This is a genomic window from Phocaeicola fibrisolvens, from assembly GCF_025567125.1.
GTDB lineage: Bacteria > Bacteroidota > Bacteroidia > Bacteroidales > Bacteroidaceae > Phocaeicola > Phocaeicola fibrisolvens.
This window is the reverse complement of the sequence record NZ_JAOQJI010000004.1, coordinates 115343-173013: the sequence shown is the minus strand read 5'-3', so window position 1 is coordinate 173013 and position 57671 is coordinate 115343. Positions and strand designations below refer to the sequence as shown.

Sequence of the window (57671 nt, the reverse complement as noted above, 5' to 3'; positions counted from 1 at the left end):
TGTGGTTTGTCTGTATCCATCCTTTCGATGACGGAAACGGACGAATCGGACGAGCCATTGCTGATATGGCACTTTCACAAGCCGAAAACTCAAAGATGCGTTTCTTCAGTATCTCCCATCAGATAAACAAAGATAAAAAACAGTATTACGACATATTGGAGAAAACACAGAAGGGAGATTGCGAGATTACTGAATGGATCATCTGGTATCTTGACTGTCTGCTCCGTTCCGTCGAGCAATCCGACGAGACATTGTCAAAGGTTCTTAATAAGGCCATATTCTGGCAAACCCATGCCGAAACAGTCCTGTCCGAACGACAACGCGAAGTCTTGAATTTATATTTGGACGGTTATCCCGGCAAACTGACAGCTAAGAATTGGGCAAAACGTGTAAAGGTATCACCAGATACAGCAGCACGCGATATAAAAGATTTGGTAGAAAAGGGTATTCTGATACCCCAGCAGGGGCGGGTTCGTGACGTATTCTACGGAATCCGGTGCAGTGAGTCTATCCTTGTCATTCCCATGCCTGAAGATGTATAATTGTTCATCATGCAAGCATAAAGGCTGTGTGACATCGGTTCATCCAGACCGGCACACAGCCTTTATGCTTATCTTTTATTTATTACTCATATATGCTTCCCTATAATTCTCCAGTCTATGGAGATAGAACATATGACTTATACCGTAACAAATATAAAACCGAAAAAGAAGCGATAGATAATAATGGAGCACACAAAAGATAAGCAATTGAAAATAAATAGATTACAGCAAACATTTGAAACAATTTGAGCGAATGGGTGAAGGGAAAGCAACAGGATACACAAGGGAAAAGTACCCTGCAAAGCCTATATGACTCCCAACGGACTATTTATTTCGCCAGTAACCGGCGACTCAAATAGCGTACCGGATACCACACAGAAAGAAAACCTACTGCCAGAACGGTAAAGAAAATCAACACGACATCTTCCCAGTGTACGCTGACCGGATAGGCATCGACAATGAAACTGCCGGAAGCTCCCAGTGAAATCAGTCCGAAGGTCTGTTGCAACCAACAGAGTAATACCCCCAACACAATACCGGCCACGGCTCCGATGAACGAAATCAGTCGCCCCTCGAAGAGGAAGATACGCACAATCTGCCGGTCGTTGGCTCCCAAATTGCGCAGAGTAGTCACATCGTCACGCTTGTCGATGATGAGCATGGACAGGGAGCCGATGACATTGAAACAGGCTATCATCAGGATAAAGGTCAGAAAAAGGTAGGAGATGAATTTCTCGATTTTCATGATACGGAACGTGTCGGCCTGCTGCTCATAACGGTCGAGCACACGGAAACGCTCTCCCAACTGTGCTTCCAGCTTACGTTTGAAGGCATCCACATCGGTACCCGGTTTCAGCTTCAGGTTGACGGCACTGACTTCGGTGGTGTACTGAAACAGCTTGCGGGCAAACTGCAGGGAGGTAATGATATAAGACCCGTCATATTTCTCCTGGTTCACGGCAAACACCAGTCCAGAAGAAAACAGGTTCCCTCCAGTAAAAGACGTAGACGGATTGGCCATGTTCACCTTCGCTCCACGCTTGGGAGCATACACCTCGAGCGGATCGAGAAAGCGGATACCGGTACCCAGATTGGCCAGCAACTGCACGCCGGGAATGGCATAATCCACCACTTCATCGTGCAGCAACAGGTCTCCCTTCCCAAAAAGGATGGTGTCAATCGGGGTCAATTCGGTGAAATTGTCTTCCACGCCCTTAACCACGGCCATGGCCTGCCGCCCCTGATACTGCACCAAGGCATTGTCTTCCAACGATTCACATACCAGGGCCACTTCGGACATTTTCCGGACAGCCACGATAGACTTGTCCTGTCCGTCGAAGACTTTCCCAGCGGACGGAATAATTTTAAGTTCCGGATCGAAAGCCGTAAACAGGTTTGACACCAGGTCCTGAAAACCGTTGAACACGGACAAGGTACATACCAAGGCCAGGGTGGCAAGCGCCACTCCGCACACCGAAATACCGGAAATCACATTGATGGCATTGTGTGACTTCTTGGAAAACAAATATCGCCGGGCTATGTAAAAAGGGAAATTCACCGCTATACCTTATTAATATATACTATTACATAAAATAAAAACCCACAGAAGCACCAGGCACTGTCGTCCTCTTCTTCTGTGAGTGTTTACCAGAATTTCACATGTACTTATTTCTTCAACAATTCGTCAATCTTCTCCGCGTAATCCAGCGAATCGTCTACAAAGAACTTCAGTTCCGGAATGATACGCAGCTGATGACGTACGCGGTTGCCCAGCTCAAAGCGGATGGACTTCATGTTGGCATTGATGTTCTTCACGATTTCTTCACTTCTCTCCGAAGGGAAGACGCTCAAATATGCACGCGCATAACTCATATCGGGACTGATGCGGACAATGCTGACCGAAACCAGCACTCCCGGCATGGATTTGGTCTGCAAAAGGAAAATTTCGCTCAGTTCCTTCTGAATAAGGCGGGCAATCTTGTTTTGTCTGGTTGTTTCCATATTACCTCTTTTATTTTTTACGTATGATAGTCAGACCGTCGCGCAAAGGCAGGATAACTTTCTCCACCCGTGTATCGGCAGCCACCAGGTCGTTGAACTTCTTGATACCGATGGTCTGCGTGTCCGTGTGATGCGGTTCCTCGAGCACATGCCCGTCCCACAAGGTGTTGTCGGCTATGATATAGCCGCCGGAATGCATCTTCTGCAGAATCATCTCGTAGTATTCCACATAGAAACGCTTGTTCCCGTCGACAAAGGCCAAATCGAACACGATGTCCATACCGGGTACTATCTGCAGGGCATCTCCAATGTAAAACCGGATTTTATCGGCATACGGAGAATTTTCCAGCCATGGACGGGTGAAGTCTTCCTGCTCGTCGTTGATCTCGAAAGTGTGGAGCATGGCTCCCTCTTCCAGACCTTCTGCCAGACAAAGTGCAGAATATCCGCTGTAAGTACCTATCTCAAGCACCTGTTTCGGACGTATCATCTGCACGAACATCTTCAGCATTCTTCCCTGCAAGTGACCCGAAGCCATACGGGGACGCAGGAGTTTCACGTGCGTCGCCCGGTACAGCGCTTTCAGGTAGTCACTTTCTTCGTCGATATGCTGAAGAATGTATTCATCGAGCGCGTCTGTCTCTTTCATGATTACAAGTAACGGTTACGGTTGGGCAACACGTATTCTTCTTCGCTTTTCAGCACGTCGCCCACCTGATTGATTTCCAAGAAGGAAGTATGAGTTCCTTGTTTACCACCGCTCAAGTAAGCCACCATTTCATTTTCGGCCAGCACACCGTCGTTAATCAGCTTGCGCAGTGCAGTGAAGTAGTACTCCTGTCCGTTGGCCTTTTCCGGCATATAAATTGCTTCCACACCGTATGAAAGCGCCAGGTGACGCATGGTCTTTTCCTTGTAGCAGATAGCCAGCACCGGATATTTGCCACGGAAGGCAGCCAGGTTGCGGGCAGTCAGACCGCTGAAGCTGTCGGTGATGATGGCACGAATCGGCATCAGGTTCGTAGCACGTACCGCCTGCTTAGCCAGGAAGCTGGTCACATCGGTATTGGCCGGAGTCAAAGGAATTGGAATATCGTTTTCTTCCATCTTATCTTTTTCTGCCTGAGCCGCAATCTTCGCCATGGTCTTCACCGCTTCTACCGGATACTTACCGTAAGCCGTTTCACCACTCAGCATCAGGGCATCGGTACGGTAGTAGATGGCATTGGCGATATCGGTTACCTCGGCACGAGTCGGACGCGGGTTGTTGATCATGGTGTGCAACATCTGCGTAGCCACGATAACCGGCTTCTTTGCCAGGATACATTTCTTGATCAAGATACGCTGGATACCTGGAATGCGTTCCTGCGGCACTTCGATACCCAGGTCACCACGGGCTACCATCACACCGTCGGCCACTTCCACGATTTCGTCGATGTTGTCCACACCTTCCTGATTCTCAATCTTGGCGATAATCTTGATGTCGCTGTGGTGTGCATCCAGAATCTCACGGATGTCCAATACATCCTGACGGTTGCGCACGAAAGAGTGAGCAATGAAATCAATGTCCTTTTCGATGGCATAAAGGATATTGTTGCGGTCTTTTTCTGTCAGAGAAGGCAGGTTGATGCGCACGCCCGGCACATTCACACTCTTGCGGCTTCCCAAAGTCGCGTCGTTGCAGACTTCACAGAAAAGCGTATCTTCGTTCTTGTCGATGACCTTCAGTTCCAGTTCGCCGTCGTCCATCAGCACATCAGCACCTACAGACAGGTCGTGCACAAATCCCGGATAAGTTACCGAAATACATTCATGAGTAGTTTCCTGATCCGGATTGCCTACAATACGCACTTTTTCACCTGTTTTGAAATCAATCGGGCCTTCTGCACTGGCCGTAGTACGTACTTCCGGGCCTTTTGTATCCATCAGGATACCGATGCGGTTGGAAACGGTACGCACATTGTTAATCAACTTTTCAAAACCTTCACGGCTGGCATGTGCAGTATTCATACGTACCACGTTCATACCTGCATTAAAAAGGTCTCTGATAAAATCTACTTCGCAGCGCAAATCCGAAATGGACGCAACGATTTTTGTTTGTTTAAGCATCATATATACTATAATTTGTTGTTGTCTACTAAAAAAGATTCCACGGCCAGACGATAGGAATTCAGACCGAATCCACAAATTACGCCTACACAGGCACACGAAATCATGGATTTATGGCGAAACTCTTCCCGCTTGTGCACATTGGATATATGAATCTCCACGACAGGAGACGTCACTGCACGTATGGCATCCTGCAAGGCAATGGAAGTGTGCGTGTAAGCACCCGCATTCAGCACGATGCCGTCGTATGAAAATCCGACTTCATGAATTTTATTAATCAGCTCCCCTTCCACATTCGATTGATAATACGCAAATTCAACCGATGGATACCATTCTTTCAATTTCTCCAGATAGCTCTCAAAAGATTCGGCACCATAAATAGAAGGCTCTCGTTTGCCTAACAGATTAATGTTCGGGCCATTAATTATTTGTATTCTCATCTGTATACTTCTGCTGAACTTTTAATACTTTTGTAGAAGAATTTGGCACAAAGATACGAAAAAGAAATGAAAAAGGCCGATAAAAAAAATATAATAATAAAGTATAAGCAATACCTGAAGCTCGAAAAATCTCTTTCCCGCAATACAGTAGAAGCCTATCTTACGGATTTGGACAAGCTGTTCGCTTATCTGGAACTGGAAGAAATCGACCTCACAGATGTCACGCTGGAGAATCTGGAGACCTTCTCAGCCGGGCTTCACGACATCGGCATTCATTCCCGGTCCCAGGCCCGTATTCTGTCGGGGATACGTTCTTTTTTCCGTTTTCTGGTACTCGAGGGATACCTTGCACAAGACCCTTCCGAACTATTGGAATCACCCCAGATTGGCCGGCATCTGCCCGACGTACTGAGTGTGGAAGAGATTGACAGCCTGATCGGGGTCATCGACCGCACTTCACGCGAAGGCCAGCGGAACCGGGCCATTCTGGAAACGCTCTACAGCTGCGGGCTGCGTGTTTCAGAGCTGTGCAACCTCAGACTATCAGACTTGTACCTGAAAGAAAAATTCATCCGGGTAGAAGGAAAAGGCAGCAAGCAACGGCTGGTTCCGATTTCCTCACGCGCCATCCACGAACTGCAACTGTACTTTGCCGATCGAAGCCAAGGACTGATCAAACCCGGGTACGAGGATTTCGTGTTCATCAGCCGCTTTGGGAAAAACATTTCACGCATCATGGTTTTCCATATCATCAAGGAGCTGGCTGAGCAAATCGGGCTGAAAAAAAGCATCAGTCCACACACCTTCCGCCACTCATTTGCCACTCACTTACTCGAAGGAGGTGCCAACCTGCGTGCCATACAATGTATGCTCGGACATGAAAGCATCGGCACGACAGAAATCTACACACACCTCGACCGCAGCCGCTTGCGTCAGGAAATTCTGGAACACCATCCGCACAACCTGCACAAAAACGGATAAAAGCACTCTCTTTTAAGCTTTTTTTACAGAGAGACAAACAAAAAAACAGATAATAATTAACAAATAATGGAGTTTTTCTTATCTTTGCCCCAAATAATCAAACAAGATTATTCATTTATACAAACTAAATATTAAACATCATGATTAAGAAGTTGTATTTGCCGTTAGTGGCATTGTTAGTCCTTGCTTTCTCTTCATGTAGCAAGATGGGCGAATTGTCTCCTGACTACTTCACAACCAACCCTGAAGTATTGGAAGCAGTAGGTGGTAAAGTGCCTGTAACTATTACAGGAAAATTCCCGGAAAAATACTTCAAGAAAAACGCCACAGTTGAAGTTACTCCGGTTTTGAGATGGGAAGGCGGAGAAGCCAAAGGTCAGCCTGCAACATTCCAGGGTGAAAAAGTACAAGGTAACGACCAGACTATCTCTTACAAAGCTGGTGGTACTTACACAATGAAAGCCTCTTTCGACTATGTTCCTGAAATGGCTAAATCTGAACTTTATCTGGATTTCAAGATTAAGAAAGGTAAAAAAGAATACACTATTCCTTCTGTAAAGATTGCTGATGGTGTAATCGCTACTTCAGAACTGCCGACTGTAAACTCAGCTAACGCTGCATACGCTCCAGATGCTTTCCAGCGTGTAATCAAGCAAGCTAAAGAAGCTCAGATCATGTTCTTGATTCAGCAAGCTAACCTCCGTGCAAGCGAACTGAAGTCAGACAGCCTGAAAGCTTTCCACAAACAAGTGGTTGCTGTTGCCGGTGATACAAAGAACTATAAACTGAACAACATCGAAATTTCTGCTTACGCTTCACCTGATGGTGGTGTGAAACTGAACACTACACTGGCTGAAAACCGTCAGAACAATACTGAAAAGTATATGAACCAGCAGTTGAAGAAAGGTAAGATTGAAACAGAAGTAGATACGAAATATACTGCTCAGGACTGGGATGGTTTCCAGGAACTGGTTTCTAAATCAAACATCCAGGATAAAGACCTGATCTTGCGTGTGCTTTCTATGTACAGCGATCCTGAACAGCGTGAAACTGAAATCAAGAACATTTCTTCAGTTTACAAAACTTTGGCTGACGAAATCCTGCCGCAGTTGCGTCGTGCTCGCTTGACTGCTAACTACGATGTAATCGGACGTAGCGATGAAGAAATCAACGCTGCATTTGATACTGATGCAAAAGTATTGAGCAACGATGAATTGCTGTATGCTGCTACACTGACTAACGACAACGCTCGTAAAGAAGCAATCTATAAGAAAGCTGTTGAATTGTATCCGACCGATTTCCGTGCTTACAACAACTTGGGTATGATGGCTTATGCAAACGGTGACTTGGCTGCTGCTGAAAACTACTTCAAACAGGCTGCCAGCAAGAACGCCAACTCTGCTGAAGCTAACACGAACCTCGGTTTGATTGAATTGACTAAGGGTAATGTAGCTAACGCTGAAACTTACTTGAGCAAATCAACTGGTGCTAACACAGCTAACGAAGCTCTGGGTAACTTGTACATCAAACAAGGTCAGTACGACCGCGCCGTACAGGCATTCGGTGACACAAAGACCAACTCTGCTGCTTTGGCTCAGATCTTGGCTAAGGACTACAACAAAGCTAAATCTACTTTGTCTGCAGTGAAGAATCCGGACGCTTACACAAGCTACTTGATGGCTATCGTAGGTGCTAGAACAAACAACGCTGACTTGGTTAAGAGCAGCATGGACAAAGTAAAACAGTTGGATGCTACTCTGGCTGCTAAAGCTCAGAACGACCGCGAATTTGCAAAATATGCAAACGAAATAAAGTAATCCAATAAGTTACTTCCTGAAAACCGGAATCACATTGCGTGGTTCCGGTTTTTTTATGCCCTTCAGGGAAAGAATCCGAAAAAGATGAAAGATTATAAGATGAAAATATGTATTTTCGCGGAAACGAAACATTGTATATGAAAAAACTATACCCAATCCTCCTGTGCATATACCTTTTATTCTGTCTCGATTCATGTAAGCAAAGCTATGAGTTCGAACTTAAAGGAGAAATGGAGGGACTGACTTCCGATATGATTCTGGTGGTATACGACGACCCCGAAGCCAAACTCGACACCATTTATCCGAGAAATGGAAAGTTCACCTACAGTTTTACCCTTGACACCCTGAACCTTTTCCGGCTGGTAAACGATTCGGGAGAAGCTTTTCCGATTTTTGCCGACAAAGGATGGAAGGTAACCGTAAAAGGCAGCTTCCAGCATCCGGAAATCAAAGGCGACGGGCCCAATGATGAATACCAGGAATTCAGAAACAGCATTCTTTCGCTGAATGATCCGGTCCAGATACGCAAGCAAGCAGAAACTTTCATCCAAAACCATCCGCAATCGTATGCTTCAGCATACATTCTGAATGAAGTATTCGCACAGACAGCGCATCCGGACATCGCCCTTATCAATAAATTACTGGAGCCACTCACCGGAAAAATAAAAGACAGCCGGGTGGTGACAAGCATCCTGAAATTACTTCCGGAAAAAGAAAAGACAATAAACAATTCATCAGATTACCTAAGCTACATCTCTGTCAAGAAAAGAAACGGAGAATACCTTTCATGGAGCAACAATGCACGTCCTTATACCCTTGTCAATTTCTGGGCAAGCTGGGACAGGGAAAGTATCAGTACCCGAGACTCTCTATACAGCCTCATCCAGAAATCGCCCAAAGAGAAATTCAGAATTGTCAATTTCTCATTAGACTACGACAAGAAGGAATGGCAAAGACTGTGCAAGGAAGATACGGAGCAATGGATAGAACTATGCGACGGGAAAGGATGGAATGCACAGATTCTGAAACAACAGAACATACAGGCACTTCCTTCCAATATTCTGATTGACCAGAACCGGAAAATAGTAGACCGTAACTTGAATGAAATGACCCTCGCAAGCCGGATAAAAGCATTGACGGCAAACGACTCAAAACAAAAATAACCTCACCTTAACATAACCTTAAATGCTAGTAAAACTTTTTGGCGCCGCTGTACAAGGCATCGACGCCACCATTGTGACCATCGAGGTCAACTGCTCACGTGGCATAAAATTCTATTTAGTGGGACTGCCTGATTCGGCCGTAAAAGAAAGCCACGAACGTATTGTCTCGGCCTTACAGGTAAACGGATACAAGTTTCCGACACGTCAGATTGTGGTAAATATGGCTCCAGCCGACATCCGGAAAGAAGGCGCCTCCTACGATCTTCCACTGGCTATCGGAATCCTGGCTGCCAGCGAAACAGTATCAGCAGCCCGACTGGCCGACTACCTCATCATCGGAGAGCTAAGTCTGGACGGAAGCTTGCAACCGATTAAAGGAGCACTTCCCATCGCCATTGCAGCCCGCCAGCAAGGATTCAAGGGATTGATTCTCCCCAAACAGAATGCGTATGAAGCAGCTGTAGTAAACCGCCTGGCTGTGTATGGAGCTGAACGAATCACGGAGGTTATTGATTTCCTGAACGGTACTGGTACCCTTCAGCCGACACTTGTCAACACACGTGAAGAATTCTATAAACACCAGTGCACGTTTCCATTTGATTTTTCAGAAGTCAGAGGACAGGAGAACGTGAAACGCGCACTGGAAGTGGCTGCCGCAGGCGGACACAACGTACTGCTCATCGGTGCGCCGGGAAGTGGAAAGTCCATGATGGCCAAGCGCCTCCCCAGTATCCTTCCGCCCCTTTCCTTAGGCGAAAGCTTGGAAACGACCAAGATACATTCCGTAGCCGGGAAGTTAGGTAAAAATACCTCACTCATCGCCATCCGTCCGTTCCGCAGCCCGCATCACACCATCTCACAAGTAGCCATGGTAGGCGGAGGAGCCAGTCCACAACCTGGAGAAATCAGTCTGGCACACAACGGCGTACTGTTTTTGGATGAACTCCCTGAATTCAGCCGGAACGTGCTGGAAGTACTCCGACAACCACTTGAAGACCATCGAATCACCATTTCACGGGCCAAATATACCTTGGAGTATCCAGCCAACTTCCAGTTGATTGCATCTATGAACCCGTGTCCGTGCGGCTACTACAACCATCCCACCCGCCATTGTGTCTGTCATCCGGGACAGGTACAGCGTTACCTGAACAAGATTTCCGGCCCTCTGCTCGACCGTATCGACATTCAAGTGGAGATTGTTCCCGTACCTTTTGAGGAGATATCCAAAAGTACCCCGGGAGAAAGCAGTGCAAGCATCCGTGAACGTGTCATCCAAGCACGACAGATACAGGCTCAGCGCTTTGCCGGACAAGCCGGAATCTACAGTAATGCCCAAATGACGCCAAGCCTGCTGCATCGTTACGCACAACCCGACGCCGCCGGTCTGGAACTCCTGCGACATGCCATGCACCGTCTGAACCTTTCAGCCCGTGCATACGACCGTATCCTGAAGGTTTCCCGTACCATTGCCGATCTGGAAAACAGTACAGACATCCGCCCGGAACACCTGGCCGAGGCCATCAGTTACCGGAACCTGGACCGGGAAAACTGGGCCGGATAAGGGCCACTCTCTCCAGACCTCCACTACCTTCAGCTATCCAAAAAGGAATGCCATGAAGCCTTCCTTCCTATTTGTTGCCAGTTACTGTTACACAAGTAAATAGACGGTTCTTTCCAATACACTATCCCTTCTGGGAAACATAAAATCCTTTAGAAATCACGGTTTTCCGTGTTTTCCATCTTTTCGGGACAAGCTATATTTGACAAAGAACAACTTCTTATCACATTACATAAAAGGCACTTCTTCGCGTAAGCAGGAAAAAAGCAAACAAATAGAAAGATTATGGACCTGACTGATATTCAACGATACAGGATAGCCTTGGAACGTTTGCGGAGAATTCTGGATATCAAACTCGGCAAACCCTTGCTCATCCGTACCTTCATGGGGCACCTGCGCGTGCTACATGCGTCCGATATCGGTTATTTCCGGTACATCTCTGCCAAAAAGAGCTGGGAAATAGCATTGACCGACGGCTCTTTTCTTCGGCTAAAGGGTAACCTCCGAGCTGAAAACCTGTGTGCATACGATGAAAAATTCATCCAGATTCATCAGTCGTACATCATCAACCTGCACTACCTGTACATGATACAAAAAAACCACTGCATCATGTGTACTCCTTTCCACCACGTAACTGAACTGCAAGTCTCACAAAAACACAAAAAAGAGATATTGGAACGTTTCGGCCAGTTCTAAACCTTAAAAACCGGGAGTTTTTGTTTTCCCCCATCCTTTTCTTGATTCCGACAAGGTTTTTTTCCTAAAGAGATTTGTATTCTCCACAAAAAACAATTACCTTGTGAAATCACCAAACTAATGACCATGAAAAAACACATCCTCACACTTATTTTCCTACTGACAACCGCTGCGCTTATCTCCATACAAGCTGAACCTTCTGTTATCGATAGCCTGAAACAGGAAATACAGCGTGCGGAAAGACAGAAGGCTTCCAGAGACAAACTTCTTGAACTGTATCAGAACCTTTGTGTGGAATATGAAACCATCGATGCAGACTCTTCCTTCCGTTACATACAAAAAGGACTTTCACTCTATGAACAGCCTAATTTTCAAGAAGAAGTCTACCTACATCTTCTCAACGCACTAGCCAACCACTTTTTAATGGAAGGTGAAGTAGAACGGGCCAAAGAAGGCTTTAAAACCGTAGCTGCCCATGCCCCCCAACTGAAAGAAAGGAACTACGACCTGGAAGGAGTGCTGGAATCATCCATTGGAGTATGCTACCGGAAGCTAGGTATGTACGATTCGGCAGTCTATCACTATAACCGGGCCATCGATATCTGCAAAAAGACCGGAAAACCAGAAGATGTCTCTTCCATTTACTACAACATCGGAGTGCTTTACCACCTGAACAAGCGCTATGAAGAAGCGCTGACCCAAGGGAAGTTATCGGCAGAATATGCCCAGAAAGCGCATGACCTCCTCATGGAATTATATGCCAATTGCCTGATAGGAGGAGTCTACAGCAAGCTTGGGAAATATACCGAGGCTTGCCAGATACTCAGGCAAAACATCGAAAAAGCCTTGGATGCCGATACTCCCTTACTGGCAATGAGTTCCCTCTGTCCGTTGCTTGGAACTTATCAGTTATGGAACAAGAAAGACTCTGCCCAGATTTTTCTGAAAAAAGGAGAAGAACTCATCCATCAGATTCCTCCCAATAGTCCCACTGCCCTGGAATTCTATGCCACACAGGCCAGCCTTTACCACTGGATAGGGAAATACCAGCGAAGCCTGGATATCCTGACAGGAAATCCCCTGATTCAGACGCAGGTCCCTTATGACAAGTTCTATAAACTCATGGCACATAATTACGAAGGACTTGGAAATTATCAGAAAGCCTACCAATACATAGAAAAGGTATGCACCTACCAAGATTCCGTTTTCAACGGGAAAATAAAAGACGAATTGTCTGAACTGAACGAGAAGTTAAGAACCAGCGACAAGGAACTGAAGATAGCCCGACTGGAGAAAGACCAGGCACAACAAAAACAAATACGTCTGCGCCATGCCGTTTTCTATGTCACCGTTATCGTCGCACTGCTGATTGTAGTATCTGTCCTGCTCTATAAACGAAGACTACAAAAGAAAGAAACCGAGCTGATTGCTGCCCGGCAATATATTGAAGGCCTGGAGAACGAACGTAAACGCCTGGCCAAAGACCTGCACGACGGAGTGTGCAACGATCTACTCGGCGCCATTCTGCAAGTCCAGCAGCAAGTTTCACCCAATGAACTGAAAGCCACTACTGTACACACGTTGGAAGAAATCCGAAATGGAATACGCGCCATCTCCCATGAACTGATGCCTCCCAACTTCCAGTTCACAGACCTGAATGAGATGCTGACCGATTATTTTTCCAAAATGCAAGAAGTATCCGGAGTAACCATACACTACGTTCCTCGCCCGCAAACGGAATGGTCACATATTCCAGAACGAATTGGGTATGAAATCTACCGCATCATGCAGGAAACCATAAGCAACATTCTCAAGCATGCCCATGCCAGCCATATCCAAATTCACTTGGATGAGGTTTCAGGAACACTCGTCATCGAACTGCAATATGACGGAAACTGGGAAGTATCTGCGGAAGGAAATAAAGGTATCGGACTACGAACCATCGAAGACCGTCTGAAAACCATTGGAGGCCACTATATTATTCGGAAAAACAGTACCGGAATAGATATCCACATTCAGGTGCTGCTCCATTGAAAAATCACGGTTTTCAGTGACAATCTTTTCAATGAATATCTTTTTCTTTGCAATTAAAAATGCGACAGAATGACAAACCCAAAAGCAAAGATATTATTAGTAGATGACCATACACTTATTCTGCAAGGCATCAAACACGTGGTATCGCAAATGCCCGAAATAGATATTGTATATACGGCCTCATCCGGAAGTGAAGCCATGCGCCTGGCCAACCTGCAACCCTTCGACCTGTATCTGCTCGACATCGAACTGCCGGACACCAACGGTTTCGACCTGATACAAAAGATTCTGCAGAAATATCCTGATGCACGTATTTTAATCAATACCATGCACGAAGAAATATGGACACTCAAAAGGCTGATGAAGGCCCCTATCAGAGGAGCAATTTTGAAATCGGCAGATATCAATGAACTGGTCACGGCCATACAAACCATCCTGGAAGGAGAAACCTATGTGTGCAAACGATTCAAGGAAATCCTAAATCGCATACATGCGGAAGAGCCTATCAAAGAGCAACTTACCTTAAGAGAGCGGGATGTACTACAAGCCATTGCCCGAGGACTGAATACAAGAGAAATAGCCGAATTGTTTCATGTTTCGAACAACACCATAGAGTCTCATCGAAAAAGTCTGATGGCCAAACTGGAAGCAAAAAACGCCGTCGATCTTGTACTGAAAGCGATACACCTGGGAATCATTTCACTGGACAATCACTGAAAAAAAATAATTTTACAGATAAAAAACAAGCAGCTTACGATAGCTCATACAGGCATTTTTCGTATATTTGAAAATGCAAAAAATCTTTGTATCACCTTAACACCCATAAACTATGAGTCTTGAAAAAACATTAGTCATTTTGAAACCCAGCGCAGTGCAACGGGGACTTATCGGAGAAATAACCCACAGATTTGAACGCAAAGGTCTGCGTCTGGCAGGAATGAAAATGATGCAACTCACGGAAGACCTGTTGAACGAACATTATGCCCACCTGGCCGGAAAGCCTTTCTTTGCCCGCGTCAAGGCATCCATGATGGCTTGCCCTGTCATTGTATGCTGCTATGAAGGAGTGGATGCAATTCAAGTTGTACGCTCCATGACCGGGGCTACCAACGGACGCGTAGCTGTTCCAGGCACTATCCGCGGAGACTATTGCGTGAGCTCGCAAGAGAATATCATTCACACTTCCGACTCTCCCAAAACAGCCATTGAAGAAATTGCACGCTTCTTCAAGCCGGAAGAACTCTTTGAATACGACAGAGCCAACGTCGACTTTATCTACTATCAGGAAGAATACAAACTTACCTGAGAAAGCATAAAAAAGAGACTGTTTCGCGCAAATGCACATCACGAAACAGTCTCTTTTCTTTTACTTGCTCAATGCACGGGAACGCTCTCCCAAATATCCCCCATGATGACGCTTGCTGTATTCTTCGATGGTAAAGCCTGTACGTCGCATGGTCTCCACTACCAGAATATCCCCAATAACCGTCATAACCGTAGTAGACGTGGTAGGTGTCATTCCCAACAGACAAACCTCATCCGGATGTCCCGTTGCCAGACAAATATCTGCCGCTTTTGCCAGCGGACTTTCCGGATTGCCGGTAATCACAATCTTCTTCAATGTCGGGTCCAGACGTGCGGCCAGCTCCGTCAACTCTACAATCTCACGGGTTTTCCCGGAATTGGAGATTAAAAGCAACAAGTCATTCTTTTGCAGAATGCCCAAATCGCCATGTTGTGCCTCGCTGGGATGCAGGAATACGGCAGGAATTCCTGTAGAGCAAAATGTCGTAGCTATATTCATCGCAATCTGCCCAGCCTTTCCCATACCGCTGGTCACCAGTTTTCCACCTTTCTTATGTACCTGTTCCACAATCAACTCTACAGCCTTTTCGTATCCATCCGTTACCGGAATATTCAACACAGCCTGAGCCTCACGCTGCAATAGTTCTTTAATCGATGCATTCATAAGATTATATTATTAATTTTTATTCCAACAAACGGGTCAATTCCTCAAGAGTATTAGCCACTTCGTAAAAGTTGCTTAAAGGATGATGGGCAAAATGCAGTTCTTCCAACTTTCCCAAGAAATGCAGCAACTCATCCCAAAAACCATCCACATTATAAAAAATGACTTTCTTGTCATGATAACCGATACTGCACGAAGCCATTACATGAAATACCTCGTCCAAAGTACCGATTCCTCCCGGTAGTGCAACCATCACTTCAGATTCCTGCACCATAATATCTTTTCTGTCACTCAGGTTTACAGAATGAAAAGTTACATCCAACAAATCACTCACTCTTCCATGCTCTTCCAGTTTTGTGGGTACAACTCCCATGATCATGGCACCGTTTTCCTTGGCACTTTGAGCCAAGCTCTCCATCAATCCGGTATTGGAACCGCCATAAACCAACCATTTGTGGTGCTGCCCCAGCCAGGCTCCCAGCTCTTTCGCTTTCTCCTTAAACACAGGAGCAATATCGTCTGAAGCAGAACAAAAGACTGCAATTTTATTCATATATTAGTTTTAAAATATCGTTCTTGTGCAAATATCTACATTTTTTGAGGAAAGACAATGAGTATTTATTGTAAATTTGCAGGGTTAAAAAGATTTATGTGCTCAACGATATGTCGTATTCAACTTTTACACTTCCCAACGGACTGAAGATCATTCATGCCCCAAGCCCTACCAACGTGGCCTACTGCGGTTTTGCCGTAGATGCAGGTACACGCGATGAACTGCCACATGAGCAGGGCATGGCACATTTCGTGGAACATCTGATCTTCAAAGGTACCGAGAAGCGTAAAGCATGGCACATCTTGAACCGGATGGAAAATGTAGGAGGAGACTTAAACGCATATACCAATAAAGAGGAGACCGTTATCTACAGTGCTTTTCTCAAGGAACATTTCAGCCGGGCCGCGGAATTGCTGACCGACATCGTTTTTCACAGCACATTTCCAGAAAGTGAAATAGAAAAAGAGGTGGAAGTCATCATCGACGAGATTCAGAGCTATGAAGACAGTCCGGCAGAACTGATTTTCGATGATTTTGAAGAGCTGATTTTTCCACATCATCCGCTGGGAAAAAACATCCTGGGAAACCCCGATTTGCTCCGGAAATTTACGAGTGAAGACGCACTTCGCTTTGTGCATCGCCATTATCGACTGGATAAAATGGTATTCTTTGCCTTGGGTGATCTTTCATTTGCAAAAATCATCCATACACTCGAAAAACTGACAGCCGATATTGCTTTGTCGACAACCGATGACACACCGCGCATAGCCCCTGAAGCCTACCACCCCCAAAATCTGACTTTGCACAAAGACACTCATCAGGCTCATGTGATGATAGGGGGAAGAGGTTATCATGCGTACGACGAACGACGGACAGGGCTCTACCTTCTCAACAATATCCTGGGAGGACCAGGTATGAACAGTCGGCTGAACGTGTCTTTACGTGAACGAAAAGGACTTGTTTATACCGTAGAGTCCAATCTGACCTCGTACACCGATACCGGAACCTTCTGCATCTATTTTGGGTGCGATCCGCAAGATACGGACAAATGCATATCGCTCGTACACAAAGAACTGAAAAAGCTACGAGATAAGGCATTGACCGGTTTACAACTTGCCGCAGCTAAAAAACAAATTATCGGACAGATAGGAGTAGCCGGTGATAACTTTGAGAACAACGCACTTAATATGGGAAAATGTTTTCTACATTATCAAAAATACGAAGATAAAGAAGAGGTATTTAAACGAATTGACGAACTAACATCCTCCAAGTTGCTTGACATAGCCAACGAAGTATTCGCCGAGGACTATCTTTCCATGCTGATTTATCGATAAATTTAACCCGGATAGTTCTTTTTTTCTACCGCTTAGTCGCATTGTCTGCATGGATACTCTCATTATACGTTTTTTGTCTTTCCATAAATTTCCAAAACTTCCTATTTTCGAGAAAAATATAAAAGTATATGAAAAAGAATGAAGCTGTTAAAATTCGGCTGGATGAATGGGTACAAAATAAAGGATACCTCAATTCCAGACTTACCATTATTCAAGTAAGCAAGATCATTGGTATAAACCGAACTTACCTTTCCAACCACATCAACAAGACGTATGGCCTTAATTTCAACTTATGGCTTAACCACCTGCGTATAGAAGAAGCAAAAAAAATCATCTTGCAGTCGCCAGCCCGCAGCTTAGCCGGAATTGCCGAACAAGTAGGCTTCACCGACCTAGCTCATTTCAGCAAACAGTTCAAACTGCATGAGGGGATTTCTCCATCGGAATGGAAGAAGAATGCACTAGAAGGATAAGCAATTATGACTTCAGAACGGCAGGATAAACGTAAAAATCACTATCTTTGTGCACGCAAGAAAGGATTATTACATAAACTATATACGCATGAAAATAGAAGATAAACTGACCGAATCCATCCTGACAGGTATAAAGACCTTATACAATCAGGAGGTTCCTGCCAAAATGGTACAGCTGCAGAAGACCAAGAAAGAATTCGAAGGCCACCTCACACTGGTTGTCTTCCCTTTCCTGAAGATGTCCAAGAAAGGACCGGAACAAACTGCACAAGAAATCGGGGAATATTTGAAGCAGCATGAACCCGCCATCGCCAGCTACAACGTAATCAAGGGATTCCTGAACTTGACCATCGCTTCAAACGTATGGATCGACTTGCTGAACCGCATTCAGGCAGACAGCCAATGGGGTATCCAGAAAGCTGCCGACAATGCGCCGCTGGTAATGATTGAATATTCTTCTCCGAACACTAATAAGCCGCTCCACTTGGGTCATGTGCGCAACAACCTGCTGGGTAACGCGTTGGCGAACATCATGGCAGCCAACGGCAACAAGGTAGTGAAAACCAACATTGTCAACGACCGTGGTATCCACATCTGCAAGTCCATGCTGGCATGGCTGAAATATGGCAACGGCGAGACTCCGGAATCATCGGGCAAGAAAGGTGACCACCTGATTGGCGATTACTACGTAGCCTTCGACAAGCACTACAAGGCAGAAGTAAAGGAACTGATGGCGAAGTACGAAGCGGAAGGCATGAACGAGGAAGAAGCCAAAGCCAAGGCAGAAGCCAACTCTCCATTGATGCTGGAAGCCCGCGAAATGCTCCGTAAATGGGAAGCCAACGATCCGGAAGTACGTGCGCTCTGGAAGAAGATGAACGACTGGGTATATGCCGGCTTCGATGAGACATACAAGATGATGGGCGTCAGCTTCGACAAGATATATTACGAATCACAGACTTACCTGGAAGGAAAGGCCAAGGTCTTGGAAGGACTGGAAAAAGGACTCTTCTATCGCAAGGAAGACGGTTCTGTATGGGCAGATCTTACTCCGGAAGGACTGGACCAGAAGCTGCTGCTCCGGGCAGACGGTACTTCGGTCTACATGACACAGGACATCGGTACAGCCAAGCTACGCTTCCAGGATTATCCCATCAACAAGATGATTTACGTGGTGGGTAACGAACAGAACTACCATTTCCAGGTGTTGTCCATCCTGCTCGACAAACTGGGCTTCGAATGGGGTAAAGATCTGGTACACTTCTCCTACGGTATGGTGGAACTGCCGGAAGGTAAGATGAAGAGTCGCGAAGGTACCGTAGTGGATGCGGACGACCTGATGGAAGCCATGATTGAAACGGCCAAGGAAACCAGCAGCGAACTGGGCAAGCTGGACGGACTGACAAAGGAAGAGGCCGACGACATCGCCCGTATCGTGGGACTGGGTGCCTTGAAATATTTCATCCTGAAAGTGGATGCCCGCAAGAACATGACGTTCAACCCGAAGGAATCCATCGACTTCAACGGAAATACGGGACCGTTCATCCAGTACACTTACGCACGTATCCAGTCTATCCTCCGCAAAGCCGCAGAAGCTGGTATCCAAATTCCGGCTGTGATTCCGGAAGGCATCGAACTGAGCACCAAGGAAGAGGCGCTGATCCAGATGCTGGCCGACTTCCCCAATGTGGTAAGACAGGCAGGTACGGACTACAACCCGTCTATCCTAGCCAACTATGCCTACGACCTGGTAAAAGAATACAACCAGTTCTATCACGATTTCAGCATTCTGCGTGAAGAGAACGAGGCTGTGAAGATTTTCCGTCTGGCATTGAGTCAGAACGTAGGAAAGATTGTCAAGCTGGCCATGGGCTTGCTGGGCATCGAAGTGCCTGAACGCATGTAATTCATTTGAAAATAGCGGGTGGCAAGGGAGCCACCCGACTTTTTTAACCTCCTTATCTTTTTATGGCGAAACAAAAATTCTATGTAGTGTGGAAAGGTGTGAATCCGGGGGTGTATGCTTCCTGGACTGAATGCCGGCTGCAAATCCAAGGATACAAAGGAGCCATCTATAAATCATTCGACACAGAAGAAGAGGCCGCACAGGCTTTTGCCACTCCGGCACACGTGTACTTGCAACGCCACCGGACTTCGGCTCCCAAGGAACCTTCCGCCAAACAGCTTCCAGAAAATTTCGACCTGAACTGCTTGGCAGTAGATGCGGCCTGCAGTGGAAACCCCGGTCCTATGGAATACCGCGGGGTATACCTGCTCACCGGACAGGAGATTTTCCATTTTGGACCGGTCTATGGCACCAACAACATCGGAGAGTTTCTGGCCATCGTACACGGACTGGCACTTCTCAAACAGAAGCAGCTGGACATGCCGCTCTACTCCGACAGCCGCAACGCCCTCCTGTGGGTGAAACAGAAGAAATGCAAGACCAAACTGGAACGCAATGCCCGAACCGAGACCTTGTTCCAGCTCATTGAACGGGCGGAGAAATGGCTGAAGGAAAACACTTACACCACTCCCCTGCGCAAATGGGAAACAGAATCATGGGGGGAAGTCCCCGCCGATTTCGGACGTAAATAATCAGACCTAAACAGATGAAAAAGAGACTTGCTTACTTGGGATGTATTTTTGCCGCTATTTTAGGCTATTTCCTGCTTCAGAAACCAGTGTTCATGCTCTACAACGGAGCTTGTGAGAAAGGGGTATCTTTCGTAGACTACCTGAAAGTGCTGTATCATGGCTTTACCCTCGACGCGGCCACTACGGGTTATCTCACCGCCCTTCCCTGGCTGGTCATCCTGGTGAGTATCTGGTTCCGCCGTTTCCCGCTGCGAAAGCTCCTCGTAGGCTACTATGCGCTGATTGCGCTGGCTACTACCCTCGTCTTCATCGGCGACATGGCCCTGTATCCGTTTTGGGGATTCAAGCTCGATGCTTCCATCTTCCTCTACCTGGACTCTCCGAAGAATGCCATGGCCAGTGTGTCGGTCGGTTTCATCCTGATACGGGTGATATGTATCCTGATATTGTCGGCCCTGCTCACGTGGGGACTGTATAAAATAACTCCTGCCCAACTCCTCCAAGTCCGCAAACGTCTCACAGGCAGTCTGGTCACGATTCTGCTGGGGGGTATCCTCTTCATCATCATCCGAGGCGGTGTCACCGAATCAACCAGTAACGTAGGACAGGCGTATTTCTGCGACAACGAGTTCCTGAACCACTCGGCGGTCAATCCGGATTTCAGCCTGCTGTCGTCCATCAGCAAGACGACCGATTTCGCCCAGCAGTTCAATTTCTTTGACGAGGAAAAACGGGCCAGACTGTTCGACGGGTTGTATGCCGACACCGGAGAAAACACGGTATCTTTGTTGAATACTCCGCGCCCCAACGTACTGATTATCCTGATGGAGAGCTTCGGAGGGGTGTTTGTGGAATCGCTGGGAGGTCTCCCGGATGTCAGCCCCAACCTGGAACGGCTGAGCAAGGAGGGAGTCTTTTTCACGAACTGTTACGCCAACAGTTTCCGCACCGACCGGGGCACAGTCTGCACCTTCAGCGGCTACCAGAGTTTCCCTACCGTGTCGGTCATGAAGGCACCGGCCAAGAGCCGTACGCTGCCTTCCATTGCCGGGAAGCTGCGGGAGCAAGGTTATGCCACCGACTTTCTGTACGGGGGTGACATCAACTTTACCAACATGAAGAGCTACCTGTTAAGCAGTGGTTACCAGCATCTCACGGCCGATGTGGATTTCAGTCTGGAGGAGCGACAGAATCCATGGGGAGTGAACGATGACATCACTTTTGAATATCTCTACCAACAGATAAAGGCACGCACAGGCAACCAGCCTTGGCACACGGCCTTTCTGACTCTCAGCAGCCACGAACCTTTCGAGGTGCCTTACCATCGCCTGAACGAGAAGATTCCCAATGCCTTCGCCTTTACGGACGACTGCCTGGGGAAATTCATCGACAAGCTCAAGGCGCTTCCACAATGGAAGAACCTGCTCATTGTCTGCCTGCCGGACCATGGCTTCTATTATCCGGAAGAGGGGCTGGTGCACGACCCGCGCATCCATCACATCCCGATGCTCTGGCTGGGCGGTGCCGTAAAGCAACCCAGGGTCATCGACAAGCTGATGAACCAAAGCGACATGGCCGCTACCCTGCTGGCACAACTGGGACTCAGCCACAAAGAATTCAACTTCAGCCGCAACGTGCTGGGCAAGGATTACAAATACCCCTTTGCCTACTACACCTACAACAACGGCTTTGCCTTCTGCGACAGTACCGGCGTCACCCTGATTGACAACAACTCCGGCAAGGCATTAATAGAATCCCCAGCTCCGAATGCACGACGCACAGAACTGGGGAAAGCGATTCTACAATCTTCTTACGATGATTTGGGAGCGCGATAACACATTATTCCACAAACATCACTTTCGATGCATCACGAGGCTTGGCAGCCGGCGATTCATCCGGATATCCGAAGGCAATGCAATACAACAGGTCATAGCCTTCGGGAATGTTCAGACGTTTCAGGTATTCTGCGGCTCCGGGGTCGGTCTTCATGAAACGTATGGGACCACCCAGACAGCAGGAACCGATGCCCATAGACCAGGCAGAAAGAATCATGTTCTCACCCAACAGTCCACAATCCACTTGTGAGAAATCGTAGGCGGTGTCGTTGGCAATAAACACCACCGTCGGTGCATTGCGGAACATATTCCGGAAATTAGGGTCTTCAGCCGCTTTGGGATTAGCTTTCTTGTACACCTCCGTCAGACCATTGATAAATTCCGGATTGTCTACTACCCGGATTGCCCACGACTGTTTGTTCTGTCCGTTAGGCGCATTAATACCACAATTCAGAATCACCTGCATCGTATCCCGGTTTACCGGTTGTGGCAGATACTTCCGCACGCTACGACGTGCCATGATGGTCTCGATTACTTGATTGGTACTGTCAGCCTCGTTTACGGCTGCCGGCTGTGATTGCTGTGTCTGACCGCCACAGCTGGAAAGACAGAGCAAGCCTGCCCCCAGCATCGAATAAATCATCTTTTTCATACGTTTTATCTTTGATTAGCTCAATCTTCAATTTCTTTCGTTCTCTTCCCCGCACCAGCTGTCAGAACAGCCGTTCTTCCTCTTCTCCCGACGACAAGTTTCCCGCTATCCCTGCCGCCATCCGACCAAATATAACAAAAAAAGCGGTTCCCCGAAGGAAACCGCTTTCATATTTAAGAATTTGTAAGTCAGAATTACAATTTCGGACCAGCAGCAACCAAAGCTTTACCAGCTTCGTTACCTGTGAACTTAGCGAAGTTCTTGATGAAGCGAGCAGCCAAGTCTTTAGCTTTTTCTTCCCACTTGCAAGCGCAGTCGTAAGTGTCACGCGGATCCAAGATCTTCGGATCAACACCCGGCAATTCAGTCGGAACAACGAAGTCGAAGTAAGGAATAGTCTTAGTCGGAGCTTTTTCGATAGAACCATCCAGGATAGCGTCGATGATACCACGAGTATCACGGATAGAAATACGTTTGCCAGTTCCGTTCCAACCAGTGTTAACCAAGTATGCTTTTGCACCAGTCATCTTCATCTTCTTAACCAGTTCTTCTGCATATTTAGTCGGGTGCAATGACAAGAAAGCAGCACCGAAGCAAGCAGAGAATGTCGGAGTCGGTTCAGTGATACCACGTTCTGTACCAGCCAACTTAGCAGTAAATCCTGACAGGAAGTAGTACTGAGCCTGTTCTTCGTTCAAGATAGATACTGGAGGCAATACACCGAATGCATCAGCAGACAAGAAGATAACTTGTTTTGCGTGAGGACCTTTAGAAACCGGTTTAACGATGTTGTTGATGTGGTAGATAGGATAAGAAACACGAGTGTTTTCAGTTACGCTCTTATCAGCGAAGTCAATCTTACCGTTAGCATCTACAGTTACGTTTTCCAGCAAAGCGTCACGTTTGATGGCGTTGTAGATATCCGGTTCAGATTCCTTATCCAAGTTGATAACCTTAGCGTAGCAACCACCTTCGTAGTTGAATACACCTTCGTTATCCCATCCGTGTTCGTCATCACCGATCAACAGACGTTTCGGGTCAGTAGACAAAGTTGTCTTACCTGTACCAGACAGACCGAAGAAGATAGCTGAGCTCTTGCCTTCTTTGTCTGTGTTAGCAGAACAGTGCATAGAAGCGATACCACGCAACGGGTTGAAGTAGTTCATCATAGAGAACATACCTTTCTTCATTTCACCACCGTACCAAGTGTTCAGGATAACCTGTTCCTTAGTAGTCAAGTTGAAGACAACTGCAGTTTCTGAGTTCAGACCCAGTTCTTTGTAGTTTTCAACTTTAGCTTTAGAAGCGTTGTAAACAACGAAGTCAGGTTCGAATGATTCCAGTTCTTCTTTAGAAGGACGGATGAACATGTTAGTTACGAAGTGAGCCTGCCATGCAACTTCCATGATGAAACGAACTTTCAGACGAGTAGCTTCGTTAGCACCGCAGTAACCATCTACTACATACAATTTCTTGTTTGACAATTCTTTTGAAGCCAAAGCTTTCAAAGCGTTCCAAGTTTCTGTAGTAACAGGTTTGTTATCGTTTTTGTATTCTTCAGAAGTCCACCATACAGTGTTTTCACTTGTAGCGTCTTTTACCAAGAATTTATCTTTAGGAGAACGACCAGTGTAGATACCAGTCATTACGTTTACTGCACCCAGTTCAGTTACCTGACCTTTTTCATAACCTTCCAAACCAGCTTTTGTTTCTTCAGCGAACAATACGTCGTAAGAAGGATTGTGTACGATTTCTACGGTTCCAGTGATACCGTACTTAGTAAGATCTAAATTTGCCATTGTTCAAATGATTAATTTGGTTATTATATCAAATGTTTATTCTTTTCTCTACCTTAGCATAAGCCTAATTTCTCTCCATTTCTGCTCTTCAACATCTCTTTGTTTTAGGCGCTACAAAAGTAGTAGTTATTTTTTATTCAAAGAACTTATTACAGAAAAAAATCCGTAATCATTTAAAGATTTATACTTGTGTAACAAAATTGCCAAATCTACATTACAAATCAATTTTATTTTGTTTCTTTGCACCCCGATAAATTTAGTACATAAACCCCTAAGAACCTGAGAATGTTTATGAAAATAATCAGTCTAAACCAAAACAGTACCCTCCTCAACCAATTTTTGTCTGAAATCCGGAACGTAGACGTCCAAGGCGACCGACTCCGTTTCCGTCGAAACATGGAACGGGTGGGCGAAATCATGGCCTACGAAATCAGCCGGACACTTCCCTATCATCCGGTTTCGATACAAACCCCGCTGGCCACAGCTGTAGAAAACGTTCCCGCTGAACAGCCGGTGGTAGCCACCATCCTCCGTGCCGGACTTCCGCTTCATCAGGGATTCATCAACTACTTCGACCATGCCGAAAACGCATTCGTATCGGCCTATCGCAAATACATCAATGAAGACAACTTTGACATTCACATCGAATACATCGCTTCTCCCCGGCTGGACGGCAAGATTCTGATTCTCACCGACCCCATGCTCGCTACCGGCAGTTCCATGGAACTGGCTTACGAGGCACTGCTCACCAAAGGGGAACCGGCTCACATTCACATTGCTTCGGTCATTGCCAGCCGCCAGGCTATTGAACACATCAAGAAAGTTTTCCCTGCGGAAAAAACTACGGTGTGGTGCGGCGCCATTGACCCGGAACTGAACGCCCATTCGTACATCGTACCGGGACTGGGCGATGCCGGCGATTTGTGTTATGGAGAGAAAGAATAAACCAGTCTTGATTACAGCTGAAAAAAATATCCCCGTTACAAGCTACTGTTGCAGCGGGGATATTTTGTATGATTTGATATCGTCATTTAATTTCCCACGTATCGTTCGTTTCGAGCAACTCGGCAAACGTGTGGTATTTTTTCTTGGCTGAAACCTCCTCTATCTGGGCTTCCACTGCTGCATCGTAGGTCGGTGCCTCCACGTCGCGGATTACCCCCAAAGCAATCGGGAAATCCGGACCTTCCATCAAAGCCAGCTTCAGCTGCAAGGTGTGGTCCTCACAATGGGCATCGTGCACCAGGATGTCTTTTTCCGTCACCCCGTTTTCTCCCAGCTTCACTACCTTCAGGCCGAAACCTTCCTGCATCAGACCGAATTCTTTGTTCGGACCGAACAACATCGGTTTGCCGTGCTCCAGGTAGATGGCATTGCGTTCCCGGTCTTCCTTCTTGGCCACGGCATTGTGCGTACCGTCGTTGAAAATCACACAGTTCTGTAACACTTCTACCACCGACGTACCCTTATGACGGGCCGCAGCTTTCAACACCTCTACCGAAGGACCGCCATCGACTGCCGCACAACGGGCAAAGAAACGTCCACGGGCTCCGAAACACAGTTCTGCCGGGCGGAAAGGATCTTCCACCGTCCCGTAAGGAGAAGATTTGCTCACGAAACCACGGGCCGAAGTAGGCGAATACTGTCCTTTGGTCAATCCGTAGATACGGTTATTCAATAACACAATGTTGATATCCACATTACGGCGGATGGCGTGGATGAAATGGTTACCGCCGATGGCCAGTCCGTCGCCGTCGCCGGAAATCTGCCAGATGGTCAGATTCGGATTGGCCACCTTGGCTCCGGTGGCAATGGCCGCTGCACGTCCGTGAATGGTGTGCATGCCATACGTATTCATGTAATAAGGCAAACGCGAAGAACATCCGATACCGGAAATCACCGCAATTTCATGGGGCGGCACTCCCAGTTCGGCCAGAGCCTTGTGAAAAGAATTCAAGAAAGCGTGGTCGCCGCAACCCGGACACCAGCGCGGCTGTCCGAACTTATAATCTGCTGCCGTATATTTTGTTTCACTCATGGTTATTCCTCCAGAACATTTATTGATGAATCATTAAAAAAGTTGGCTGAACGCCTCTACCAGTTCCTTCACGACGAACGGCTGGCCTTTCACCTGGTTGAACTGATGCAGATGGATACCCTCCACTTTCATGCGGAGATAGCCTGCCAGCTGTCCCATGTTTTGCTCGGCCACCACAATAGTCTTGTACTTCCGCAGCACTTCCGCCGTGTTTTTCGGCAACGGATTAATCACGCGGAAATGTACCAGCGCCGTTTTCTTGCCCATGGCATTCAACTGGTCCATGGCGGAATGCAAGTGACCATACGTACCTCCGAATCCCACAATCAGCAAATCCGCATCCGGATCACCTTCTACAGCAAGCGGCGGAAGTGAATCGGCAATCTTTTCCACCTTCTCGGCACGCAGCTTGGTCATCAGGAAATGGTTCTCCGGTTCGGTTGAGATGGCTCCGGTTTCATTGCTCTTCTCCAGTCCGCCAATGCGGTGCATGAAGCCCGGCATGCCCGGAGTCGCCCAATAACGTACTCCCGTTTGCGGATCACGCAAGAACGGTGTCCAGGAATCCGCCATTTCCGGTTTCACGTAAGGCGGACAGATAGAAGGATACTCTTTCAGGTCGGGCAGACGCCATGCCGCCGAACCGTTGGCAATGTAGGCATCCGTCAGCAGCACCACCGGCGTCATGTGCTCCAAGGCAATCTTGCAAGCCCAATAAGCCGCGTCAAAGCAGTCGGTCGGCGAAGAAGCCGCGATGACAGGCATCGGACTTTCACCGTTACGCCCGAACAATACCTGCAGCAAGTCGGTCTGTTCCGATTTTGTCGGCAGTCCGGTGGAAGGTCCGCCGCGCTGCACGTCCACAATCACCAGCGGCAGTTCCGTAATCACCGCCAGGTTCATGGCCTCACTCTTCAGGCAAATACCCGGTCCGGAAGTCGTGGTCACAGCCAAAGCTCCGGCAAACGAAGCGCCTACGGCAGAAGCACAGCCGGCAATCTCATCCTCACACTGCACAGTCTTCACGCCCAGCGATTTGTGCTTGGCCAGCTCATGCAGGATGTCTGTAGCCGGAGTAATCGGATAAGAACCCAGATAAAGCTGCAAGCCCGCTTTCTCGGCCGCAGCCATCAACCCGTAGGCCGTGGCCTTGTTGCCATTGATATCCATGTAACGTCCCGGCTGTTTCTGTGCCTTGCTCGGCACCGTGTAGCTGATGGAGACCGATGCATGGGTGTTTTCACCGAAATGATAGCCATCGTACAGCACCTTCACGTTGGCTTCGGCTATTTCAGGTTTCTTGGCAAATTTCTCGCGCAGGATTTTCTCGCCCACCGCGATGTCGCGATGGAACAACCAGCACACCAGTCCCAAAGCAAACATGTTCTTGGTGCGCAGGATGGACTTGTTGTCCAAGCCGCTGTCTTTCAGGCTTTCCTTGCACATGGTGGTGATGGAAGCCGATACCACCTCATTCTTGATGCCCAGTTCGGAGAACGGATTTTCGAGCGAGAATTTTGCTTTTTCCAAATCACGCTTGGTAAACGAGTCGGAATCGATAATGATGACGGCCTGGGGTTTACAGAACTTATATTGTGTTTTCAATGCGGCCGGATTCATGGCAACCAGCACGTCGCACTTGTCGCCCGGAGTGTACACCTTTCCGGAACCAATGTGTACCTGGAAGCCGGATACTCCCGTCAACGAGCCTTGCGGGGCACGGATATCGGCCGGGTAATCCGGGAAGGTACTGATATCATTTCCTTCGGTTGCCGAAATATTCGAAAACATATTGCCGGCCAACTGCATTCCATCGCCGGAGTCACCCGAAAAACGGACAACCACATCGTCCAGCTCCTTGACAATCATTTCTTCTGCCATATCGTATTTATTTAAAGTTCACAAAATCAATTTTGGCAAAAATGGGGAAGTTCCATAAAAAAACAAAATAAAATTGGAGTTATTTTTTGCCACTTTACAAAAACGGTATCCCCCTTTCCAAAACGTCTAAGCATTTGAAGTAAAACGCTTCGACATTTCAAACCAAACGCTTAGGCGTTTTATCTAAAACGTCTAAGCGTTTTTTATCCCTCCTCTAAAGACTGAAAAAATCCTCACAAATCCTCTTTTTTCATCTCAAAATCATGGATTTTCAATAAAAAGGCTTACTTTTGCGAAAGATTGCCTTGGTAGTTCAACGGATAGAATAGAAGTTTCCTAAACTTTAGATAGGGGTTCGATTCCCCTCCGAGGTACATATCTGAACATCCCAAAACAAGCAAAGAGGCCGTCTCCAAAAATTTGAAGCAGCCTCTCTGAAATAATTTTATGTCCTATAATTTTAAAACCTGATTCTCACTTCACGCGTTTCACATGTCTTCCCGGGCAATGGTAAACTTTCTGACTTGAAAACCTTGATACTGGTAAGTGTTGATGGTTATTTTTGCGATAGCCTTTGCCTTCGAATCCACCTTTTTCAAGCGAATTACAGCCTTGACAGGTACTTCTGTAGGAACCTCTACACCCGTCGGGCCTACATCTTTTCCTCCAATAGTGAACTCCATGTCACCAAAGCTATAGGAATTCCCCTGGTCATCCCATGCAGTTCCTCCTCCCCAGTTCAGGCCGATAGATTTGTCGGTTGTATTGGAAAGCATGAATTCTACCACGACGTCATTTCCTTCCACATAGTTCCCTTTATATTCCAGTTTCAGGTTTCTTGTAGGCGAAGTAACTTTCACACCTCCAGTTTTCGTGGCATTGTTGGCTGTCCCATCCAATGTGGAGTTGACATCTTCCAAAGCCTGGTTCGTTTCATTCAAAGCACTGTTTACTTTATTCAAGAATCCTCCAAAACCTTTCTTCTTTTTTTCCTGTGCCTGTGCATCCAACCCTGACAACAACAAGCCCGCACAGAGCAATGCATAAAATACTTTCTTCTTCATATTTTTTTCTAATAAATACCTTATTTATCAAGGCCCAATTCTTTTTTCCGTGCTTCGCTCCATTCTTTCTGTTTATCCCGAATCACTTTGCGTTCCGAATCAAAAGCTTGTTCCGATACAAACGTCAGTGAACGACAGCTCTCCTGATACTCCGCCGGCACATCAGGAGCATAAATTGTCTCCTCCAAATGCAACGTATCCCCGACAGCAGCTTTCTGTCCAGAACGGAACGTTCCGTAACCTACATTTCCCTTGTCACCCGACAGCAGATAATACAGATTTATATAAGAACCTTCGCTCACTCCTGTTACAACGGCATCAAACTTTACCTTTAACCGGATTTCAGAATCTCTGCTACCTATCACTGTCACATCGGGCAATTTCATTTCTTCTATCTGGATATCCGACACTATCTGATAAGGCAGTCCCTCTTCCACCGTGTAGTCTACCGTACGCCCTTTCATCTTCTCGGCCAACGGAGCCATTTCTTTCTCCAATTCTTCCATTTCTTTGGCAAAATCGGCCAGCATCTCCAAAGCCCCCGACTGACTGCTACTAGCATCAACCTCCTGCATGTTTTTTACCAATTTAACCATCTTTTCTTCATAAATACCCGGTATATCACCGAACATCTTATCAGAAGAATTTCCGCCACAAGACGACAAGGCTGCCAGAAGGACAAAAGCCGAAATCATTTTTCTCGTTTTCATAGTTCCAAATTGTATTAAAAAAACTTCTCCGGACTGGTCACCGGATTTTAGACAAAGATACGCAGGGAAATTTTATAAATTTGTCACCTAAAACAGCTAATTTTCACAAGAGAGCAAAAATACCAAGTTCAAAATCCAATAAAAGTAAAAAAAACGATGTATTTTTACCCGTACAAATTTTAATTGAGGAAGTTATGCGTGTGTTTCGTTTATCCTGTCTACTATTCTGTTTGTTGATTTATTGCCCGATGACCTGTCGTTCCATTCCGCTGGACACCCTTCTGACCCGATGGTATGACAAAGCAGCTTCCCTCATGGCAGACGGCGCATACGACTCCGCCCAATACTACTTTGACCGTGCCTTTGCCACCAAAGGAGCGAAAGAATCGCCCGTATACCCTATTCTTCTCAATGAACAAGCCACCCTTTTGGTTTATAGAGGCAATCTGCCTGCTGCACTGGAAACGAAGAAGAAAGTACTCCCCTACCTTCCGCGGGTAAAAAATTTAGAGACCCATGTCAGCGTATACAATGACCTGGGCATCCTTTACCACCGGCACAACATGCAAGACTCCGCCATTTATTATTACAACAAAGCCCTGGATGCCGCAGTAAAATATGGAGATGCCAGCTGGCTCGCCAACCTGAGCCTCAACCTGGGCGTTTTCCATTTCAACTTAAAGCATTATCCGGAGGCCGAAAAATTCATCGACCAGGCCTTGCAATATGTACAACAGACCAACGACACGCTGACTACCTTCAACATCTGGCAGGTAAGGGCAGGCATCAAAGCCCAAATCAACAAAACCGAAGAAGCGGGATTTTCTGCCCGAAAAGCCTGGCAGATAGCCTCCAGTCCACAGGAGAACCCTGAATGGCAACTACGGTGCATCTCCAGTCTTTACCGTTATTTCCAACGTACACACCAAAATGATTCCATCACCTATTATATACAAAAAGGAAATGAGCTATTGAAAAAGGTGTCCATCCACTCTATCCCGGCCATTGGTTTCATTCAGGTAAGATCTACGGCATACTACGAAAGCCGACAGTATGCAAAAGCATTAAAAGACCTCATCTACCTGAATACTACTCCGAGCGGAACCGAGAAAAAATCCTTGTTTGAGAAAATGGCCGTATGCTACCAACACACCGGACAACCGGAAAAGGCTTTCCTGTACATGGACAGTGCCCGAATGTGGACAGACTCACTGGCAAAAGAGCAACTGACCAAGCAAATCGCTGAGTTCAACGTCAAGTATCAGACACAGGAGAAGGAACTGGAAATCGCCCAGCTACAGCATAAAGTCCTGCGGTCGAAAATGCACCTGCTCACCATCTGCATCATTCTGGTTTTGCTGCTTATGGGTATTGTCCTCATTATCCTCACACAACGGCAAAAACGGAAAATGGCAGAACGGAAACTGCAACAAATAGAACAGGAAAAGAAACTGGAATCAGCCAAACGGTTCATTGATGGCCTGGAAGAAGAATGCAAGTACTTTGCCAAAGAACTGCACGACGGTATTGCCAACGACCTGCTGGCCTTGCAGATGAAAACGGAAATAGAAGGGCACAAAGAACTGTCGGCTTCTGTCGGGGAACTTAGAAAAAACGTACGTACCATCTCGCACAAGCTGATGCCACCTGTATTCGACCATGTAGGACTGGATGACCTATTGGAACAAATGACGCGCAACCTGGCTGAAAGCTTCAAGGTAACAATCAGTTATACAACAGACGGCCACCTCCAGACGGAGACACATGCACTCTTGCCAGATATAGCCCACAACGTGTACCGCATTGTCCAAGAAATCACCATGAATATCCTCCAGCACGCACAGGCTACCGAAATTCACGTCGGATTCTCCTGGCTTGCCGACACAAAAAACTACCTGCTGACCATCACTGATAACGGACAACAGGCCACAGCACCTCTGCCTGCCACCGGTATCCGAGGCATCGGTCTTCATACCATCGCAGACCGAGTCAAGATTATCCACGGCTCTACACGGCAATACAGAGACGATGACAAACATGAAAATATATTTGAACTGACATTTCAACCGGAATAAACGATATGCATACAGAAGTCTTCAGAATCCTGATTATAGATGACCATCCCATTGTGGCTTTAGGCATAAAAACAATTGCCAGCAAACACGAGAATGCAGAATGCGTTGTCATCCATGATCCCTCACTTCTGACACAGGTCCTCACAGAATCTCCTTTCGACCTATGTATCATTGACCTGCAGTATCCCGACCAAGACGGATTCGCACTTATCCAACAACTGCATGATTTATCTCCCGAAAGCCAGCTTCTCATCTATACCATGCACGACGAACCTTGGATTGTGGCCAAGCTGGCACAACCCTCTTTCCGTCCGTACATACAAGGAGCCGTATCCAAACAAGCGGACATCAAGGAACTGGACGCCGCCATTTCTGCCTTGAAAGAAGGGAAATCTTATTATAGCAAGGAATTCCATGAATTGTGTGTACACAAACGTATTCTGAATCCCTCATACAATGACCCTTCTATCCTGTCGCCACGTGAGCAGGAAATCCTCAAACTGCTGGCACAAGGTATGAGTACAAACGAAATATCCAAACAACTCTTCCTCAGTATCAACACCATACAAACTTACCGGAAAAGACTGCTTCTGAAAATGGATGCCAAAAATGTAGCCGAACTCATTTGCAAATGGAAGAACTGGTTTTGAAATCGAGTATTTGCATTCCCCCATATTCCATTCCATAAAAAACAAGAGGCTGAACCCTTATGGAGTTCAGCCTCTTATTTTTGCCTGCAGCAAGTAACGGATTACTTACGAAGACCCAGTTCCTTGACAATGGCACGATATCTTTCGATATCACGGCTCTTCAGGTAGTTCAGCAAAGAACGACGCTTACCTACCAAAGTTGTCAAAGCTCTTTCAGTGCTATAATCTTTTCTGTTGAGCTTCATGTGCTCAGTCAGGTGAGAAATACGGTATGAAAACAATGCTATCTGCGCTTCAGGTGAGCCAGTATCAGTGTTAGACTTTCCGTACTTTCCAAAGATTTCTTGTTTTTTAGCTGCGTCTAAATACATAATTTGACTGTTTATTAAAATGTATAAATTTGATTTGCGGATGCAAAGGTAAGCATAATCTTTCAGACTACAAGCGTTTTACAACTTTTTTTCAAAAAACAAACCCAAGAGTCTCACGACTTCAGCTCATTGGCATGTTCAATAAAAGTAGCCGATGTAATCGGTTCGACCTGTTCAAAACCCATTTTACGCGTTTGACATTTTTTGCAAGAGCAACTCCGACACTTTGCCTGCTCAAAAACCGTACAAGGATCCAGGTGTATCGTCAACTGAATCCGGTCGGCATATTTCTTTTCCAGAATTTGTTTCAAACGGGCTCCTTCACGATGCCCTTCTTCAATGGTGTAAAACCAGGGAAGTGTCAAATCACAATCCATATACAAGTAACTTCCATACTTGATAACCTTGGCATTGTGAATGTCAATCCAATCGGGAGAACGTTTCTCATTCAACTCCAGCGCTATGTCGTTCAGCAAAGCCTCATCCGCCTTGTCCAGCAGATTCGCAATCGTCTTGCGCAAAATGGAAATTCCCGTCACGATAATAATTCCTCCAAACAAGAAGGCCAGTACGCTATCAATCCAGGCTATTTTAGTGAAATAAAGCAAAAGCAACCCGGCCACCAGTCCGATGGTAGAATACGTGTCCGACTGCAGATGCTTTCCCCCTGCAATCAAAGCCATTGAATTATACCGTTTCCCGATACGCACGCTATACCAGCCCATCAGGTAATTGACCAGTCCGGAAAAAGCGACGATGTAGATACCCACATCCAATTTCTGTATGCCCACCGGGAAAAACAAATGCGACACGCCTTCATACACAATCAATGCACCGGCAAACGTAATCAGAATGCCTTCGACAGAAGCCGACACCTGTTCCATCTTTCCATGTCCGAAAGGATGGCTTTTATCTTTTGGCTGTGCCGACCAATGAAGGCTATAAAGACTGACTGCCCCCGCCACCACATTGACAATACTTTCCATTGCATCCGTCAAAATTCCAACAGAATTCGTCAGCCAATAGGCCGCAAACTTCCCAATCAGTATCAAGGAAGAAATCAATACAATCCTTTTTTGTACTTTCTGCTTAAGCTGTTCCTCGTTCATTTTTCTCTCACTTTTTATAAACGGACAGCAAAGTTAGCGAGTTCCTGCCAAAAGTATACCTATAAACCATAAGATTTGAGAAATCTTCTTACATTTGTTACGAATCGAAATCGGTCTACTTCCAAGACAATCGACACATCACAAAAATAATCTCCAATTGTAGGATTTGCATTCCCAAAATCTCTTCACGCACCTCGCAGCACCAACTGAAAGTCTTTGCAAACAGATAGAAAATTATCTTTACCACAACCGAAACAGAATAAAAAGCGATAAGCTGACAAATCCGTAGGGATTCACTTGCTTATTCTTTTTATTTACAATTTATTTACAATGATTTTTTCGAAGAAAAATCGTACCTTTGCGCACAAATTATAGGTATAGTATGCAAGATATTAGAAACATTGCCATTATTGCTCACGTCGACCACGGGAAAACCACCCTGGTAGACAAAATGATGCTGGCGGGACATTTGTTCCGCAACGACCAGACCAACGGTGAACTGGTTTTGGATAACAACGACCTGGAACGGGAAAGAGGTATCACTATCCTTTCCAAAAACGTATCCATCAACTACAACGGTACAAAAATCAATATTATCGATACTCCGGGACACGCCGACTTCGGTGGAGAAGTAGAACGTGTCTTGAACATGGCCGACGGATGTATTCTGCTGGTTGACGCCTTCGAAGGCCCGATGCCGCAGACTCGTTTCGTGCTTCAGAAAGCCCTTCAAATCGGACTGAAACCGATTGTGGTGGTTAACAAAGTGGACAAACCGAACTGCCGTCCGGAAGAAGTGTATGAAATGGTATTCGACCTGATGTTCAGCCTCAACGCCACAGAAGACCAGCTGGACTTCCCCGTACTTTACGGTTCGGCCAAGAACAACTGGATGGGCGAAGACTGGAAAACGCCGACAGGTACCATCACCCCGCTGCTGGATGCCATCATAAAATACATCCCGGCTCCTCAACAGCTGGAAGGTACGCCGCAGATGTTGATTACTTCACTCGACTACTCTTCTTACACAGGACGTATCGCCGTAGGCCGTGTGCATAGAGGTACCTTGAAAGAAGGCATGAACATCACTCTGGCCAAACGAGACGGCACCATGGTGAAATCAAAAATCAAGGAAGTACATACCTTCGAAGGACTGGGCCGCAAACGGGTAGAATCCGTATCTTCCGGTGATATCTGCGCCATCATCGGTGTGGAAGGCTTCGAAATCGGTGATACTATCTGCGACTTCGACAACCCGGAACCGCTGCCACCTATCGCCATCGACGAACCGACCATGAGCATGCTGTTCACTATCAACGACTCTCCGTTCTTCGGTAAAGAAGGTAAATACGTGACTTCCCGTCACATCCACGACCGTCTGATGAAAGAGCTCGACAAGAACTTGGCTTTGCGCGTACGCAAGACCGAAAACGAAGATGGAAAATGGATTGTATCCGGACGTGGTGTGCTCCATCTGTCTGTGTTGATTGAGACCATGCGCCGTGAAGGTTACGAACTCCAAGTAGGACAGCCGCAGGTTATCTTCAAGGAAATCGACGGCGTGAAATGCGAACCGATTGAAGAGCTGACCATCAGCGTACCCGAAGAATTTGCCAGCAAGATGATTGATATGGTAACCCGCCGTAAGGGTGAGATGGTGTCCATGGAAACACAAGGCGACCGTGTGAACATCGAGTTCGACATGCCGTCACGTGGTATCATCGGTCTGCGTACCAACGTGCTGACCGCTTCTCAGGGAGAAGCCATCATGGCTCACCGCTTCAAGGAATATCAGCCGTACAAGGGTGACATTCCTCGCCGCACCAACGGCTCCATGATTGCCATGGAATCGGGTACAGCTTTTGCCTACGCCATCGACAAGTTGCAAGACCGCGGTAAGTTCTTCATCTATCCGCAGGACGAAGTATATGCCGGACAGGTGGTAGGTGAACACGTACATGAAAACGACCTGGTGGTCAACGTGACCAAATCAAAGAAACTGACCAACATGCGTGCTTCCGGTTCAGACGACAAGGCCCGTATCATTCCGCCGGTCATCTTCTCACTGGAAGAGGCACTGGAATACATCAAGGAAGATGAATACGTGGAAGTGACTCCAAAGAGCATGCGTATGCGTAAGATCATCCTGGATGAAACAGAACGCAAGCGTGCCAACAAGAACGCGTAAACATACATTGTTTATATAAAAGAAATCCGGGCTTTCGAGGAATCTCCCTTTGAAAGCCCGGATTTTTTATCTGCTGTCCTTTTTTATTTTTCCCGATATACCAGGTTGTTGCCGTTCATCCGCTCCATGTATTGCTGGATGAGGGACTTCAACTGAGTTTCCATCGCCTTCAAGGTATCTTGCGGCATGGTGTCTTTCACATCGTCCTTCATCAGCACATCCGTACGGAAACGGTAGGCATGAATCACTTTCTCCCCGTCGAACTGAATCAGGTAATCGCCTTTCAGGAACTGGTAGATGCCGCTTCCGTTGATATAGTTCACCGCGAATTTCTCCGCCGATGACGTATGAAGCGCATCCTGCCCGAAACCGACATACGGATAATCATACCCCAGAATGCCCAACACTGTCGGCATGATGTCTATTTGCTCCACAATTTTCTCCTTGTCCCAGCCTTTCAATTCCGGCATGCCGGGTGCATAAAATAAAATCGGTACCTTATAAGCTCCCAAGTCGGTCACATATTCCGGATGCTCATTCATGCTGGCATGGTCGGCCGTCAGGACAAAAAGCGTGTTTTTAAACCAAGGCTGGCGGGATGCGGTAGCAAAGAAATGCCGCAAGGCATTATCCGTATAGCCAATGCACTCATGAATCGGATGAGTCCCTTTCGGAAAGACATTCTTATAACGCTCAGGCAGCGCATACGGATTATGCGAAGTAGCCGTAAACACCGACGTGATGAAAGGTTGCTTGAATTTGCTCATGCGCTTGCAGTAGAACTGCAGGAACTCCTCGTCCCAAATGGCCCAAGTGCCATCAAAGTCCTTGTCACCCTGGAAATCTGAATCTTCATTGTATTCCGTTCTTCCCCAATAACTATCAAAACCAACGGAGTTGGCAAACGCCTGGAAGCCCATGGAACCGTTCATCGCTCCATGGAAGAAAGCGGAATAATATCCCTTGCGCTTCAGCTCCCGTGCCAGGCTTGACACATCGTTCAAGGAAGCCGGCGTCAGGAAAAACGGCTCTACGAAACTCGGAATAGAAGACAAAACCGACGGCATGCCGTCAATACTCTTCCGTCCGTTGCTATATGAATATTCAAACGTCAGTCCCTTGGTCAGCAAGGAATCCAGAAACGGCGTATATCCTTTGTAGGTTCCATTGTCCAAACTTCGATTGAAGCTGCCCACAAACTCCTTGCTGAAACTTTCCACAATCAGCACTACTACATTCATCGGGCGGAACTGTACCGAATCGGCCGGTACATGCAGCGGAGTGTACACCTTCTCGGCTTCGGCATCTGTCATATACTGAGGGGTAATAAACGCCTTCTTTCCCAAAGTACGGAACAAAGAAAAAGGCGTGTTCAGCACCAGACACGCATCTACCGGACGGTCGGCATACTGATTGGCGTTGCTGATGGTGATGGGACGGGTGGCAGCAGTCATTCCCCCACGCATGCCAAACACGACAAGCGGAATGGCCACCAGCAAAGTGACGGTCTGCAGGACATAATACCCCCATTTCTTGCCCGACACCTGCGGACGGGGCGCCCGATACACCTTATACAGGAAATAAGCCAGCGCGGCTGCCAGCAACACCAGGTACCAGTTGGCCGCGAACTCTTTCAAAATGATGGAAGTCAGATTGCCTCCGGCCTCATGGCTGAACTCCTGGAACACAGACATGGTGGTACGTCGTCCGGAAAAACGGAAATACACACAATCCACCAGATTGGCTATCAGGAAGAAAGTATTTGCCACGACAAACACCCACCGGACCACCTGATAGAAACCTTTACTTTCTTTCCAATGAAAAGGAAACAGAAACAAAAGGATAAACAACGCATTGATATAAAGGATGGCTGTGGTGTCAAAAATCACTCCGGCTCCAAACAGGCGACACATGTATCCCCATTCAAACTGTTCACTAAACAAATTGAAATTGGTCAACAAGAAAGTCAGACGGCACACAAAATAGCACACATAGACCATCAATAAGTTCCATGCCAGCGAAAGCACATTCGAAAAAAGGCTCTTGTTCATCATATCCATTTAATTTTTAGGGCTGTAAAGTTAGTTATATTTTTGCAAACCCATAAAAATCGCAGTTTATTTATATCTTTGCAACTTCACTATATAAATCTTTAGATACATGAAAAAAAGAAACGTCATCAAACTAAGTATCACGGTCGTCCTTCTCATTGCCTTGACCTGCTGGGTGAACTCCCGTTGGAATGCCTGGTTCGGCAATCCGCCTGAACCTCCCTACAGCCCGTTGAGCGAACCGGGAAGAGTCCTTCTGACTTTCGGTGATAAAGACGCTTTGTCGCGCAATATCAGCTGGCAATATGACTCCGTTGTCCATCCTTCTCATGTAGAACTCACGGATACCCTTACAAAAGATACCCTTTACATCAAGGCCCAAGGAGAGACGTTCCAATCGCGCAGTGGAAAAGCCGCTTATTATGTGGCCCGTCTGCGTTCCCTGAGACCCTCACGCTACTACCGTTACCGCGTGTGCAGCGACGGAAAATATTCTGCATGGTATCATTTCCAGACTCACAACCAGTCTGATGCAGACCGTTACAGTTTTCTTTATGTAGGCGACGTGCAGGACTCCATCCATGGGCAAACCAACTATTTCCTGAAGAAAGCCTTACAGGCACATCCGGAAACGGAATTTCTGGTATGTGGAGGCGACCTTACCGAACGGCCCATCGACGCATACTGGGGAGAAACCTTCCGTGGCCTGGATTCCATAGCCCAATGCCTCCCCATCCTGACCGTGACCGGCAATCATGACTATTTGAAATATCCGATTCGCAAACTGGAACGCCGCTTTTCACTGATTTTCTCTTATTATCTGGACTCCATGGTGGGAGAGAACCAGGTGTACACACTGAAATACAATGACATGCAACTGTTTTGTCTGGACAGCAACCGCGAGTTCTTTTACTTGTGGACCCAGCGGAAATGGCTGAAAGAACAGCTGGAAAAAAGTACTGCACGCTGGAAAATCGTAGTATTGCACCATCCACTGTATTCCATCAAGGGAAAATACAACAACCTCATACAGAAATCCATATTCAACTCCTTGATTCAGGAACATCAGGTAGACCTGGTACTGCAAGGACACGAACACTCCTACGGCAGAATGACACTCCACGACAAAGAAGGGAACCCTGCGACTCCGCTGTACACCGTCAGCCACTGTTCCCCTAAAATCTACCGCATTTACTTTGGAGAAGGTTTCGACAAGTTCGGCATCGACGGGAAATACTACCAGCAGATACAGGTGCAAGGGGATACCTTGACCATGAATGCTTTTGACGCCTCCACCGGAAGCCTGTACGATTGTGTCAAGATTGTCAAGGACAAAGGACAGGCCCGACTATTGGACGAAGGAAAGGACATTCCGGAGAACCTGAACTTCACCCCCGCTACCGGCAATAAGAAAGACCAGGAATATATGGAACGAATCAATGCATACAAACAGAAAAAGGGAAGATAATCTTCCCTTTTTCTGTTTGTATCGAGTACCATTATAACTGTCCGCTTGTCTTGAAGTAGTGCTCCATCACCATCACTTGCAACAGCTCTTCCCGCTTCTTGTCGCGGAACTGCGCCACATATTCATGGGCATGAGCGATAATCTCTTCCGCTTTTTCCGGATGGGTAATGTAATAGTGCAGCTTTTCTTCCAAGTCTGAGAAATCGTCCTTCACTTCCACATAGTGATAATCAGGAATCAGGGTACCTTCCATAAACCACGTTTCACAGGTGGGACGCGGCATCACCGCCAACGAATTTGACGACATCACCCATTTCAGGTTGGAGGCCACGTCGTTTCCTTCAATCGCCATGATAAACTTATAGTCCAGGTGTTCCCGTATCGTTTTCTTGGGAGTCATCCACTCTTCCGGACAGCCCTCATTCCGCCCTACCACTCCGCAGTCGCACAACGGGTTGCCAAAGAATTTTTCCAGGAAACAGGTCCGCAAGCGGCTCTGGCGAATCTTTCCCCGGAAAATGGCACAATCTTTCTTCTCCCGAAATGATTTTACATCGTGTACAAACATGAAATGGCGCAGTTTGTCCAACTTCAACACCACAGAATTCTGGTTATCGGCAGCCAGCAGACGACTTTTCACAACCGTGGGTACTTCCGGAGTGAAATACACATCACCCGGACAGAAATTCCACCGCAGCGTACGGGGAAACCAGCGAGTCACGTCATGTTGGTCAAAATAATAGGCTGTATGAAACATTTTCCGCCGGTAATCGCCAATGGCCCCGGTGTAATGAATCCAGCTCCGGTCACGGGTCAGCTTATCCTCCGCTGAAATATGCCAAGGCGACTGGATACGAATATAATACGCCACACGCTTCTGCATATACGCATAGTCCGGACGACGACGGGCTTTGGCCAACATGCTTTCACGCCGGCTACGATACCATCCGTCGGGAATCAGTAAGCCGGAGAAATTCTTTACAAAGTCCAAAAACTTATTAGGTTTTCCGCTGTGCAGTTTATACAGGATGTTGTCAGACATAATCGTAGGTTGTTATCTGGATGAATAAATGTTTCCAGACAAAGATAGTGCTTTTATGTGAATATCTTATATCTTTGCAAAAATGAATGCAAAACCCCTTCATAAAGCATGATACACATCGCTTGCAACATAGACAGCAATTACGTACGCCACTGTGCGGTAACCTTAGTTTCACTATTTGAAAACAACCGGAAAGAGCCCATCACAGCTCATATCATTGCCCGTGACTTGTCGGAGGCAGAGAAAAAAACACTGATTGACTTGGCTGCTCCCTACGGGAACCAGGTTTGCTTCTACGAACCAGACATCAAGCTGCTGGAAGGGTTCACCATCCGCAAGTTCAGCAAACGCATTTCCATGGCTACTTATTATCGCTGCATTCTTTCCGAACTGCTTCCTGCTGATATCGACCGTCTGCTCTATCTGGATTGCGACATCGTTATCGTGGGAGACATTTCTGAATACTGGAATACGCCACTGAGCGATGAAACAGGAGTGGTGGCCGTAGCCGATATGGGTTGCGATGAGGCGGCACGCTATGAGATTCTGAAATATCCTATGGAAGATTCTTATTTCAATGCGGGAGTACTTTTAATCAACCTGGATTATTGGCGCAAGAATGATGTGGCGCATGCCTGTGTAGACTATTTCCATAAATACCCGGAACGTATCTTATTCAACGACCAGGACTTACTGAACAGCATCTTGCACAAGAACAAAATATTGGTGGACTTGAAATGGAATGTGCAGGACGCGTTTTATCGCCGCCCCAAACAAATGGATGAAGCTTGGCGAAAGAAATTTGCGGATATATTGAAGCACCCTGTCATTCTGCATTACACTAACCGGAAGCCGTGGGAATATGACAGCCAGCATCCTCTCAGAGAAGTCTACTTCAAATACCTTGACCTGACCCCCTGGAAAGGGCAACGGGTGTTGCACAATCCGGTCAACCGGTTGAAACGCTTCTTCCGGCTGCTGCCTTTCTATATAGGATTGCGCAAACCCAAATACATCCAATTAAATGTCCTCTAAAACAGCCCCTATGAAACAACTGGTAAAAATCATCATACCTTTCTATAAAGAAACTCTGAACAGCTGGGAAAATGCCGCACTGGCCAACAATATGGAAAAACTGGCGGCCTACCCGATTGTGTTTCTTGCTCCCGAGGGATTGAATATCGCACATTATACGCAAACGTATCCCCAAGCCGAAACTGTCCGGGTATCGACCGACTGGCTGGGTACGAAAATAGGTATCGCCGGCTACAATGAGATGATGATGTCGGAAGCTTTCTACCAGCTGTTTGACGATACAGACTATATCTTAATCTGCCATACCGATGCGTGGATTTTCAGTGACCAGCTGCAGCAGTGGTGCCAGGCTGACTACGACCTGATAGCGGCTCCGTGGCCTACACGCCCCCGATACAAACATTTCCCGATGAAACAGTTCATCCAGCTGAAGAAATGGCTGTGTACTTCGCCGAACAAGATTTCCCGCCTGCAAATGTATGACAAAATCGGCAACGGAGGACTGTGTCTCCGGAAGGTGTCTGCCTTCCGCAAAGCCTGCCGGCAATATGCCAAAGAGATACAATATTTCAACAGCCAGGCCGACTCCATGCACAATGAAGATATTTTCTGGGCCTTGGTCCCGACAGATTTCCGGTATCCGAGCGTAGAGACTGCCCTGCAATTCGCCTTCGACTTAAAGCCCAGAGTGTGCTACCAGCTGAACCATCAACAACTGCCGATGGGATGCCATGGCTTCATGCACAAAAGCCGCATGAAATTCTGGAAACCGTTTATTCCTTGCATCACTCAATAATTGGATTCATAACATGCTAATGTTTCTTTTTTCTCCTATAAGAAAGTAACATCTTAGAATAATAATATAAAGTTGAATATATACACCAGCAATTAGTCAACATATATTTCTTCAACCGATAATTCATTCCAAGTCCTTTTACAGAATCTTTCTCTTTTATTATTTGCATGCAAAAGGCATGCATTTGTTTATACTCTGGAGTCAGAGGTAAAAACAATAATCTATTAAGTAAATGAACACAAGTACGAAATAATTTGCTAGACGCTTTTTCCCATAAATGGTATTTTTTACAAAAGGCTTGCTGCTCAGATAATGCCTTAACCATATCATATCGCCACTTCATTTCATCCCCAACGGGTCTATTTGTCAAACTCCCCACACGAATAGAATAATGATATTTAGGCTGTGGACTATATACAACTTTTGTTACTTTACACAACCATTGAGGAGAAACAATAAGATCCTCGAACTTGTGTTCATGAGGAAAATTTATTTCAGAAAAGAGGTCACGTCTAAACAGTTTATCCCACAAGAAGTTTAAAATAAACCGCTCACATCTTAAAGCTTCAAAGGCCTCTTGACGAGTAAATTCAATAACTTTAGAACCTGCTCCTACCATTTCAATCTTTCCATCTATCTCTCCTTCTCTGTAATGCGCGCAACAAACCACATCCGCATTCCTTTCAAGCATCAATTTCAACAAAGATTCATACATATCCTCATCCACCCAGTCATCACTATCAACGAAACCCACATATTCTCCATGTGCCATAGATAGCCCTAAATTCCGAACGGCCCCAATACCCTGATTTGTCTGTGATACGAATTTAATTCTAGCATCCCTATTCTGGAGTTCCTTACAAAGTTTGGGTGAATCATCCGTTGACCCATCGTCTATCAATATGATTTCCAAGTTATGATAGGTTTGATGAAGCAACGAAACCACACATCGTTCCAAATACTCTTGAACATTATAAACCGGTACAATAATTGAAATAAGCGGGAAACTATTCTGTCTATTCTCTAAATCATTCATAATATCAAGATATTAAAGTAATCTACGGAAAATCTCATTAAGAAGATCATTTTTAACCATAAGCAAAACATAATCCAATAAAGACAAACGGTAACGAAAAGCAACAACATCTTTTTTCAACTGAGCCACAAACAAAGATTCTTTCCAATCTTTGACAGAAGGTGAACATCTTATAATTCGATGCAATGCTTTCAAGGCATTCTTTATACAATATTTCCTATAAAATAAACGTTCTCCTTGAGGTATTACACATAGTTTCTCTTTATAGAAATTATATTCATAATCACAGTTATGAATAAAATTATGCACACAACTCTCTGAATGAGATAAATAATGATATACTCTAAAAGGAATGATATGTATATCTTTAGTAGAAGCAAAAGATAAACGAATATTCATCAGCATATCCTCTCCTTTAACAATAGTACGAGGTATTGCAAAAGTATTCTCATCAAATATTCTTCGTCTTATCAATCTAGCCCACGGACCAGGATAAACGCCTTTTCCCGTAATGCACATCTCACGATATTCCACGATATTAATCCATTCTTTTGTCAGGATTTTCTGATTATCACAAATGCCTGCATTCAGTTTCTCCAAAGAATCCACAGGAAGAGTATCATCCGAATCAACAAAACAAATCCACTCACCTTGTGCCAAAGCCACTCCTTTAGCTCTCGCACACGTAACCCCTGAATTCAGTTGATGAAAGACCTTTATACGAGAATCAGTCTCCGACAATCTATCACAAATCTGTCCGCTTTTATCCTTACTGCCATCATCAACCAATATAACTTCAAAATCCGTAAAAGTTTGAAGTAAGATACTATTTACACATTCTGTCAAATATTTTTCCGTATTATAAACAGGGACAACTATTGATATCTTCATTTTTCAGTTTCTTGTTTCCACTTTAACCATTCTTCTTTCGTCCGTTTCCAACGCTTGTGTGTCCACAACCAATACTCTGGCGCCTGGCGAATCGTCTCTTCCAGCAGACGCGCATACTGGTCTGTCAAGGAATAATCCGGATATTCTTTCGGATGAAGCGTCATCAAACGGAAAGTAGCCTGATAATATCCTCTTCTCACGCGCTTCACATCCACATAATATAAGGCCGCATCTACTTGTTTGGCAATACGCTCTGCCCCGATAAAGAAAGAAGTCTCATGATTCAGGAAGGTAGTCCAATGGTTCATGTTTTCCCATTTTGGAAGCTGGTCGGAGATAAAGCCAATCATCACCTTCTTTTCCTGCCCGCGTAAAGTCAGGATACGCCGCAGGGTATCTTTCATCAAGATCGATTCTCCACCAAACTTTCCTCGCAAACGTAGAAAAAGTTCATCAAAGGCCTGATTATAAATGCGGTGATAAATCTGACCTCCATACATATCCGGAATCCAACCACTCAACGAAGCAATGTATTCCCAATTGCAATAATGTCCTAAATACAAAAAACAAAATTTTTTATTCTCCTTTTCCAGATCAGCACGAACTTCATCCAAATTCGTAAACACCATACGACGCTTCATCTCTTGTTTTGAAATGGAAAACAATTTAATCACCTCCATCAGGTAATCACAGAAGAAATGATAGAACCGACGTTCGATATCCTCTCTTTCTTTCTGACTCTTCTCTGGGAAACATTCTTCCAACTGCCGCTGAACCACCTTCCGACGATATTTAATCCAATGAAACAAGGGGAAGAACAGCAAGTCGGATATGAAATAAAGTAGCCTCAACGGAAGCAGGGACAACAGATACAGGAAGAAAAACAATATACGGTATACAAACTTCATCAGGACATTGAATTATAATTCAGGACAAAGCTACAAAAAATCTACCATCCTCTCCCTACGGAAACTTCATTTTTTACAGAAAGGATGGCGTACCTATGGTATTTTGCACTATCTTTGCAAAATACAAGTAGTTACATTTTATGAAAGAATTCTTCCAACTCATGCGGCGATTCGTATCGCCCTATAAAAAGTATGTCTGCTGGGCCGTTCTTCTGAATATACTATCAGCCATCTTCAATGTATTTTCTTTTTCACTCCTGATTCCCATCCTGAACATCTTGTTCAAAACAGATGCACAAGAAAAGGTATATCAATACATGGACTGGGAATGGACGGTGGACTCACTGAAAGAGACGGCAATCAATAATTTCTACTATTATGTCAATCAGCTGATTGACTCTTTCGGTCCCTCTACCACCCTGTTGTTCCTCGGGCTGTTTCTGGCCGGTATGACGTTCCTAAAAACGGCTTGTTATTTCGGGTCGACAGCGGTCATGGTACCCCTGCGTACCGGTATCGTACGCGACATACGCACGATGGTCTATACCAAGGTGACCTACCTTCCTTTAGGTTTCTTCTCGGAAGAGAGAAAAGGGGATATCATCGCCCGAATGAGTGGGGATGTGGCAGAAATCGAGAACTCCATCACCAGTTCACTGGATATGCTGCTGAAAAATCCTATTTTGATCATTTCCTATTTCACTACCTTGATGATTATCAGCTGGCAGCTGACCTTATTTACCATCCTCGTTTTGCCTACCATGGGATGGCTGATGGGAAAAATCGGGCGTAAACTGAAAAGACAGTCTCTCGACGCGCAGGAAAAATGGGGAGAAACGATGTCACAGTTGGAAGAAACACTGGGAGGATTGCGGGTAATCAAGGCTTTCACTGCCGAAGAAAAGATGATTAACCGCTTCAACAAATGCAGCAACGAATACCGAGACGCCACCAGCCGGGTATCCATCCGTCAGGCATTGGCACATCCGATGAGCGAATTCCTCGGTACGGTACTCATCGTATTTGTATTATGGTTTGGAGGTTCCCTGATTTTGGGCAACAACTCTTCCATCGATGCCTCTACCTTCATTTATTATATGGTGATTCTTTACAGCATCATCAATCCGCTGAAAGATTTCTCCAAGGCCAGCTACATGATTCCGCGTGGACTAGCTTCCATGGAACGTGTAGACAAGATTCTGAAGGCACCCAACAATATCGTGGAGAAAAAGAACCCGCAGCATCTGTCTTCCTTGAACCAGGATATCCAGTTCAATCATATTTCTTTCAGCTACAACGGACAGACCCAGGTGCTGAACGACATCAACCTCCGCATCCAGAAAGGAGAAACCATTGCTCTGGTAGGACAAAGCGGTTCCGGGAAATCCACGCTGGTAGACCTGCTTCCCCGTTTCCACGATGTGCAAGGAGGAGAGATTCTGATTGATGGAGTTAATATCAAGGACGTATCCATCAGCGACCTCCGTTCACTCATCGGCTATGTGAACCAGGAAGCCATCCTATTCAACGACAGCTTCTATAACAACATCACGTTTGGAGTGGACAATGCGACCAAGGAACAGGTGATAGAAGCGGCCAAGATTGCCAATGCCCACGACTTCATCATGGAGTCGGAACACGGGTACGATACCAACATCGGTGACCGGGGATGCCGCCTTTCCGGAGGACAACGCCAGCGTATCTCCATCGCACGGGCCATTCTGAAAAACCCGGCCATCTTGATATTGGATGAAGCGACTTCCGCCCTCGATACCGAAAGCGAACGACTGGTACAGGAGGCGCTGGAACGGCTGATGAAAACCCGAACCACCATCGCCATCGCCCACCGCTTGTCGACCATCAAGAATGCCAACCAGATTTACGTGCTCTACGAAGGTAAAATTGTGGAAAGCGGAAAACACGAAGAGTTGTTGGCTCAAAACGGATACTACAAGCGATTGAACGATATGCAGGCACTATAAAAGTCACCCGGCTGGAAGAAGTGATAAGTTCCCTCCCAGCCGGGTGTATTTTTTCAATCTGACAGAGTTCAATATTTCCCGAGTTTCTCATGAATACCGTCACAATAGGCCTTCCAGAATTTACCGACATCTTTCAGGCTATAGACATCCTTAAACGGACAGGTCAGCAAAGCCACCAGCCAATAGCCTAGCATCCCATTAAATCCCCGCAAGTATCTCACTCCCCAGTTTCGTCCGTAATGATGATTCAAATAGGTCGAGTTACGCACCTGATAGAAACGCTTCCATTTCTTCTTCTTGCTCCGTTCCTCCCAATTGTCATTGGAAAAGAACTTTTCCTTATCCATCAAGGCAGAAGGGATATACAGAATACGGAATCCGGCCAATACCGTCCGCAGGCAATAATCCGTATCATCACAGAAAATAAACAGTTCCTTGTTGGGCAGCCCAATCTTTTCTACCGCCTCGCGCCGGATACACAATCCTTCGAAGGCAGTTCCACAAATCTCCACCGGTGCATTGACTACCTGTTTCTTCAATTTCTGCTGATACATGGAGGCAAACGGATTTGTCAGGTTTACCCGCTGAAAATCATTGGTAAAAATCTGTCCCTCCATCAGCCGGCGAGGAGCCAGGATACCCACATGCGGTTCTGTCATATAAGGTAAAAGATGCTCCATACAGTCGGTCCGTGGAAAGACATCATCGTCCATGCACCATATCCATTCCGCACCCGCCTGATAAGCATACTCAATACCCCGATGGAATCCGCCGGACCCACCCACATTCTCCTGATGAATTACAGTAAGGTCCTGCTGGGTATCCAGCCACTCGGCAGTGCCGTCCGTACTTCCATTGTTTACTACCACAATGGAAGACACGGGAGTATTTGCACGTAGACAGTGGATGTTGCGTTTCAACAGCTCCCTCCGGTTGTAAGTCACCACTACAGCTACTATTTTCATATCTCCGTCGTTCTTTAGTAAAGTCCGTCAATCTTTCCCGGTTGGGTACTCCGATAGGCCACCATCAGTTTATAACATGCCTCCGGGTCAAAGCCCCGGTCTTTGGCGTACGCCTCGGCCAAGACCCTGTGCATGTGGGGAGTAGCCGGAAGTCGTTCCAGGTTCTTGCAGCCTGCTTTCATGTCCAGCGGACCGATATCCATGCGGTTCAAATCGACAATCTCAATCTTTATCCCTTCCGGTGTCTGCCCAAACAGAATATTGCCCCGTCCATAATCTTTATGCGCATAGCCATGATTATGCAACCGGGCTGTGACGTGTCCCACCGCAGCAAGTACCTCGTCTTCGTATGGAAACTTGCGTTTAAACAGTTCTTCATACGTATAGGGACAGTCGGAAGCAAAGGTCACATAGTAACTGCGGTCGAACTGTAATCCTTTCCGGATATTCAGATAACCGACCGGACGAGGAGTACCCACTCCAATGTCCAGCAGCATCTTCGCATGCACAAAAGAACGTTTGGCCTTTGAAGGACGAAATACGCCATACACCCAACGGTTGATAATATTGGGAGTACGAAAAGATTTCACCACAAGTTCCTTACCGTCATACGTCATTTTCCGCAATTCATTCCGTCCTTTATGTATGACAGTTCCCTCACCTTTCTCAAAACGCTCCGGTATAGAAAGCATGAACGCTCTGAAAGACTCACATTCGGAACTAAGAACCAAGGTCTGATGATTAATGAAACTCATAAATGCACATTTAACTAAATCTTATCCAACCCTTTCGTAAACTTCAACCAATAGTATTTCAAGGGATTCTTGTATTTCAACTGTTTCCATGGCCGGCTTCCGTGCGGGCGATGCCATACCGGCAATACCGTAAACAAATAATTCTGAAAACCTTTTTTCAAGGCTTCGTGAGAAATGGTCACATCGTACCAATTCTTCGAGGCATCCAGCTGATGGAAGTCGAACTTCCGCAAAAAATCCAATGTCAGCAAGGAGCAACAGAAACTGCAATGCTTCTTTTCAGCATAAATCTTGTTCTCATTTCCTTTGGCATGCAGATAAGGATAATTGATGACACCTGCCTCGTCGGTAGTGACAGCAGCTGCAATGGCACAGTCCGGACGTGCCACAGCCCCGTCGAACAAGCCCTGCAAGGTATTCTTCTTCACCACTACATCCGACTCCACAATCAACAGTCCGGCCTTTGCTTCAATGGCCTCCTTTTGTGCCATCTGCAATACCAGCAAGTAATTGGGGGAAGGATGGTCTGTCAAATCCGACAGATTCACCAGGCGGAAGCCCAGCTGCTTCGCATTTTCTTCCAGTATCTTCGTATTTTCTGGGGTACTGAAATCATTATACACGGTATAGGTATAAGGTACCTTTATTTCAGAATCCAGGATGGCCTTTATTGTTTCCAATGTAAATTCAATGGAATCCTTGACAGGAGTAATAATATGCAGACTTTCCATTATTAATCAGTTAATAAATATTTGAGTTCACTAAATTCACAAGTATCTTTACAGAAATTCTTAATAATTCCTTTTAAGAAATTAAGACTGTACGCTTTCTTACCATAAGTCTTTACAATCATTATCCGTTTGTCAAGCACCAAACAGATTCACTCAGATAATCGGCAACCATATTGTTTCATCATCACTATCTTATAGGGCAAAGATAGAAATAAAATAAGATTTACATCGCATTGTCTTCAATTTAGTATTCCATTTCATCAAAAGTATATACATTTGCAACCTTCAAAAACAGGCTGACTAAAACTAACACAAAAATGAAAGTAATCGTAGACAACAAGATACCTTATATAAAAGGCCTCATTGAAACATTAGCAGACGAAGTCATTTATCTTCCCGGAAAAGATTTCACTCCGGAAGTGGTCAAAGAAGCAGATGCCCTGATTATCCGCACTCGTACACTCTGTAACCGCCAGCTACTGGAAGGCAGTAAGGTACAATTCATCGGAACAGCCACCATCGGCTTCGACCACATCGACACAAAATACTGTCAGGAAGCCGGCATCACATGGAGCAACTGCCCCGGATGCAATGCCGGAGCCGTAGAACAATATGTACATGCCGCCTTGCTGTTGCTGCAACAGGAAAAAGGGCTCCAACTGAAGGGAGCCTGTCTGGGCATCGTCGGTGTGGGACACGTAGGCGAACGCATCCGTCGAATGGCAGAACGCATCGGTATGAAAGTGCTTCTGAACGACCCTCCACGAGCCGATGCAGGCGAACAAGGGTTCACTTCACTGGACACACTGGCTGAGCAATGCGACATCCTGACCTTCCACACCCCTTTGATTCGGGAGGGGAAATACCAGACCTTCCACCTGGCCGACCGGACTTTCTTCCAGAAACTACAAAGAAGGCCTTATCTTCTCAACACCTCGCGTGGGGAAGTGGTAGAAACAGAGGCCCTGCTGAACGCTTTAAACACGGGTGCTGTGGCAGGAGCTGTAATCGATGTATGGGAAAACGAGCCCCACATCAACCGGGAACTACTCGACAAAGTCTTTATCGGTACCCCCCACATTGCCGGCTACTCTGCCGATGGAAAAGCCAATGCTACCCGCATGGTCTTGGAAGCCTTTTGCCGTTTTTTCCATAAACCGATGAACTTCCATCTCACTTTGCCAGAGGTTTCCCGTCAAAGCCTTTCTGGAGATGAGAATCTGCAGCTTCTCCAGCAATACAATCCCCACACCGACTGCGACCATTTGCGGGCACATCCAGAACAGTTCGAACAACTCCGTGGAGACTATCCCCTACGAAGAGAATAAGACACAAAAATGCATGTTTTCGTGCACAGAATGTATAAAAATGTGCAAAGGGAGTGCATTTATTTGCTAGAATACTTGTTTAAAAGCAGAAATATTTATTCCTTTGCAACGAAAAATCAATAAATTACATTATTTATAAACTTAAAAAATTAGAATTATGTCTGAAATCGCATCAAAAGTACAGAAAATTATCGTAGATAAATTGGGCGTAGAAGAATCAGAAGTTGTTCCAACTGCGAGCTTCACTAACGATCTGGGTGCTGACTCTTTGGATACAGTAGAATTGATTATGGAATTCGAAAAAGAATTCGGAATCTCTATTCCTGACGATCAGGCAGAAAAAATCCAGACTGTAGGCGATGCTATCTCTTACATCGAAGCTAACGCAAAATAATTAATTCTACCCTATGGAATTAAAAAGAGTGGTAGTAACAGGTCTTGGTGCGTTGACCCCCGTAGGCAATACTGTTCCGGAATTCTGGAACAATCTGCTCAATGGCGTCAGCGGGGCAGGACCTATTACTCATTTTGATGCGTCGAAATTCAAGACTCAGTTCGCTTGTGAAGTGAAGAACTTCAACGCAGCCGACCACATCGACCGTAAAGAAGCCCGTAAGATGGACCTTTACACACAGTATGCGGTGACAGCTGCCAAAGAAGCAGTAACTGACGCAGGTATTGACGTAGAAAAAGAAGATTTGGATAAAGTCGGAGTGATTCTTGGTGTTGGAATCGGAGGTATTCATACTTTCGAGGAAGAAGTGGCTGGTTACGAAAAGACCAAAGACACCATCGGACCGAAATTCAACCCGTTCTTTATTCCCAAGATGATTGCGGATATTGCTTCCGGACAGATTTCCATCTTGTATGGCTTCCATGGACCAAACTTCACCACTACTTCGGCATGTGCGTCTTCTTCCAATGCCATAGCTGATGCATTCAACTATATTCGCTTGGGAAAAGCCAACATCATTGTAACAGGCGGTGCTGAAGCAGCCATCTTCCCCGCAGGGGTAGGCGGTTTCAACGCCATGCATGCCTTGTCTACACGCAACGATGATCCTACACATGCTTCACGTCCGTTCAGCGCAAGCCGTGACGGATTTGTAATGGGAGAAGGTGCGGGATGCCTGATTCTTGAAGAATTGGAACACGCAAAAGCTCGTGGCGCAAAGATTTATGCAGAACTGGCGGGTACGGGTGCGTCTGGCGATGCTTATCATTTAACAGCCTCTCATCCCGAAGGTCTGGGTGCGAAACTGGTTATGAAAAGTGCATTGGAAGACGCTGGTATGAAACCGGAAGACATTGATTATATCAACGTACACGGAACTTCTACTCCAGTAGGTGACGTGTCCGAAGTAAAAGCTATCAAGGACTTGTTCGGCGAACACGCTTACAAACTGAATATCAGTTCTACCAAGTCAATGACGGGACACCTTCTGGGAGCAACAGGCGGTGTAGAAGCTATTGCTTGCGTATTGTCTGTAAAGAATGACATTGTACCTCCGACAATCAACCATGAAGAAGGGGACAACGATGAAAACATCGACTACAACCTGAACTTCACATTCAATAAAGCACAAAAGCGTATTGTACGTGCTGCATTGAGCAACACATTTGGATTTGGTGGTCACAATGCATGTGTAATCGTTAAAAAATACACTGAATAAACTGTGTTTAGCAATATACTAGATAAGATAAGGCTCCTTTTTCGTAAGGATAAGGAGTCTTATCTTTGTTTTTATAAGATGCTGGGATTCTACCCGCGGAACATCGAGATTTACCAGCAGGCTCTCTTACACAAATCTTCTTCGGTAAAAGCCAAGGGACGGCTGCTCAACAACGAGCGGCTAGAGTTCCTGGGAGATGCCATCCTGGATGCTGTAGTGGCAGACATCGTGTACAAACGGTTTGAGGGAAAACGGGAGGGATTTCTGACCAATACACGCTCTAAAATCGTACAAAGGGAAACACTGAACCGAATTGCGGTACAAATCGGACTGGACAAGTTGATTAAATACACCACCCGACAGTCGTCACACAATAGTTACATGTGCGGCAATGCGTTTGAGGCACTCGTAGGGGCCATCTACCTGGACAGAGGATACGAAACCTGCAAATTCTTCATGGAAGAACGTATTATCAAGCCTTATCTGAACCTCGATAAATTGTCGCGCAAGGAGGTTAACTTCAAGTCGAAACTGATTGAATGGGGACAGAAAAATCGGTTTCTAATTGAATTCAATCTTCTGGAACAATCAGTTGATGAACAACAAAATCCGGTATTTGAAACCCAGGTAATGGTGGAAAATATACCGGCTGGACAAGGAAGAGGATATTCCAAAAAGGAATCACAGCAAGAAGCTGCTCATGAAACATTGAACAAAATCAAGAACGACCCTCAGTTCATTGATACCATATTCGCGGAAAAAGCGGCCCGCGAGCAGACAGCCGCTCATGAAAACGAATCTTCTTCCACAGAAGCATCGCTCTCCCCTGCTCTTCTCACAACAGCAGAAGAAGAATTGAAAGTGGAAGAGAATACGGAAAAATACGATGATGTAGAACGCATCATTGCCGAAGCTGAAGAAGCGGCCTTCCAAATCACAGAAATCACGGAAGAGACTGAAGCGAAAGAAGAAAAGCCTGCTCTTCAATAAGATTCAGTTGCGAAAGCAAACGGCATTCCAACTCACAAAAAATCCTCAACTACCCACACGAAATAGTTGAGGATTTTTGTATACCTTCTCATCGACAAACGACTTCTCGACAGCAGGCTATTTTTTCACTATAGAAGTCAGCGGATGCCGGTTCCCTTTGATATCCGTTAAGAAAGCTTTGGCTGAGCCAAAATTCAGATACATATCTAAACGTACCGGCAAATGGTTGCGATCGTCTGTTATATAAAAAGTAATGACCTCTTTTTCCTTTTTCTCTTCACCTACATATTCCACCAACGAGAAAACCAAACAACGGTAAGTTATTCCGTTTTCAGCTTTATAGTTCTCTTTGCGCCGATAAATTAACGTCTGTTTCTCTACTTCCCTTCCAGTTGCCATAGAAAAAAGTATCTTCTGCCCGGGTCTGTAGTCGGCAGGATCATACGAACGAGCCTGCAAAAGAATACTCAACATATCGTATACACACACCGGCATCTCATCATGATGCTTGTCGGTGTTCCCCCGCAACGTGCGCTGCTGGTCCACTATACATTTTCCGTTCTGATAACTGAAATGTACTTCGTCCACCGTATAACGTTTGCCTTCCTCAGCCCCTTTCCGAAAATACAAAGGAACAAGATCTTCCGAGGTGATACAGGTCAGTGTGTCGCGCATCTTGAAGAAAAAGTCAATTTTCTTGTTTGTATACGACTGCAAGTCGGTCTTCAGGCAGGGCATACCTTTATATTTTGTTTCATTAACCGTCATCTTTGCCCATCCCGCGTTAATCCAGACAAATTTCCAGTTAAATTTCAACTCATAAGAAAGTGTCTCTCCTGGCTTGATTGCATCATTTACTGCTCCGCACTGTGCGCTGGCTGCCACTCCTCCTGCCAGAAGGAATAGGCAAAGAATCAGTTTCTTTATCATGTTTTTCCTAGTTTACGAGCCCGCTCCTTGTTACGGTCTTTAATTTTCTTGGCCTCATCAGGCTTCTGTTTCTTTATCTCGTCCAATTTCTGTTTATCGAGTGGAAGGGCGTGTATATCCCAAGTCTCTTCAAACTCAAAATTGGCTTTCATTTCCCATACTTTCGGAAAGTAGAACACTTCTTCAGGCTGCCGTTTCTCCTCATAGTTACCAGTATCCCACACTCCGTTGTTGTTATCGTCATTGAACAGACGGATATAATACTTCGTGCTGGGCTGAAGAAAATAGAAATCACATGTTTTCTTGTCTGTCACCGACTGTTGGCGGACAACCCCGTCACTTCCATTCAGCAACTGTACAATAGCATGAGGACCGGCTCCCACAATATTCAGATACAGCGTACCATACTCTTCCAGTGTTTTCACCTTCAACTGATTTTCCACCTTATTGGAGTATAGTCCATAAATTCCTTTTATTCCCAACGAATCAATCTTCAATTGATATTCCCTTCCCGGCTGCCAATCGGCCAAAATCTGATACTGACGAGGGGCAACTGAATCCTTCATCAGAATAAAAGGAATATCCTCCCATAGAGAATCTACCTTGATGGCCATGTGTATGGCCGCGGTATCGATGTATTCCACTGGCTCTTCAAATTTCAAACCAATATTTCGGTTCAAATCCAGGCTGGAAGGAGCATCAACTGTCATGGAAAGGAATTTCGGTTCTACCTTTAATGTATCACCTTTTTTCGCACGCTTTTTTCTCTCCTTTTCTTCTTTCTTCATGGCCTCTTCAGCCAAAGCCATACGCCGCTTCTTGTCTATTTTGTTCACCATACGCAACGTATCGGTTTTCGGAACCAACTGTCCCAACGTATCTGTGGCCAAATAGTCCATTTGAAAAGTCAGCGTATCTCGTTCACACATCACCGTATCCTTAATCCAATAGCGGATAGTATCATTACGCGGATTACTCTCGATTACAAAGGCATCTTTCTCGTCGAAATCCAACCCTTTGATGGTAGGCAACGTATCTGCTTTCGCACTGAAGTACAAAGAAAAACGGTTCAGTTGTTCTCGTTCGCTCTTTACCAGATACTGCATCGGATTTTCTTCCTTGAACGAACGCAAAATCAGGTTGTCCGGCAAAAAATGTGTGTAATGCACCTCATAAATCGTATCGTAGGCCAAGGTGTCTAGTTCATTCCATACCGTATCCTGACGAACATCCGGACGCATGGCGGGAATCACCAGCGAATCCTGAAAGGCAATCGCCTCCGTTTTCGAGTCGAACAAGTAATTCTGGTTACCATCCATCAAAGCGTAAACACGATACTTTCCTGGAGCCACTCCACGAATCGTGAAATGTCCACGGCTGTCGGTTCTTGAAATACGGTCGAAAGGCAGTTTTACAAACGCACTATCTTCCAGGTTCTTGTGAAGTCCTACCTGAATACCTTTTACCGGCTCCAGATTCTCTGCATTCAGCACCGTACCCGAAACTTCCATCGTATCAATATGCGCACCGGTAGAAAATGCATAAGCAAAATTGCCTAGCGGATTGTCTTCATTATTATCCAAAATAGCGTCTCCAAAGTCAACTGTATAAGTCGTATTTTCACGCAAACTGTCAAAGAACTCCACCAATACCCGGTGACCGCTCACTTTCACTTCTGGAGCCTCTTTTTGCGGAGGCGAAATAATCACCTTTTCTGAAGGTTTGTCCAGCTTGATATATTCATCAAATTCTATGGAAATCTTCTTTCGCTTGTTATTCGTGGCATTGGGTTCCGGAGTCGCACGCACAAACTTGGGCGGCGTCTCATCATAAGGACCTCCATCGGGCATGCCTGTACTTGCACAAGCATAAAATCCGATAATCACCAGCAAAAAAGCAATATACTTAGGAATCGGTTTCATCTACAATCAGTTATTCAATTTCAACATTTCTTCAATGTACTCACGACTGTTGCTCAGACGGGGAATCTTATGCTGCCCGCCCAACTTACCTTTCTGCTTCAGCCAGTCATGAAACAACCCCTGACGAGCCACAATCACTTCCAGTTTCTGCAACGTAATATCTTTATGCCGTTTGGCCTCATAATCCGAATTAATCTCCTGTAAAGCCGTATCAAGTACCTGCGTAAATTTCTCCAGTGAATCCGGCATCACACTGAATTCAATCAACCATTGGTGACGACATTTGGCATTGGCATCCATGAACACCGGCGCCGCCGTATATTCCAGCACCTGCGCCCCCGTTTCCTTGCAGGCACGCTCCAGCCCCTTTTCGGCATTGTCTACCATCAGTTCTTCCCCAAATGCATTAATGAAATGCTTAGTACGCCCAGAAATAATAAATTTATAAGGATTCTTCTGCGTGAATTTCACTGTATCACCGATGATGTATCGCCATAAACCACACGACGTACTGATGACCATTGCATA

General features: G+C 46.0%; 52 protein-coding genes and 1 tRNA gene (2 of these 53 running past the window's edge). 27 read left to right on the top strand and 26 right to left on the bottom strand.

The window, feature by feature from the left end:
- On the top strand, positions 1-542 hold the end of the coding sequence (locus OCV81_RS03085) for a Fic family protein (RefSeq protein WP_148328264.1). It extends 583 nt beyond the left edge of the window; the window shows 542 of its 1125 coding nt (coding positions 584-1125); the start codon falls outside the window, past its left edge; it ends in the stop codon at positions 540-542.
- Positions 543-870: 328 nt separating this feature from the next.
- Here the strand turns inward: OCV81_RS03085 and OCV81_RS03080 are convergent, their stop codons facing one another.
- From OCV81_RS03080 to aroQ, 5 genes are all read right to left on the bottom strand, one after another.
- A complete protein-coding gene (locus OCV81_RS03080; RefSeq protein ID WP_148328262.1) occupies positions 871-2100 on the bottom strand; it encodes an FtsX-like permease family protein in 1230 nt (409 codons plus the stop codon).
- A gap of 107 nt (positions 2101-2207) precedes the next feature.
- Positions 2208-2543 (bottom strand): 30S ribosome-binding factor RbfA, encoded by a 336-nt coding sequence (rbfA, locus tag OCV81_RS03075; protein WP_148328260.1) that lies wholly within the window; start codon positions 2541-2543, stop codon positions 2208-2210.
- A 10-nt stretch (positions 2544-2553) separates the two neighbouring features.
- Positions 2554-3192 carry an O-methyltransferase gene (locus OCV81_RS03070; protein ID WP_148328258.1) on the bottom strand — a complete coding sequence of 213 codons (639 nt, stop codon included), beginning with the start codon at positions 3190-3192 and terminating at the stop codon, positions 2554-2556.
- Positions 3193-3194: 2 nt separating this feature from the next.
- Positions 3195-4655: a pyruvate kinase gene (pyk, locus tag OCV81_RS03065; RefSeq protein WP_148328256.1), complete on the bottom strand. Its 1461-nt coding sequence runs from the start codon at positions 4653-4655 to the stop codon at positions 3195-3197.
- Between the two features lie 5 nt (positions 4656-4660).
- Entirely contained in the window at positions 4661-5092 is a 432-nt protein-coding gene (gene aroQ / locus OCV81_RS03060; protein WP_148328254.1) for a type II 3-dehydroquinate dehydratase, read from the bottom strand.
- A gap of 66 nt (positions 5093-5158) precedes the next feature.
- Between aroQ and xerD the strand changes: the two genes are divergently transcribed.
- From xerD to ndk, 8 genes are all read left to right on the top strand, one after another.
- Positions 5159-6073, top strand: coding sequence for a site-specific tyrosine recombinase XerD (gene xerD, locus OCV81_RS03055; RefSeq protein ID WP_148328252.1), 915 nt, complete (start codon positions 5159-5161; stop codon positions 6071-6073).
- A gap of 140 nt (positions 6074-6213) precedes the next feature.
- Positions 6214-7890, top strand: a complete 1677-nt coding sequence (locus OCV81_RS03050) for a tetratricopeptide repeat protein (RefSeq protein WP_148328250.1) — start codon at positions 6214-6216, stop codon at positions 7888-7890.
- Positions 7891-8027: 137 nt separating this feature from the next.
- Entirely contained in the window at positions 8028-9053 is a 1026-nt protein-coding gene (locus OCV81_RS03045) for a thioredoxin-like domain-containing protein (RefSeq protein WP_262640015.1), read from the top strand.
- A gap of 22 nt (positions 9054-9075) precedes the next feature.
- On the top strand, positions 9076-10614 hold the full coding sequence (locus OCV81_RS03040) for a YifB family Mg chelatase-like AAA ATPase (protein ID WP_022354302.1): 1539 nt from the start codon (positions 9076-9078) through the stop codon (positions 10612-10614).
- 282 nt (positions 10615-10896) lie between these two features.
- A complete protein-coding gene (locus OCV81_RS03035; protein ID WP_022354303.1) occupies positions 10897-11307 on the top strand; it encodes a LytTR family DNA-binding domain-containing protein in 411 nt (136 codons plus the stop codon).
- A 126-nt stretch (positions 11308-11433) separates the two neighbouring features.
- Entirely contained in the window at positions 11434-13341 is a 1908-nt protein-coding gene (locus OCV81_RS03030) for a tetratricopeptide repeat-containing sensor histidine kinase (RefSeq protein ID WP_204432795.1), read from the top strand.
- Positions 13342-13410: 69 nt separating this feature from the next.
- Positions 13411-14058 carry a response regulator gene (locus OCV81_RS03025; RefSeq protein WP_022354305.1) on the top strand — a complete coding sequence of 216 codons (648 nt, stop codon included), beginning with the start codon at positions 13411-13413 and terminating at the stop codon, positions 14056-14058.
- Between the two features lie 112 nt (positions 14059-14170).
- Complete coding sequence (ndk, locus tag OCV81_RS03020; protein ID WP_022354306.1) at positions 14171-14647, top strand: nucleoside-diphosphate kinase; 477 nt, start codon at positions 14171-14173, stop codon at positions 14645-14647.
- A 60-nt stretch (positions 14648-14707) separates the two neighbouring features.
- Here ndk and OCV81_RS03015 read toward each other — a convergent pair whose 3' ends face one another.
- Both OCV81_RS03015 and OCV81_RS03010 read right to left on the bottom strand, forming a co-directional pair.
- Positions 14708-15310, bottom strand: a complete 603-nt coding sequence (locus OCV81_RS03015) for an SIS domain-containing protein (RefSeq protein ID WP_022354307.1) — start codon at positions 15308-15310, stop codon at positions 14708-14710.
- 19 nt (positions 15311-15329) lie between these two features.
- The gene (locus OCV81_RS03010; RefSeq protein WP_022354308.1) at positions 15330-15863 is read right to left on the bottom strand and encodes an LOG family protein; all 534 of its coding nucleotides are present in this window, start codon (positions 15861-15863) and stop codon (positions 15330-15332) included.
- A 110-nt stretch (positions 15864-15973) separates the two neighbouring features.
- Here OCV81_RS03010 and OCV81_RS03005 point away from each other — a divergent pair, with 110 nt between their 5' ends.
- The 5 genes from OCV81_RS03005 (at position 15974) to OCV81_RS02985 (ending at position 22103) form a co-directional block, all read left to right on the top strand.
- On the top strand, positions 15974-17197 hold the full coding sequence (locus OCV81_RS03005) for a M16 family metallopeptidase (protein ID WP_148328244.1): 1224 nt from the start codon (positions 15974-15976) through the stop codon (positions 17195-17197).
- A gap of 128 nt (positions 17198-17325) precedes the next feature.
- Positions 17326-17670 carry a helix-turn-helix domain-containing protein gene (locus OCV81_RS03000; RefSeq protein ID WP_148328242.1) on the top strand — a complete coding sequence of 115 codons (345 nt, stop codon included), beginning with the start codon at positions 17326-17328 and terminating at the stop codon, positions 17668-17670.
- Positions 17671-17758: 88 nt separating this feature from the next.
- Entirely contained in the window at positions 17759-19576 is a 1818-nt protein-coding gene (argS, locus tag OCV81_RS02995; protein ID WP_148328240.1) for an arginine--tRNA ligase, read from the top strand.
- 62 nt (positions 19577-19638) lie between these two features.
- Positions 19639-20268, top strand: coding sequence for a ribonuclease H1 domain-containing protein (locus OCV81_RS02990; protein ID WP_148328238.1), 630 nt, complete (start codon positions 19639-19641; stop codon positions 20266-20268).
- A 14-nt stretch (positions 20269-20282) separates the two neighbouring features.
- On the top strand, positions 20283-22103 hold the full coding sequence (locus OCV81_RS02985; protein WP_148328236.1) for an LTA synthase family protein: 1821 nt from the start codon (positions 20283-20285) through the stop codon (positions 22101-22103).
- A 4-nt stretch (positions 22104-22107) separates the two neighbouring features.
- On the opposite strand, the gene OCV81_RS02980 is transcribed toward OCV81_RS02985, so the two are convergent.
- Together OCV81_RS02980 and pckA are read right to left on the bottom strand one after the other, a co-directional pair.
- Positions 22108-22755, bottom strand: coding sequence for a nitroreductase family protein (locus OCV81_RS02980; protein WP_148328234.1), 648 nt, complete (start codon positions 22753-22755; stop codon positions 22108-22110).
- 194 nt (positions 22756-22949) lie between these two features.
- Positions 22950-24554, bottom strand: a complete 1605-nt coding sequence (gene pckA, locus OCV81_RS02975) for a phosphoenolpyruvate carboxykinase (ATP) (RefSeq protein WP_072541427.1) — start codon at positions 24552-24554, stop codon at positions 22950-22952.
- Between the two features lie 291 nt (positions 24555-24845).
- Here pckA and upp point away from each other — a divergent pair, with 291 nt between their 5' ends.
- A complete protein-coding gene (upp, locus tag OCV81_RS02970) occupies positions 24846-25499 on the top strand; it encodes a uracil phosphoribosyltransferase (protein WP_148328232.1) in 654 nt (217 codons plus the stop codon).
- An 82-nt stretch (positions 25500-25581) separates the two neighbouring features.
- On the opposite strand, the gene OCV81_RS02965 is transcribed toward upp, so the two are convergent.
- Together OCV81_RS02965 and OCV81_RS02960 are read right to left on the bottom strand one after the other, a co-directional pair.
- Complete coding sequence (locus OCV81_RS02965; RefSeq protein WP_148328230.1) at positions 25582-26592, bottom strand: 2-oxoacid:ferredoxin oxidoreductase subunit beta; 1011 nt, start codon at positions 26590-26592, stop codon at positions 25582-25584.
- A 33-nt stretch (positions 26593-26625) separates the two neighbouring features.
- Positions 26626-28473: a 2-oxoacid:acceptor oxidoreductase subunit alpha gene (locus tag OCV81_RS02960; RefSeq protein ID WP_022354967.1), complete on the bottom strand. Its 1848-nt coding sequence runs from the start codon at positions 28471-28473 to the stop codon at positions 26626-26628.
- Between the two features lie 302 nt (positions 28474-28775).
- On the opposite strand from OCV81_RS02960, the gene OCV81_RS02955 reads away from it, so the two are divergent.
- Positions 28776-28847: transfer RNA gene (locus OCV81_RS02955), tRNA-Arg, on the top strand.
- Positions 28848-28961: 114 nt separating this feature from the next.
- On the opposite strand, the gene OCV81_RS02950 is transcribed toward OCV81_RS02955, so the two are convergent.
- Both OCV81_RS02950 and OCV81_RS02945 read right to left on the bottom strand, forming a co-directional pair.
- Positions 28962-29537 carry a hypothetical protein gene (locus OCV81_RS02950; RefSeq protein WP_022353574.1) on the bottom strand — a complete coding sequence of 192 codons (576 nt, stop codon included), beginning with the start codon at positions 29535-29537 and terminating at the stop codon, positions 28962-28964.
- 20 nt (positions 29538-29557) lie between these two features.
- Positions 29558-30247 carry a hypothetical protein gene (locus OCV81_RS02945; RefSeq protein ID WP_148328228.1) on the bottom strand — a complete coding sequence of 230 codons (690 nt, stop codon included), beginning with the start codon at positions 30245-30247 and terminating at the stop codon, positions 29558-29560.
- 248 nt (positions 30248-30495) lie between these two features.
- Here OCV81_RS02945 and OCV81_RS02940 point away from each other — a divergent pair, with 248 nt between their 5' ends.
- Both OCV81_RS02940 and OCV81_RS02935 read left to right on the top strand, forming a co-directional pair.
- Complete coding sequence (locus tag OCV81_RS02940; RefSeq protein ID WP_148328226.1) at positions 30496-32322, top strand: tetratricopeptide repeat-containing sensor histidine kinase; 1827 nt, start codon at positions 30496-30498, stop codon at positions 32320-32322.
- Positions 32323-32327: 5 nt separating this feature from the next.
- Positions 32328-32972, top strand: coding sequence for a LuxR C-terminal-related transcriptional regulator (locus tag OCV81_RS02935; protein ID WP_148328224.1), 645 nt, complete (start codon positions 32328-32330; stop codon positions 32970-32972).
- Between the two features lie 101 nt (positions 32973-33073).
- Here the strand turns inward: OCV81_RS02935 and rpsO are convergent, their stop codons facing one another.
- The gene (gene rpsO / locus OCV81_RS02930; RefSeq protein WP_007560687.1) at positions 33074-33343 is read right to left on the bottom strand and encodes a 30S ribosomal protein S15; all 270 of its coding nucleotides are present in this window, start codon (positions 33341-33343) and stop codon (positions 33074-33076) included.
- Positions 33344-33456: 113 nt separating this feature from the next.
- Positions 33457-34452: a cation diffusion facilitator family transporter gene (locus tag OCV81_RS02925; RefSeq protein ID WP_022353783.1), complete on the bottom strand. Its 996-nt coding sequence runs from the start codon at positions 34450-34452 to the stop codon at positions 33457-33459.
- Between the two features lie 382 nt (positions 34453-34834).
- On the opposite strand from OCV81_RS02925, the gene typA reads away from it, so the two are divergent.
- Positions 34835-36640 carry a translational GTPase TypA gene (gene typA, locus OCV81_RS02920; RefSeq protein ID WP_022353784.1) on the top strand — a complete coding sequence of 602 codons (1806 nt, stop codon included), beginning with the start codon at positions 34835-34837 and terminating at the stop codon, positions 36638-36640.
- An 83-nt stretch (positions 36641-36723) separates the two neighbouring features.
- Here typA and OCV81_RS02915 read toward each other — a convergent pair whose 3' ends face one another.
- The gene (locus tag OCV81_RS02915) at positions 36724-38691 is read right to left on the bottom strand and encodes an LTA synthase family protein (protein ID WP_262640022.1); all 1968 of its coding nucleotides are present in this window, start codon (positions 38689-38691) and stop codon (positions 36724-36726) included.
- Positions 38692-38800: 109 nt separating this feature from the next.
- On the opposite strand from OCV81_RS02915, the gene OCV81_RS02910 reads away from it, so the two are divergent.
- Positions 38801-40159, top strand: coding sequence for a purple acid phosphatase family protein (locus OCV81_RS02910; protein WP_148328220.1), 1359 nt, complete (start codon positions 38801-38803; stop codon positions 40157-40159).
- A gap of 31 nt (positions 40160-40190) precedes the next feature.
- Here OCV81_RS02910 and OCV81_RS02905 read toward each other — a convergent pair whose 3' ends face one another.
- Positions 40191-41201 carry a glycosyl transferase family 90 gene (locus tag OCV81_RS02905; protein ID WP_148328218.1) on the bottom strand — a complete coding sequence of 337 codons (1011 nt, stop codon included), beginning with the start codon at positions 41199-41201 and terminating at the stop codon, positions 40191-40193.
- 108 nt (positions 41202-41309) lie between these two features.
- Between OCV81_RS02905 and OCV81_RS02900 the strand changes: the two genes are divergently transcribed.
- Both OCV81_RS02900 and OCV81_RS02895 read left to right on the top strand, forming a co-directional pair.
- Positions 41310-42236, top strand: a complete 927-nt coding sequence (locus tag OCV81_RS02900; RefSeq protein ID WP_148328216.1) for a glycosyltransferase family 8 protein — start codon at positions 41310-41312, stop codon at positions 42234-42236.
- Between the two features lie 10 nt (positions 42237-42246).
- Positions 42247-43032, top strand: coding sequence for a DUF5672 family protein (locus OCV81_RS02895; protein WP_148328215.1), 786 nt, complete (start codon positions 42247-42249; stop codon positions 43030-43032).
- A gap of 16 nt (positions 43033-43048) precedes the next feature.
- On the opposite strand, the gene OCV81_RS02890 is transcribed toward OCV81_RS02895, so the two are convergent.
- From OCV81_RS02890 to OCV81_RS02880, 3 genes are read right to left on the bottom strand one after another with little or no spacing between them, the layout of a single operon-like run.
- A complete protein-coding gene (locus OCV81_RS02890; protein WP_148328213.1) occupies positions 43049-44068 on the bottom strand; it encodes a glycosyltransferase family 2 protein in 1020 nt (339 codons plus the stop codon).
- Between the two features lie 12 nt (positions 44069-44080).
- Positions 44081-44959, bottom strand: a complete 879-nt coding sequence (locus OCV81_RS02885) for a glycosyltransferase family 2 protein (RefSeq protein WP_148328211.1) — start codon at positions 44957-44959, stop codon at positions 44081-44083.
- Positions 44956-45867, bottom strand: coding sequence for a lysophospholipid acyltransferase family protein (locus OCV81_RS02880; RefSeq protein WP_148328209.1), 912 nt, complete (start codon positions 45865-45867; stop codon positions 44956-44958). Before OCV81_RS02880 ends, OCV81_RS02885 begins: the two co-directional genes overlap by 4 nt.
- A 140-nt stretch (positions 45868-46007) precedes the next feature.
- On the opposite strand from OCV81_RS02880, the gene OCV81_RS02875 reads away from it, so the two are divergent.
- Positions 46008-47849, top strand: coding sequence for an ABC transporter ATP-binding protein (locus OCV81_RS02875; protein WP_148328207.1), 1842 nt, complete (start codon positions 46008-46010; stop codon positions 47847-47849).
- 68 nt (positions 47850-47917) lie between these two features.
- Here the strand turns inward: OCV81_RS02875 and OCV81_RS02870 are convergent, their stop codons facing one another.
- The 3 genes from OCV81_RS02870 to OCV81_RS02860 are packed head-to-tail and all read right to left on the bottom strand — an operon-like array spanning position 47918 to position 50300.
- Positions 47918-48814, bottom strand: coding sequence for a glycosyltransferase family 2 protein (locus OCV81_RS02870; protein ID WP_148328205.1), 897 nt, complete (start codon positions 48812-48814; stop codon positions 47918-47920).
- A 14-nt stretch (positions 48815-48828) separates the two neighbouring features.
- On the bottom strand, positions 48829-49569 hold the full coding sequence (locus tag OCV81_RS02865) for a lipopolysaccharide kinase InaA family protein (RefSeq protein WP_148328203.1): 741 nt from the start codon (positions 49567-49569) through the stop codon (positions 48829-48831).
- A 14-nt stretch (positions 49570-49583) separates the two neighbouring features.
- On the bottom strand, positions 49584-50300 hold the full coding sequence (locus tag OCV81_RS02860; protein ID WP_148328201.1) for a glycosyltransferase family protein: 717 nt from the start codon (positions 50298-50300) through the stop codon (positions 49584-49586).
- Between the two features lie 317 nt (positions 50301-50617).
- Here OCV81_RS02860 and pdxB point away from each other — a divergent pair, with 317 nt between their 5' ends.
- The 4 genes from pdxB (at position 50618) to rnc (ending at position 54291) form a co-directional block, all read left to right on the top strand.
- A complete protein-coding gene (gene pdxB, locus OCV81_RS02855; RefSeq protein WP_148328199.1) occupies positions 50618-51628 on the top strand; it encodes a 4-phosphoerythronate dehydrogenase PdxB in 1011 nt (336 codons plus the stop codon).
- Positions 51629-51785: 157 nt separating this feature from the next.
- A complete protein-coding gene (locus OCV81_RS02850) occupies positions 51786-52022 on the top strand; it encodes an acyl carrier protein (RefSeq protein WP_022353800.1) in 237 nt (78 codons plus the stop codon).
- A 13-nt stretch (positions 52023-52035) separates the two neighbouring features.
- The gene (gene fabF / locus OCV81_RS02845) at positions 52036-53301 is read left to right on the top strand and encodes a beta-ketoacyl-ACP synthase II (protein WP_148328197.1); all 1266 of its coding nucleotides are present in this window, start codon (positions 52036-52038) and stop codon (positions 53299-53301) included.
- Between the two features lie 3 nt (positions 53302-53304).
- The gene (rnc, locus tag OCV81_RS02840; RefSeq protein WP_148328195.1) at positions 53305-54291 is read left to right on the top strand and encodes a ribonuclease III; all 987 of its coding nucleotides are present in this window, start codon (positions 53305-53307) and stop codon (positions 54289-54291) included.
- 117 nt (positions 54292-54408) lie between these two features.
- Here the strand turns inward: rnc and OCV81_RS02835 are convergent, their stop codons facing one another.
- The 3 genes in view from OCV81_RS02835 to OCV81_RS02825 are tightly spaced (at most 6 nt apart) and all read right to left on the bottom strand, a layout consistent with a single transcriptional unit that may run on beyond the window.
- Positions 54409-55221 (bottom strand): DUF3108 domain-containing protein, encoded by an 813-nt coding sequence (locus OCV81_RS02835; RefSeq protein ID WP_148328193.1) that lies wholly within the window; start codon positions 55219-55221, stop codon positions 54409-54411.
- Positions 55218-57143 carry an Ig-like domain-containing protein gene (locus tag OCV81_RS02830; protein WP_148328191.1) on the bottom strand — a complete coding sequence of 642 codons (1926 nt, stop codon included), beginning with the start codon at positions 57141-57143 and terminating at the stop codon, positions 55218-55220. Before OCV81_RS02830 ends, OCV81_RS02835 begins: the two co-directional genes overlap by 4 nt.
- A gap of 6 nt (positions 57144-57149) precedes the next feature.
- A protein-coding gene (locus tag OCV81_RS02825; RefSeq protein ID WP_148328189.1) for a GH3 auxin-responsive promoter family protein crosses the window boundary here: on the bottom strand, positions 57150-57671 show its 3' portion. The gene runs 984 nt beyond the window's last position; 522 of the gene's 1506 nt are visible here — the last part of the coding sequence; its start codon lies off the right edge, out of view; its stop codon occupies positions 57150-57152.

Bases quoted from the DNA above. Each gene is read 5' to 3' on its own strand.
- rbfA (WP_148328260.1), bottom strand. From the start codon at position 2,543: ATGGAAACAACCAGACAAAACAAGATTGCCCGCCTTATTCAGAAGGAA.
- OCV81_RS03070 (WP_148328258.1), bottom strand. From the start codon at position 3,192: ATGAAAGAGACAGACGCGCTCGATGAATACATTCTTCAGCATATCGAC.
- pyk (WP_148328256.1), bottom strand. From the start codon at position 4,655: ATGATGCTTAAACAAACAAAAATCGTTGCGTCCATTTCGGATTTGCGC.
- aroQ (WP_148328254.1), bottom strand. From the start codon at position 5,092: ATGAGAATACAAATAATTAATGGCCCGAACATTAATCTGTTAGGCAAA.
- xerD (WP_148328252.1), top strand. From the start codon at position 5,159: ATGAAAAAGGCCGATAAAAAAAATATAATAATAAAGTATAAGCAATAC.
- OCV81_RS03050 (WP_148328250.1), top strand. From the start codon at position 6,214: ATGATTAAGAAGTTGTATTTGCCGTTAGTGGCATTGTTAGTCCTTGCT.
- OCV81_RS03045 (WP_262640015.1), top strand. From the start codon at position 8,028: ATGAAAAAACTATACCCAATCCTCCTGTGCATATACCTTTTATTCTGT.
- OCV81_RS03040 (WP_022354302.1), top strand. From the start codon at position 9,076: ATGCTAGTAAAACTTTTTGGCGCCGCTGTACAAGGCATCGACGCCACC.
- OCV81_RS03035 (WP_022354303.1), top strand. From the start codon at position 10,897: ATGGACCTGACTGATATTCAACGATACAGGATAGCCTTGGAACGTTTG.
- OCV81_RS03030 (WP_204432795.1), top strand. From the start codon at position 11,434: ATGAAAAAACACATCCTCACACTTATTTTCCTACTGACAACCGCTGCG.
- OCV81_RS03025 (WP_022354305.1), top strand. From the start codon at position 13,411: ATGACAAACCCAAAAGCAAAGATATTATTAGTAGATGACCATACACTT.
- ndk (WP_022354306.1), top strand. From the start codon at position 14,171: ATGAGTCTTGAAAAAACATTAGTCATTTTGAAACCCAGCGCAGTGCAA.
- OCV81_RS03015 (WP_022354307.1), bottom strand. From the start codon at position 15,310: ATGAATGCATCGATTAAAGAACTATTGCAGCGTGAGGCTCAGGCTGTG.
- OCV81_RS03010 (WP_022354308.1), bottom strand. From the start codon at position 15,863: ATGAATAAAATTGCAGTCTTTTGTTCTGCTTCAGACGATATTGCTCCT.
- OCV81_RS03005 (WP_148328244.1), top strand. From the start codon at position 15,974: ATGTCGTATTCAACTTTTACACTTCCCAACGGACTGAAGATCATTCAT.
- OCV81_RS03000 (WP_148328242.1), top strand. From the start codon at position 17,326: ATGAAAAAGAATGAAGCTGTTAAAATTCGGCTGGATGAATGGGTACAA.
- argS (WP_148328240.1), top strand. From the start codon at position 17,759: ATGAAAATAGAAGATAAACTGACCGAATCCATCCTGACAGGTATAAAG.
- OCV81_RS02990 (WP_148328238.1), top strand. From the start codon at position 19,639: ATGGCGAAACAAAAATTCTATGTAGTGTGGAAAGGTGTGAATCCGGGG.
- OCV81_RS02985 (WP_148328236.1), top strand. From the start codon at position 20,283: ATGAAAAAGAGACTTGCTTACTTGGGATGTATTTTTGCCGCTATTTTA.
- OCV81_RS02980 (WP_148328234.1), bottom strand. From the start codon at position 22,755: ATGAAAAAGATGATTTATTCGATGCTGGGGGCAGGCTTGCTCTGTCTT.
- pckA (WP_072541427.1), bottom strand. From the start codon at position 24,554: ATGGCAAATTTAGATCTTACTAAGTACGGTATCACTGGAACCGTAGAA.
- upp (WP_148328232.1), top strand. From the start codon at position 24,846: ATGAAAATAATCAGTCTAAACCAAAACAGTACCCTCCTCAACCAATTT.
- OCV81_RS02965 (WP_148328230.1), bottom strand. From the start codon at position 26,592: ATGAGTGAAACAAAATATACGGCAGCAGATTATAAGTTCGGACAGCCG.
- OCV81_RS02960 (WP_022354967.1), bottom strand. From the start codon at position 28,473: ATGGCAGAAGAAATGATTGTCAAGGAGCTGGACGATGTGGTTGTCCGT.
- OCV81_RS02950 (WP_022353574.1), bottom strand. From the start codon at position 29,537: ATGAAGAAGAAAGTATTTTATGCATTGCTCTGTGCGGGCTTGTTGTTG.
- OCV81_RS02945 (WP_148328228.1), bottom strand. From the start codon at position 30,247: ATGAAAACGAGAAAAATGATTTCGGCTTTTGTCCTTCTGGCAGCCTTG.
- OCV81_RS02940 (WP_148328226.1), top strand. From the start codon at position 30,496: ATGACCTGTCGTTCCATTCCGCTGGACACCCTTCTGACCCGATGGTAT.
- OCV81_RS02935 (WP_148328224.1), top strand. From the start codon at position 32,328: ATGCATACAGAAGTCTTCAGAATCCTGATTATAGATGACCATCCCATT.
- rpsO (WP_007560687.1), bottom strand. From the start codon at position 33,343: ATGTATTTAGACGCAGCTAAAAAACAAGAAATCTTTGGAAAGTACGGA.
- OCV81_RS02925 (WP_022353783.1), bottom strand. From the start codon at position 34,452: ATGAACGAGGAACAGCTTAAGCAGAAAGTACAAAAAAGGATTGTATTG.
- typA (WP_022353784.1), top strand. From the start codon at position 34,835: ATGCAAGATATTAGAAACATTGCCATTATTGCTCACGTCGACCACGGG.
- OCV81_RS02915 (WP_262640022.1), bottom strand. From the start codon at position 38,691: ATGAACAAGAGCCTTTTTTCGAATGTGCTTTCGCTGGCATGGAACTTA.
- OCV81_RS02910 (WP_148328220.1), top strand. From the start codon at position 38,801: ATGAAAAAAAGAAACGTCATCAAACTAAGTATCACGGTCGTCCTTCTC.
- OCV81_RS02905 (WP_148328218.1), bottom strand. From the start codon at position 41,201: ATGTCTGACAACATCCTGTATAAACTGCACAGCGGAAAACCTAATAAG.
- OCV81_RS02900 (WP_148328216.1), top strand. From the start codon at position 41,310: ATGATACACATCGCTTGCAACATAGACAGCAATTACGTACGCCACTGT.
- OCV81_RS02895 (WP_148328215.1), top strand. From the start codon at position 42,247: ATGAAACAACTGGTAAAAATCATCATACCTTTCTATAAAGAAACTCTG.
- OCV81_RS02890 (WP_148328213.1), bottom strand. From the start codon at position 44,068: ATGAATGATTTAGAGAATAGACAGAATAGTTTCCCGCTTATTTCAATT.
- OCV81_RS02885 (WP_148328211.1), bottom strand. From the start codon at position 44,959: ATGAAGATATCAATAGTTGTCCCTGTTTATAATACGGAAAAATATTTG.
- OCV81_RS02880 (WP_148328209.1), bottom strand. From the start codon at position 45,867: ATGAAGTTTGTATACCGTATATTGTTTTTCTTCCTGTATCTGTTGTCC.
- OCV81_RS02875 (WP_148328207.1), top strand. From the start codon at position 46,008: ATGAAAGAATTCTTCCAACTCATGCGGCGATTCGTATCGCCCTATAAA.
- OCV81_RS02870 (WP_148328205.1), bottom strand. From the start codon at position 48,814: ATGAAAATAGTAGCTGTAGTGGTGACTTACAACCGGAGGGAGCTGTTG.
- OCV81_RS02865 (WP_148328203.1), bottom strand. From the start codon at position 49,569: ATGAGTTTCATTAATCATCAGACCTTGGTTCTTAGTTCCGAATGTGAG.
- OCV81_RS02860 (WP_148328201.1), bottom strand. From the start codon at position 50,300: ATGGAAAGTCTGCATATTATTACTCCTGTCAAGGATTCCATTGAATTT.
- pdxB (WP_148328199.1), top strand. From the start codon at position 50,618: ATGAAAGTAATCGTAGACAACAAGATACCTTATATAAAAGGCCTCATT.
- OCV81_RS02850 (WP_022353800.1), top strand. From the start codon at position 51,786: ATGTCTGAAATCGCATCAAAAGTACAGAAAATTATCGTAGATAAATTG.
- fabF (WP_148328197.1), top strand. From the start codon at position 52,036: ATGGAATTAAAAAGAGTGGTAGTAACAGGTCTTGGTGCGTTGACCCCC.
- OCV81_RS02835 (WP_148328193.1), bottom strand. From the start codon at position 55,221: ATGATAAAGAAACTGATTCTTTGCCTATTCCTTCTGGCAGGAGGAGTG.
- OCV81_RS02830 (WP_148328191.1), bottom strand. From the start codon at position 57,143: ATGAAACCGATTCCTAAGTATATTGCTTTTTTGCTGGTGATTATCGGA.